Genomic DNA, 56,160 nt, shown 5'->3' with positions numbered 1-56,160 from the left:
TCGCGACCGAGCTGGGCGGCAAGGATCCGGCCTATATCCGCGCCGATGCCGATCTCGACGCCGCCGTCGACGGGGTGATGGACGGGGCGATGTTCAATTCCGGGCAGTGCTGCTGCGGGATCGAGCGGATCTATGTGCACGAAAGCCTCTACGACGCCTTTGTCGAGAAGGCGGTGGCGCTGGTGCGGGGCTCGAAACTCGGCGATCCGCGCGACGCAGAGACCACCATGGGGCCGATGGCGCATGTGCGTTTTGCAAGGGGCGTGCGCGCGCAGATCGACGCCGCCATCGCGGCGGGCGCGGTGCCCCATATCGACACCATGGAGGCGGATGACGGCGGCGCCTATCTGACGCCGCAGATCCTCACCGATGTGACCCACGAGATGGAGGTCATGCGCGAGGAAAGCTTTGGTCCGGTGGTCGGCATCATGCCGGTCAGCGACGATGACGAGGCCGTGCGGCTGATGAATGACAGCCGCTTCGGGCTCACCGCGTCGATCTGGACGACCGATGCCGAGGCGGCGGAGGCCATCGGCCGGCGGCTGCAAACCGGCACGGTTTTCATGAACCGCTGCGATTATCTCGACCCGGCGCTGTGCTGGAGCGGCTGCAAGGATACCGGGCGCGGCGCCGGCCTGTCGCCGCTGGCCTATCAGGCGCTGACCCGTCCGAAATCCTATCACCTGAAAAAGAAAGTCTGAGCCATGACCCCGACTGCCAACTGGTCCTATCCCACGGCCATCCGCTTCGGTGCCGGGCGCATCAAGGAGCTGGCCGAGGCCTGCAAAGCCGCCGGCATCTCGCGCCCGCTGCTCGTCACCGACAAGGGCCTCGCGCCGCTGCCGATCACCGCGGGGGCGCTCGACGTGCTGGAGGGGGCGGGCCTTGGCCGCGCGCTCTTTTCCGAGGTCGATCCGAACCCGAACGAGAGCAACCTCGCCGAGGGTGTCCGGATGTTCCGCGAGGGCGGCCATGACGGGGTGATCGCCTTCGGCGGCGGCTCCGGGCTCGATCTGGGCAAGATGGTTGCTTTCATGGCCGGCCAGACCCGCCCGGTCTGGGATTTCGAGGATATCGGCGACTGGTGGACCCGCGCCGATGCCGATGCGATCCATCCCAATATCTGCGTGCCGACCACCGCCGGCACCGGTTCCGAGGTCGGGCGCGCCTCGGTGCTGACCAATTCCGAGACCCACGAGAAAAAGATCATCTTCCACCCCAAGGTGCTGCCCTCGGTGGTGATTGCCGATCCCGAGCTGACCGTGGGCATGCCGCAGCCGATCACCGCCGGCACCGGCATGGATGCCTTTGCCCATTGTCTGGAGGCCTATTGCTCGCCGCATTACCACCCGATGAGCCAGGGCATCGCGCTGGAGGGCATGCGGCTGGTGAAGGAGAACCTGCCGCGCGCCTATGCGGATGGCGCCGATCTGGAGGCGCGGGCGCATATGATGTCGGCGGCGATGATGGGGGCGACGGCGTTCCAGAAGGGTCTGGGCGCGATCCATGCCATCAGCCACCCGGTGGGCGCGATCTACAACACCCATCACGGCACGACCAACGCCGCCGTCATGGCCCGCGTGCTCGATTTCAACCGCCCGGCCATCGAGGACCGGATCGCCATGGCGGCGCGCTATCTGGGCATTGACGGCGGGTTCGAGGGCTTCCGCGAGGCGGTGACCGAGATGATCGCGGATCTGGGCATTCCGTCCAGCCTGACCGGCCTCGGCATCGACGCCCCCGATATCGACGCGATCCTGCGCGGCGCGCTCAGGGATCCCTCCACCGGGGGCAATCCGATCGAGATGACCGAGGAAAACACCCGCCCGCTGATCGAGGCCTGTTTCGACTGAGGCCTGATGCGCCGGCGCGTCAGCTGCGCGGCAGGCGCAGGTCCAGATCGGCCAGCAGATCGTCGTAGGCGGTATCCGGGGCGCGATCCGTCACCAGGATGTCGTCGGGTTTCATCACCGGCATGCGCAGCGGCGCGTTGGCCTTGCGGGCCATCCACTTGCTGTGATCGACCGCCATGATGCGGCGGTCGGCGATGCGCGACATGGCAATCGCCATGTCCACCTCGTGCTGGTCATTGGCAAGAAAGCCCAGCTCGGGATGCACCAGCGAGGCACTGAGGACCGTCATGTCGACGGTGAAGCGCGAGACCACCTCGAATGCCGACTGGTCGAAGGCCGCGCCGTCATGGCTGCGTAGCTGGGTGCCCGCCATATAGACCTGATTGCCCTCGCTCAGCGCCAGAACCGAGGCGATATGCGCCGAATTCGTCACCACCGTCAGATCGCGGTGCTGGCTCAGCGCCTGCGCCACGAAGCTGGAGGTCGAGCCGGTGTCGATGGCCAGAGTCGCGCCATTTGGCACGATCTCGGCGACGGTGCGGGCGATGATCGCCTTTTCCTGCCGGTTGGCCACCAGCCGTTTGGTCAGTGGCGGGTCGTTGGCTTCGTTCACCGCGACGATGGCGCCATGCACCTTGCGGATCTCTCCACGCTCCACCATCGGCTTGACGATTCGCCGGATCGTCTGGTCGGTGACCTTCAGCTGATCGGCCAGCGCCATGACCGAGACGGTGCCATGCAGCGCAACCGTGTCGAGGATTTCTTTCTCGTATTTCGACATTCCGCGCGTTTCTATGTTGATTTTGCTTCATTCTAAGGCGTCAGCGGGCAGGTTCAACGGCGAATAAGAGATACAAATCAACATTTATGTTTACTTGTCGTGGGTATTGGGTTGAAATTCCAACAAATCCAACAGGAGTTGCAACACATGTCCCAGCACGCGACGAAACACCTCATCATCGGCGGCGGCATTATCGGCTGTTCGGTCGCCTACCACCTCGCCCGCGCCGGCGAGAAGGATGTCGTGGTTCTCGAAAAGGCCGCGATCACCGAGGGGGCGACCTGGCATGCCGCCGGTCTCGTCGGTCAGCTCCGCTCCAGCCGCAACACCACTCGGATGCTGAAGAAATCCGTCGAGCTTTACGACCGGCTTGAGGCCGAAACCGGCATGGCCTTCGACTGGAAGAAGGTCGGCAGCCTGCGGCTCGCTGCCACCAAGGACCGGCTGCTGGAGGCCAAGCGGCTCGCCACCATGGCGCAGAGCTTCGATCTGGAGATGCATATCATCACCCCCGACGAGGCCAAGGATCTCTTCCCCTATATCAACGCCGAGGGGCTCGAAGGCGCGGCCTTCATCCCGTCGGACGGGCATGTGGACCCGGCCAGCCTCTGCCAGGCCATTGCCGCCGGCGCCCGCCGCAACGGCGCGCAGATCCGCCAGGGCGTGAAGGTGCTGGATTTCATCGTCGAGAACGGCCGGGTGACCGGGGTCGAGACCTCCGAAGGCACCTGGACCGCCGAGACGGTGACCGTCGCCGCCGGCATGTGGAGCCGCGAGATTGGCGCCAAGCTGGGGTTGCATGTGCCGGCCTGCGCCGTCGAGCACCAGTATATCGTGACCGAGCCGCTGCCCGATACCGACAGCGTCAAGACCCTGCCGACGCTGCGCGACCCGGAACGGCTGGTCTATTACAAGCCCGATGCCGGCGGGCGGCTGGTCATCGGCGGCTATGAGGAGGGCACGCTGCCCTTTGGCGACGACGGCATTCCCGGCGAATTCGTGCGCCAGCTCCTGCCCGACAATCTCGACCGCTTCGGCCCGCTGGCCGAGCTTGCCGCAGAGGTCACGCCGGTGATCAACGAGGTGGGCATCCGCTCGGTCATCAACGGGCCGATCCCCTATTCGGCGGATGGCGATTTCGTGCTGGGCTGGCAGCCGGGTTTCGACAATCTGATGATGGCGACAGGTTTCCTCTACGGTATCGCCGCCGGCGGCGGCGCTGGCGAGATGATCGCCGAATGGATCCTCGAAGGCCGCCCGAGCCTCGATCTCTGGCCGCTGGACGTGCGCCGCTTCTCGCCGCATCACGGCACCAAACGCTTTATGTATCCGCGCGCGGTGGAGCATTACGAATACCACTACAAACAGCGCTATCCGGGCCAGGAATATCAGACCGCCCGCAATCTGCGCCTGTCGCCGCTGCATGACCGGCTCGATCAGATGGGCGCGATCTTCGGCTCCAAGAACGGCTGGGAGCGTCCGCTTTGGTTCGCCCCGGAAGGCGTCGAGCAGAAAGACCAGCTTGCCTTCATCGACCCCGGTTACAAGACATATGTCGCCGAAGAGCACCGCGCGGTGCGCGAGGGCGTGGCGCTGATCGACCAGACCTCGTTCTCGAAATTCGAGCTGATCGGCCCCGGCGCGCTCGACCTGCTGCAACGGCTGGCCGCCTGCAACATGGACAAACCCGTGGGCTCGGTGATCTATGCGCAGTTCTGCAACGAGACCGGCGGCACCGAGGCGGATATCACCATCACCCGCACCGGCGAGCAGAGTTTCTATCTCGTCACCGGCTCAGGCTTTGGCGTGCATGACAGCGACTGGATCCGCCGCCACATGCCCGATGACGGCTCGGTGCATCTGATCGAGCTGACCTCGGGCCGCGCGGTGATCAATATCGTCGGGCCAAAGGCGCGCGAGGTGCTGCAAAGCGTGTCGGAAAACGATCTGTCTAACGCGGCCTTCCCCTTTGCCACCGCGCAGGAGATCGTCGTCGGCATGGCGGTCGTCCGGGCCGCGCGCATTGGCTATGTGGGCGAGCTCGGCTGGGAGTTGCATGTGCCCACGGAATTCGCCCGCCATGTCTATGACACGCTCTGGCAGGCGGGGCAGGCGCACGGCATCCGCAATGTCGGCTACCGCGCCATCGAGAGCCTGCGGCTGGAGAAGGGCTATATCTACTGGTCGGGCGATCTGACGCCGGATTACACGCCCATCGAGGCCGGTCTGGGCTTTCGCGTGCACCTGAAGGCCAAGGGCGATTTCCTGGGCCGCGCGGTGCTGGAGAAGCAGAAGACCGAAGGGCCGGACCGCATGCTTTGCACCTTTGTCACCGATGCGCAGCTTCCCGTCTCGGGCGGCGAGCCGATCCTGCTGAACGGCGAGACGGTGTCGCTCGCCACCTCTGCCGGGCGCGGCTATTCGGTCGGGAAGACCATCCTGATGGGCTATCTTCCGAGGGCGCTTGCCAAGGAAACCGCCTTCGAATGCGTCGTGTTCGGCGACACCCATGCCGTCACCCGCGTCGACGGCCCGCTTTACGATCCGGAAAATAAGCGCCTCAAGGCGTAGCCGCGGTCACAAGGCCTGCCGAACCGGGCAGACCGGTTCGGCATATAAAAGAACGCCACAGGGAGGCGAAAACCATGCCGGAGAACCACAAAACCACCATCCTCAAGGCGCTGTCGCAGACGCCGGGCTATGCCGATCTGCCCGAGCGCGCGCTGACCATCACCCGGCAGGGCGGGCTGACCAATCTGGTCTTTCGCGTCGATGCCGAGGGGCTGACACCGGTCGTCGTGCGGGTGCCGGGGGCGGGCACCGAGGAGTATATCGACCGTGCCGCCGAGCTTGCCAATGCCCAGGCGGCGGCGCGTGCGGGCGTGTCGCCGCAGATCCTCTACAGCGCCCCCGAAGAGGGGCTGCTTGTGATGGATTGCGTCGAGAATATCGTCACCATGACGCCGGAGAATTTCGCCAGCATCGCCGGCAGCCCCGCCCGCGCCGGCGCCGCGCTGCGCCAGCTCCACGGCTCGGGCGAGATCTTTGCCGGGCGGTTCGAGCTGTTCGCGATGATCGAGGACTATCTCGCGGTGCTTGCCAAGAAGGGCAACGTGCAGCTGCCCGAGGGCTATCACGACGTGGTCGCCTCTGCCGGGCCGATCCGCGAGGCGCTGGATGCGAACCCGGCGAAGCTGGCGCCCTGCCATTGCGATCCGCTCTGCGAGAACTTTCTCGACGATGGCGAGACCATGTGGATCGTCGATTTCGAATATGGCGGCATGAACGATCCGCTCTGGGATCTGGGCGATCTCAGCGTCGAGGGCCATTTCACCGAGGCGATGGACCGGGAGATGCTGGAGGCCTATTTCGGGCGCGGCCCGACCGCCGCCGAGATGGGCCGCGTCGTGGTCTACAAAGCGATGTGCGATATGCTCTGGACGCTCTGGGGCCTGATCCAGTTCGCCGACGGCAACACCGCCGAAGATTTCTGGGACTACGCGACCACGCGATTTGCGCGCTGCAAGGCATTGATGAACATGCCGGGATTCGACACCCATGTCGCCGCGCTGCGCGGTTGAGGGGAACTGAGATCGCCCGGCGGGGCCCGCCGGGCAGATCTTATGCGGGGACGGTCAGCGGGGTTCTGGTTTCCTTCACCGGCAGGTGCACGATGGCGCTCAGCGCGCCGACGCCGACGCCGATCCACCACACCAGCGTGTAGTCGCCGTGGATATCGTACATCCGCCCGCCCAGCCAAACGCCGAGGAACCCGCCGAGCTGGTGCGAGAAGAAGACGATGCCGTAGAGCGTACCCATGTAGCGCAGCCCGTAGATATGTGCGACCAGACCCGAGGTCAGCGGCACCGTGGCGAGCCACAGCGCGCCCATGACCACCGAGAAGATCAGCACCGAGGCCGGTGTGATCGGCAGCATGATGAACGCCCCCGCCGCGACGGTGCGCGCGACATAGATCCCTGCCAGCAGGTATTTCTTGGGCCAGCGCTTACCCGCCCAGCCCGCCGCCAGCGTGCCGCCGATATTGGCCAGCCCGATCACCCCGATGGAGACCGCCCCCAGCGCCGAGGTCGTGGTGATGCCGATATCGTGCAGCACGCCGCCGGGCAGGATCGGCCCGCACATCTCGGTCACGAAGGCGGGGAAATGCGCGGTGATGAAGGCGAGCTGATAGCCGCAGGAGAAAAAGCCGATAAAGATCAGCACGAAGGACGGGTCGCGCAGCGCCCGCAGCAGGATGCCGCCAAGGCTTTCCTCGAGCTCGGCGCGGCTGGCCGGCGGCGTCGGCGCGCGCATCAGCGGCAACGCTGCCAGTGTGCCGAGGATCGCCGCGGCGAAGATGATGAAGACGCTTTGCCAGGGAAACAGCCCCAGCAGCCACTCTGCCACCGGTGCGCCGACCACCTGCCCGGCGCTGCCCGCCGCGGTGGCAATGGCCAGCGACATCGAGCGGTTCTCGTCGCTGGCGGCGCGGCCCACGACGGCGAGGATCACGCCGAAGCCGGTGCCGGCGATGCCAAAGCCCACCAGGACCTCGTAAAGCTGGATCGCCCCGGGCGTGACCGCCGTGCTCGACAGCACCAGACCCGCCGCATAGATAATCGCACCGAAGATGATCGCTTTGCGGTCACCGATCTTTTCCGCCATGGCGCCAAAGATCGGCTGGCCGATGCCCCAGGCGAGGTTCTGGATGGCGATGGCGAGCGAGAATTCCGTGCGCAGCCAGCCGAATTCCTCGGCCACGGGGATCTGGAACACGCCAAAGCTCGCGCGGATGGCGAAGGACACCAGGATGATAAAGCACCCCACCAGCAGGACCGGGGTAAAGAGGCTGGGTTGTTTTTCCATCGGTGTCTCCTGTTCCGCGTGCAAACTGCGGGGTGCGGCGCGCGGCGTCAATTTAAGAAATGTCACCGATACAATCGCGAAAGCCGAAGGCCGGGCCCTCTACACAATCCCCCGCAGCCGCGCTATGCGGCAGGTATGACCACGCTGATCGACCTTTATGACGAGCGCGTCGCCGAAGGGCTTCTGCTGCGCGACCCCGCGCAGGAAGAGGCGCTGCCCGAGCTCGAACGCATCCGCGCCGCGCTGGCCCAGCCGGCGAAAAAGGGGCTGTTCCGCAAGGCGCCGGAGCCGCCCAAGGGGCTCTATTTCTGGGGCGGGGTCGGGCGCGGCAAGTCGATGCTGATGGATCTCTTTGTCGAGAGCCTCGCCGTACCGGTGCGCCGAGTGCATTTTCACGCCTTCATGCAGGAGATGCAGTCGGAACTGCACCGGCTGCGCGGTGAGGGCGTCGAGGATCCGGTCAAGCCAATGGCCAAAGCGGTGAGCGATGCGGTGAAGGTGCTGGCCTTCGACGAGATGCAGATCACCGATATCGCCGACGCGATGCTGGTCGGGCGGCTCTTTGAGCAACTGTTCGAGGCCGGCACCGTGGTGGTGACCACCTCCAACCGGGTGCCCGACGATCTCTACAAAAACGGGCTCAACCGCCAGCTCTTCCTGCCCTTCATCGCGCTCATCAAAGAGCGGCTGGTGGTGCGTGAGCTGGCCTCGGAGCGCGATCACCGGCAGGACCGGCTTCAGGGCGCGCGGGTCTATTTCACACCCGTCGATGCCGAGGCGCGGGCCGAGATCAACCGCGTCTGGGGCGAGCTGACCCATGGCCGCGAAGAGGTACTCGTGCTGCATGTGAAGGGCCGCAAGGTCGAATTGCCGCGCTACTGGAACGGCGTCGCGCGGGCCTCGTTCTACGAGCTTTGCGGTCAGGCGCTGGGGCCGGCGGATTACCTCGCCATTGCCGATGCGCTGCGGCTGCTGGTGATCGAGAACGTGCCGCGTTTGGGGCGCAGCAATTTCAACGAGGCCAAACGTTTCGTGACGCTGATCGACGCCCTTTACGAGGCCAAGGTCAAGCTGATTGCCAGCGCGGTGGACGAGCCCGAGAGCCTCTATATCGAGGGGCCGGGCGCCTTCGAATTCGAGCGCACCGCCAGCCGCCTGCGCGAGATGCAGAGCGCGGATTGGGGGCATCACCCGCTGTAAGCCGGCGGTGTCGGGCAAAAAAGAAGGGTCCCGAAGGACCCTCAGGGTTGCTCGACGTTTGTTGTTGCCTGTTTACCTTATGCCGGTGCCCAGAAAGCAAAGACCGGCACGAGTTTGCGCCGGTCTTTTTGCATGAAGGGCCATGATGTCGCGTGAGAACGGGGCAGGCGTGCCGGTCGCCGCTTGCGTTGTCCGTTCCTGCGCCGCTTTTGTGGCGTGCAGGCCCTGACGAGCCGTTACCGTCCCCATATCCGTCCCCCTGGCCGGCGCGCCGGTATCCGGTCGCGCACTGGTCTTTGAGCCAGATTAGGGTAAATTCAATCGAACCGTCAACATTTAGTGATGACTTCTAGCGATATGTTTGAGTTTTGCTGTGCGCTCAATATCTTGAGTCGTGCGTTTGTGCACCTTTCGGGCAGCGCCGAGGCGGCTCAGCCGTTCTCGCGCAGGATGTTTCCGGCAAGGTAGAGCGATCCGCAGATCAAAACCCGCGCAGAGGGATCCGCGCCCGCAATCCGCGCGAGCGCCTCGGCCACCGTTTCAGCGGTGTCGGCCTGCATCCCGACAGAGGCCGCGATCCGCGCGGTCTCTTCGGCGGGCAGCGTGTTGGCCTCGCCGGGGATCGACACGGCGGTGAGGCGTTTCGCCTGCGTGGCGAGCGGGCGCAGATAGCCGCTGATATCCTTGGTGTTGAGCATGCCGCAGATCAGATGGGTGGGCCGCTCGGGCAGAGTTGCCAGATGCCGCGCCAGCGCCTCGCCCGCTGCCGGGTTGTGGCCGCCGTCTAGCCAGAGCTCGACGCCGGGCGCCGCCGCCGCCAGCGGCCCCTCGCGCAGGCGCTGCATCCGGGCGGGCCATTCGGCGCGGGTGACGGCCGCCTCGTAGGCGGCCTCGCCGAGCCCCAGATAACGCAGCGCCGCCAGCGCGGCGCCGGCGTTCTCGATCTGATGCGCGCCCGGCAGGGTCGGCAGCGGCAGGTCGAGCAGCCCGTGCTCGTCCTGAAACACCAGTCGCCCGCGCTCTTCCCAGGCGTGCCAGTGCTGGCCATGGGCGATGAGCGGCGCGCCGAGCTTTGCCGCCCGCGCCTCGATCACCTCCATGACCTCCTCGGGCTGCGGGCCGACCACGCAGGGCACGCCGCGCTTGAGAATCCCGGCCTTTTCGCCGGCGATGGCCGCCAGCGTCTCGCCGAGAAACTGCTGGTGATCGAGTGAGATCGGCGTGATCACCGTCAGCGCCGGTTTTTCGAAAACATTGGTGGCGTCGAGCCGCCCGCCGAGCCCGGTTTCCATCAGCGTGACATCCGCCGGGGTCCGGGCAAAGGCGAGAAAGGCCGCGCAGGTGGTGATCTCGAAATAGGTGATGCTGTCGCCGCCATTGGCCTCCCAGCATTCATCGAGAACCTCTGTCAGCGCCTCTTCCGAGATCAGCTTGCCCGCCAGCCGGATGCGCTCGTGAAAGCGCGCCAGATGCGGCGAGGTATAGGCATGTACGGTCTTGCCCGCGCCTTCATAGCCGGCGCGGATCATCGCCAGCGTCGAGCCCTTGCCATTGGTGCCCGCCGCGTGGATCACCGGCGGCAGGTCGCGCTCGGGATGGCCGAGCGCATCGAGCAGCCGCCAAACGCGATCCAGCGTCAGGTCGATGATCTTGGGGTGAAGCGACAGCATCCGTTGCAGGATGACATCCGAGCCCTGCGCGCTCATTCCGGGGCAGAGGCCTCTTCGGCGGGCGCCGGCAGGTCGCCCGCCACGGCGGGGGGCATCCCGGTCAGCATCCGGACAATGGTGACAAGCTCTTCGCGCATCTTGCGGCGGTCGGTCACCCGGTCGAGCATGCCGTGCTCGAGCAGGTATTCGGCGCGCTGGAAGCCCTCGGGCAGCTTTTCGCGGATCGTCTGTTCGATGACGCGCGGCCCGGCAAAGCAGATGAGCGCGTTGGGCTCGGCGATCTGCACGTCGCCCAGCATCGCATAAGAGGCGGTCACCCCGCCGGTCGTCGGATGGGTCAGCACGACGATATAGGGCAGGCCGGCCTCGCGCAGCATTTGTACCGCAACGGTGGTGCGCGGCATTTGCATGAGGCTCAGAATGCCTTCCTGCATGCGCGCGCCGCCGGCGGCGGAGAACAGGATCAGCGGGCGCTTGAGCTTTTTCGCCTCTTCCGCCGCCTTGATGATCGCATTGCCCACATACATCCCCATGGAGCCGCCCATGAAGGAGAAATCCTGCGCCGCGCAGACCACCGGGGTACGGCCGATCTCGCCGGTGGCGACGAGCATCGCCTCTTTCTCGCCGGTGGATTTCTGCGCCGCGCGCATGCGGTCGGGATATTTCTTCTGGTCGCGGAAATGCAGCGGGTCGGCCAGCGGCTCGGGCACCTTGATCTCGGAGAACACGCCGCCGTCGAAAAGCGACTCGAACCGCGCGCGCGGGGTGATCGGCATGTGATGGCTGCAATTGCTGCAAACGCCGAGATTGTCCGTCACCTCGCGGTGGAACAGCATCGTTCCGCAGCTGTCGCATTTCATCCAGAGGTGCTCGGGCATCTCGCGGCGCGAGAAGATCGAGTTGATCCGGGGGCGGACGTAATTGGTGATCCAGTTCATGGCTTGCGCCCTTCGCGGCTCCGTGTTTGCGCGTGACTTATGCGCGGTTGCGGCGAAATGCAATCAAAGGCTCAGACCCGCAGCGCGATCCGTACCGTCAGCCAGCTAAGAAAGATCGCCGCCAGGTCGAGCGGCAGGATCGCCAGCACCGCTGCCTCGTCGCCGGTACCGAAGGGCAGCAGGTAAAGCGCCAGCCCCGACATGGCGCCCTGCGGCGAGACCAGGGCGATGGCGGAGAGATTGTTGACCAGATGCAGCGCGATGGCGGGCCCCAGCGTGCCGGAACGGGCGGTGAGATCGGCGGCGGCGATGCCGAAGCCGAAGGCCCAGAGCGCCACCAGCCCGGCATTGCCGCCATAGGTGCCCGGCGCCCAGTGCCCCAGCGCGAAGAGCGCCGAGGGCGCGATCAGCCAAACGCCCGGATGCGGCAACCGCGCGGCCAGCTGCGATTGCAGGTAGCCGCGAAACAGCAGCTCTTCGCTGCCCGTCTGGATCAGAAGCGTGGCGAGAGTCAGGGGCAGCAGAGCCAGCCACTGGCCCAATGGCATCGCCGGGATCAGCTCGCCCGCCAGCGGCCAGGGCGGCAGCAGCGCCACCGCGATATAGAGCAACGCCACCGCGATCCCGCTGCGCAGGAACTGGCGCAGCGCCAGCGGCAGCGGGCCGATCAGGCTCACCGCCGCCCGGCGATGCATCAGATGTGCGGCGACGACGGCGCCCACACCCATGGTGCCCACGCTCAGCAGCAGCGCCAGCAGTCCGGCGGGGGTTTCACCCTCGCGCATCTGCGCGATCAGCGCCCAGTAGCCCTCGCTCGGGAGCGCTATGGCGGCCAGCGCGAGCAGCCCCTGCTGCAAGCCGAACATGACCAGCGCCACCAGTCCGAGACCCAGCGCCAGCCGCCAGAGCTCGGTGCGTCTGGCGGAGCGGGTCAGGAGGACGAAGGCGCGGTAAGACATTGGGGCGGTCCCGGCGGCGGTTGCGTGTCAGACGCCTTTCGCACTTATGCCGCGGCGCTGCACGCCGCAAGCCGTGCCCGTTCTTGGCGCGCCTTGGCAATCCATTCTTGTTTCACGCCAGAGGCTTCGCTATCCCGGATCTGTATTTGAGAGAAATTTGAGGGCAGGGGCGGATGAAGCGGGGAACAGGGCTGGCCGGGCTGATCGCGTTTGTGTCTCTGGCCGGCTGTCTGCAAGCCCCCACCGGATCCGAGACGCCGGACGAGCCCGGCGAACCGGCGACAGGCGGTTTTTTCGCCAACCTGTTCCCGGCCAGCGCCGCCGCGACGCCCGAGCGGCCCACGCCGCTGGCGCGGACCGAGATGGCGCGCGGCGAGGTGGTGGTGGCCGGGCCGGAGGGGTATTGCGTCGATCCGGTGACGCTCGGCAACCGCCCAGGGCGTGGGTTCGCGGTGATCGCCTCGTGCCACATTCTATCGGGCGGCAAGACCGGCAATTTCGTCGAGCCGATGATGATGACCGTAACAGTAGGGCCGCGTCAGGACGCGGTGCTGCTGCCCGCGCCTTCGGTCCTCGCTGTGCAGGCGGGGCAGGAGCTGATCGGCGGCGAGACCCGCGACGGGCTCGTCATGGCGCAGCTCGGCGGTGGCGGCACCGATGTGCTGGACGATGGCGATCCGCGTTACTGGCGCGGGGCCTTCGTGCAGAACGGGCATCTGATCGGGCTTGCGCTTTATGCGCCGCAGGACAGTTTCCTCGCCGGTTCGGACGGTGCGGGTATGCTGCGCGCTGTGCAGCAGCGCATCGCAGCGCTCAGCCCGGTGGCATCTGAGGCCGAAGAGGCCCCGGCCGAGCCCTGACCTGTGGCGCCATGGCCTCTGCGTGCGCAAAGCGGATTTGACCGTTTATTCACTCCGAAGGATTTGCGATAACAATGGAAAGCGCGGCTTCGGGCAGAGTGGCGCAGGCACAAGGACGACGGGCATAACGAATGGCAGGCATCGGCGAGGGATTGGTAAGTCGCGTGCTTTCGGCGGCGGTGCTGCGGCGCTGGAGCGCCGCGGCGCAGGATGCGGAAACCGCCGATCTGCGTGTTCTGCGCCGCCAGCGTGCCGCCGCCCGCAAGCTCAAGCAACGTCTCGACAAGCTGCTGCATATCGCCGATGCGCGGCTGGCTCTGCCGCTTGTCGGCAATCAGTCCTTTCCGCGCCCGCAGGGCGTGGACTGGGCCTGGCGTCCGGAGTTGTGGTGCGGGCCTCTGTCGGTTCCCGGCCTGACATCGGTGCCGTCGAAATCCATGCTGGGAGACGAAGTCACCCTGTTCCACGATTGCGCGCAGTCCGAGATCACGCTGCGCCAGCTGCGCAATCTCCGCGAGGCCGATCTTGCGGCCTATGGGCTGCGGCTCGACGTTTTCAAATTCGATGGCTCGTATCTGTCGCTTGCCATCGACCTGCCGCCTGAGGCGAGCCAGGGTCTGCTGCGCAAACATCTGATCCGGTTGGAAACCATCGTTGAGATGGAAAAACCGCTCGAGATTTTCTCTCGACTCAATATCAAATACGGCCCCAACACCGAGCAGATCGTGCGCGAGCTGCCGGTGACCGAGGACGAGATCCGCGTCGAATTCGATCTGGCCTATACCAGGCTTAACGAAAAGCGGGTCGAACGGATCTGGCTCGATCTGATCTTCGAGGGGCCGGAGATGAACCAGGTGATCCTGCGGGATCTGACCTTCAGCCGCCGTCACCGGGCCGAGCTGTAACGGAGGATGCCATGAGCGCCTATTCGCTGACAAAGACGCGGTTCCGGGAGGGGCTCTGGGAAGGGCTTCTGGTGGCCGAGGATAGGGCCGCGCCGCCGCCGGAGATCACCGTTACGCTGAATGACGGCCCGGTGCGCGGCGTCAGCGTGGCGCAGACCGACGAAGAAGGGCGCTGGGCAGTCGAGGTGCCGGTGCCGGTCGAGGCGCTGGGCGACGGGGTGCAGACCTTTCTGATCCTGGATGCCGCTGCCGAGGAAAAGCTCGACAGCTTCACGCTGATCGCCGGCGAGGCGGTGGGCGACGATATCCGCGCCGAGATGGCGCTGCTGCGGGCCGAGCTCGACATGCTCAAGCGCGCCTTCCGCCGCCACTGCGTCGAAACCACCTGAGACGCGCCGGAGCCCGATACCGGCTATGCATCCCGGGGTGATTGCGCTCCCAGACGTCACGGTACAAGGTGGCGCGGTTGCAGATCCGGAGTTCTCATGACCCCCTTGCGCGGCATTGCGCTTAAACTCGCGTCGGTTGTTCTCTTTGTCATGATGTCGGCGCTGATCAAGGCGGCGTCCCAGGTGCCGACCGGGGAAGCGGTGTTTTTCCGCTCGTTCTTTGCGCTGCCGGTGATCCTGGTCTGGCTGCTCTGGCAGGGCGATCTGTCGGCCGGGCTGCGGGTTCAGCGCCCGTCACTGCATTTCCTGCGCGGCATCGTCGGCGTGTCGGCCATGGGGCTGAATTTTGCCGCGTTGGGCTATTTGCCGCTGCCCGAGGTCACCGCGCTCGGCTATGCCGCGCCGCTGCTGACAGTGATCTTCGCGGCCTTTCTGCTGGGCGAAAAGGTGCGCCTCTTCCGCCTCTCCGCCGTGGGTACGGGAATTTTCGGCGTCGCCCTGGTGATGTGGCCGCTGCTGACTGTGTCGGAGGTCAGCGACATGGTGCTGCTGGGCATTCTCTGCGTGATGGGCTCGGCGGTGCTGCGGGCGCTGGTGCAGATCCACATCCGGCGCATGGTGCAGAGTGAGAAGACCGCCGCCATCGTGTTCTATTTCTCGCTCACCTCGACTGTGCTGTCGCTGCTGACCCTGCCGTTTGGCTGGGTGGTTCCCGACGCGCGCGAAGCGGGTTTTCTGGTGGCGGCCGGGATCATCGGCGGCGTGGCGCAGATCTGCCTGACATCGGCTTATCGCGGCGCCGAGGCGGCGCTGCTGGCGCCCTTCGATTATGCCTCGATCCTCTTCGCCATCCTGATCGGCTATCTGTTCTTTGCCGAGGTGCCGACGTCGCTGATGCTGCTCGGCTCGGCGGTGGTGATCGCCTCCGGGGTGGCGATCATCCTGCGCGAGCGCTATCTCGGGCTGAAACGCTACAAGGCCCGTCCGAACATGACCCCTCAGGGCTGAAGCGCTCAGGCGCCCACCGGTTCGGGCGCCGCCGAGGCGAGTTCGAGCCCGTCGGCGTAGAGGATATGCGGCGCATCGAAGCGCAGTTCGACAAGATCGACCTCGCGCGTTCCGATCTCCCGGATGAATTCGCCATCGGCGAGGCGCTCCGCCGGCACCAGCGCACGGTTGGCGCCGAAAAGCGCCTCTGCCCGCCAGTCGCGTACCAGGATTTCCTGTCGCGCGGGCAGGACCGCATCGCTTCCGGGGCGGGAATTGCCAAGCGTTCCGGCGCGAATCGCGACAAGCTTGGTTCGGATCCGGGAGCGACGCAGCGCGTGCAGGATCGCGGTGCCGCTGTCGCGTGTGATCACCCGGTCGCCGGGACAGAGGAATTCCGCCGGAATCGCGCCATCGAGCGTCAGCACCACGGTGCCGGCGACAAGCGCGTTGAGGGGATGCGACGACTCGATGTGCCGCGCGGTGGCGCCGCCCGGTGTTTCGCCGCGCCGGACCGTTTTCGGTTCCATGGGCGCAATCCTGCTGTGTTCTGCCTCTTTATTGTCGGGCAGAGTACGGCAAGATTCCGTAAATGTCGCGCCTTTTCTGGGCGCCATTTTCCCCTCGCCTTGACTGCGGCGCTTTGCTAGGACTTCGCGGCAATAAGCGGGTGTGGCGAAATTGGTAGACGCACCAGATTTAGGTTCTGGCGCCGCAAGGCGTGGGGGTTCAAGTCCCTCCACCCGCACCATTTTCATCTGAACGGTCGTTCCCGGCGCCTATGTAGTGGCGCGACAGAGCTTTTGAGCCAACACATAGTGTCGGCTACATGCCTCGCCGGGTTTTTTCGCAAAACGATTGCCGCGAAGTGATACGCCGTGCCGGACTTTTGCCGAACAGGCCGCGCGGTGATCGCACCTTCGCCTGTGGCCTGTTCCAGAGGCGCATTTCGGCGTTCTTTCCTGCGACAATTTGACCGGAATCCTGTCATGAAAAGTGAACATTAAGGTCCGGGTAACCATAATTTCGCCCAGATCATCAACAAAAAGGAAGGGGTCGCGGGCAGGGTCCGTGGTTGGTCTGATCGTGTCGGGGAAAGGGCGCGGCCGGGGCAGTGAGACAGGAAGTGTCGTTCAGTTTTCAATAGGGTCGGAGGGCTTACAATGCCGATGCGATTGGTCAGAATGTCCGCAGCTGCCGTTCTCGTGGGGGCGGTTGCGACCGCCGTGGCGCCGCACGCAACAAACTATATCTCGACATCCGCTGTGGTAAACGCCCCGCTGGTGCCGATCTCGTCCCCGTTCGAGGGGATCGTCGAAACGCCGAGCCCCGGCCCGGCGCGGTTTATCCGCGCGGGTGAACTCGCCTTCGAGCTGCGCAAGATGAGCAAGGAAAGCGCCGGACTGCGCTCGCTCAAGAGCGAGCTGTCCTCCCTGTCGGGAGAAATCGAAGGTCTCGAAATGCAGCGCGAGCGGCTGGAGCAGCTGAAGCAGGAGCTGCACGAGCGCCGCGACCAGCAGATCGGCGCGCGCAGCGCCTGGTACGAGACGCGTCTACTCGAAGCGCGCGCCGAGCTCGACCGCGCGAAGGGCGCCCTGCATCGCGTCACCGCGTCGAGCGATCGCGCCGAACAGCTCGCCGCCCGCGACCGGCTCTCCGAAAGCGATCTGATCGAGGCGCAGGGCGCCCTTGCCGAGGCAAAGGCCGTGGTGGCGGGCCGCGAGGCGACGCTCAAGCGGCTTGAGGTCGAGCGCGACTTTCTTGCCGAGGGCGATGTGATCGACACCTCGACCAACGATATCGACGCCATCGAATACCGGCTCGACGAGATCGCGGTGCGCGACGCCGAGCTCGCCACTCAGCTCATGGGCCGCAGCACCCGCCGCGAAGCGCTGCTGCACGAGATTTCCGGCATGCAGATCGAGCAATCGAAGAACGAAGAGTTCCGGCCCACATCTGCCACCGACGGCATCGTCTGGGAGGCATCGCCGCGCGCCGGGACCAATGTGACGACCGGCGAGCAGGTGCTGAAGATCCTCGACTGTACCCGCCGGTTCCTGGAGTTCGAACTGCCAGAGCGGCATTTCGAAAAGATCACGCCGGGCGCCGAGGTCAGCGTGCGGCTGAAGGGCGCCGAGAAATCCTTCAGAGGGCGCGTCTTTGCGGCCTATGGCGGCGGCTCGCGCCCGAACCGCAATATGCAGGCGGCCCAGCCGCGGATCACCACGCCGAACGGCCTGCGGGTCATCGTCAACATTCCGAAGCCGGATCTGGAGGACGAAACCGTGGCCCGGGCGTTCTGCGATGTGGGGCGCTCTGCGGAAGTGCGGATGAACATCCCCTCGGGCTCCATTGCCTCGGAATGGATGGATCGTGCCCGCGAAGTGGCTCGCGCCGTCTTCGGCCGCGACGGTCACGAGACGGATGCCGCCGTGGACGAGGATCTCGCCGCCAACGACGACGTGGTGACTCCGCGCTCCCGGACGAACTGAGATGCCGGAATATCTCGTTCCGCTGGCTGTGGTGATGCTTGCGCTGCTGCTCGTACCGCGCAAGGCGCTGAACGGGCCGAGCATGCGCCCCTCTCACGCCGTCGCGCTGCTGGTCGCGCTTGGAGCGATCACGTTGCGCTATCTCTACTGGCGGGTGACCGAAACGCTGCCCGGCCCCGAGAGCAGCACCGGCGAGACGGTGTTTGCCTGGGCGCTCTTCGTGATCGAGATGATGGTGCTCTTCGACACCACGATCCTGTTTTCGACGCTGGTCCGGCGGCGCGACAACTCGCCCGCGGCCGATGCCGGCGAAGCGCGGCTGCGCGCCAGCGATCCCGCCGAGCTTCCCACGGTCGATGTCTTCATTGCGACCTATAACGAGGGGCTCGACGTTCTGGAGAAGACCATCATCGGTGCGCTCGCCATCGATTGGCCCGCAGACAAGCTGCGGGTCTGCGTGCTGGACGACGGCAAGCGCGATTGGCTGCGCGAGTTCTGCGAGCGCAAGGGTGCCGACTATTTCACCCGCGCCGACAACGCCCATGCCAAGGCCGGCAATATCAACGCCGCCATCGCCCGCACCGACGGTGATTTCTTCATGGTGCTCGATGCGGATTTCATCCCGCAGCGGCATTTCCTCTATCGCGCGATGGGGCTGTTCGAAGACCCGAAGGTCGGCATCGTGCAGGCGCCGCATTGTTTCTACAACTCCGATCCGATGCAGTCGAATCTCGACATGCGCCACCGCATGCCCGACGATCAGCGGCTGTTCTTCGGCTCGATCATGCCCGGGCGCGATGGTTGGGATACCGCCTTCTGCTGCGGCTCGAACTCGATCACGAGGCGCACCGCCATCGAGGCGGTCGGCGGCGGCCTGCCCACCGGGTCGATCACCGAGGATATGCTGCTGACCATGGTGATGCTGCGCAAAGGCTATGTCACCCGCTATCTCAACGAGCGGCTGGCCATCGGGCTGGCGCCGGAGTCGCTCAGTGCCATGTATGTCCAGCGCGCGCGCTGGGCCCGGGGTGCGATCCAGATCCTGTTTCTGCGCGAGGGCCCGTTCGGCCCGGGGCTGACGCTCCACCAGCGGCTGATGTTCCTGCCGCTGCACTGGATGATTCAGCCTCTGATGGTGATCGCCACACTGACAGTGCCGGCGATCTGCCTCTGGACGGGCTGGGCGCCGCTGCCGGCCACCCGTATTGTCGAGCTGGTGGAGTTTCAGATCCCTGTCCTTCTTGCGACGCTGGGCACACTGCGCCTCATCGCGCCGAACGCGTTCTTCCCGCTCGCGTCCACCGTGCATGCCGCGATCCAGGCGCCGCGCATCCTGCCCACCGTGGTCACCACCCTGATCCGTCCGCACGGCCATGCTTTCAAGGTCACTCCCAAGGGGCGCGATGCCGGCGGGCGTGCGGTCGATCACGTCATGATCATGCTGCCGGCGGTGCTGATCTTTTTCACCGCGCTGGGCTTTGCCACCAATGCAAGCTTCAATTCGCGCATCGTCACATCCTTCGAGCAGCTGCCCATTCTCGCATTCTGGGCCTGCGCGAGCGTTCTGGTGTTGCTCTGCGTGCAGGTGGTCGCCGTCTCGCCGGATTCCCCGAACCGCGACGAGCGTTTCAGGCTGCTGCAAAAATGCCGGATCGGCGCGCGGCCGGGCAAGCTGGTGCCCGCGCGCCTCGACTGGCTGTCGCTGTCGGAAGCGCGCATCAAGGCGCTCGACATGGACGAGATCGGCTTCAACAAGCGCTGGCTGCGGCTGGAGATCCCCGGGGTCGGGCCGGTGGCGGCGCGCATCACCAACCAGCGCGGCGATCGGCTATGGGTGTCCTTCGATCTCGGTGAAGGCGCGCGCCGCGATGCGCTGATCGCCCTGCTCTTTACCAGCGGGTACGAGAACAGTCCGCCCGCGAAAAGCGCGTTCAAGGTCAGCCTCTCGATGCTGGGGCGGATCCTGACACAGGGCAGCAGCGCGCTGGGCGGGGGCGATAGCGGAAAGGCCGACTCGCCGCCGCCGGCCTGGCTGCAAGCGCAAGCGGCAGGCGAGTAACTCCCGGATTCGGCGGCCCCGGCGGGCAGTTGCCGGGCGAGGGCGAAGGCGGTTGGACTTCGCCGCCGATCCGGCCCATGCTGCCGGCGCCCGCCATGCCGAAGACGTATCGCCCCGATCCATGTTCCTCGAAATCCTCGCGCTTCTCGCCCTGATCTCCCTCAACGGTCTGCTCGCCATGTCCGAGCTGGCGGTTGTCTCGTCGAATCCGGGGCGGCTGCGGGCGCAGGCGGAGCAGGGTCTGCCCGGGGCCGCTGCCGCGCTGCGACTGACCGAGGCGCCGGGCACGTTCCTCTCGACGGTGCAGATCGGCATCACGCTGGTGGGTGTGGTGGCCGGTGCGGTTTCTGGCGCGACGCTTGGCGGGCGCCTGGCAGAGCGGCTGCCGGCGCTGGGTGTTCCGCCCGAAATGGCGCAGGAGCTGGGCGTCGGGCTGGTGGTGGTGGCGATCACCTACCTGTCGCTGGTCGTCGGCGAACTGGTGCCGAAGCAGATTGCGCTGGCCGCGCCCGAGGGTGTGGCCCGGCGGGTGGCGCCGGCGATGCTGGTGCTGTCGCGGGTCGCGGCTCCGCTGGTCTGGCTGCTCGACCGCTCGGGCCGGGTGCTGCTGAAACTGCTGGGCCAGTCCGGCGAGCGCGACACCGGCGTCAGCGACGAGGACATTCACCTGCTGATCACCGAGGCCGCCGATGCCGGCGTGATCGAGCGGCAGGAGACTGAGCTGATCGGCGGCGTCATGCGTCTCGCCGATCGCCGTGCGCGCGGGCTGATGACGCCGCGCCACGAGGTGGCCATCGCCGAGGCCGGCGAGTCGGTGGCGGTGCTGCGCGAGCGGTTCCGCGATTCGGGCCATTCCCGGCTGCCCTTCCGCGACGGCGGCGCCGATGACATCGTCGGCGTGCTTCACAGCCGCGACCTGCTCACCGTGCCCGATGACGGGGTGGATGCGCGCACGCTGCTGCGACCGGCCATCGTGATCCAGGATGCGCTGCCGGCGCTGGAGGCGGTCGAGCAGCTCCGCGCCTCGCCCGGCCACATGCTGCTGGTCTATGACGAATACGGCCATTTCGACGGCATCATCACCCCGATGGACATTCTCGGCGCAATCGCCGGCGGGTTTGACGAGTCCGATCCGGACGAGCCCGAGCTGGTGACGCGGGAGGACGGGTCTTTCCTTGTCGCCGGCGGCATGCCGGTGGACGAGTTCACCGCCCGCACCGGCATGCCCGCCGAGCCGGCGCCCGAGTATCAGACCGTCGCCGGGCTGGTGCTCGACCGGGTGCCCGGCCTGCCGGCGACGGGCCAGACCGTGCGCATCGGCGACTGGCTGTTCGAGGTCGTCGATATGGACGGCAACCGGATCGACCGGCTGCTGGTGCGGGCCGAGCCGCTGCCTCCGGCGGATCCGGGCGTGACCGGGGGCAGTTCGCTTAATAGTTGATCTGCATCATATTCGCGGCATGTCCCCGGGCTATGCTGCGCTGCAAAAAGCCCTCCGGAAGCATTGCACGCGACAGGCCTGCTGATACCCCTTCCGGTAGCAAACCTCCGAAAGACTCACGGGTCCGGCGCCGCCTTGCACGGGTGGCCCGCCCGAACCGCAAGAGCCGTTCCAGCAGCGGCGTTACAGGGTGAGACGATGACAGGCGATGCGAAGGATCTTCACGCGGCAACCGTGTCCGAGGCGCTGGCGGCGCTCGGGGCCGATGCCGGCGGGCTGACGCCGGAGGAGGCGGAGGCGCGGCGCGAGACGCATGGCGCCAACCGCCTGCCCGAGCCGCCGCAGCCCGGTCTGCTTTGGCGCTTTCTACAGCAGTTCAACAATGTGCTGATTTATGTGCTGATCGGCGCGGCGGTGGTGACCGGTCTGCTCCAGCACTGGGTGGATACCAGCGTGATCGTCGCCGTGGTGGTGGTCAACGCCGTGATCGGCTTCATCCAGGAGGGCCGCGCCGAGCAGGCCATGGGCGCGATCCGGGGCATGCTGGCGCCGCACAGCGCGGCGCTGCGCGGCGGTCAGCGGGTCAGCCTCGACGCCGCCGATCTGGTGCCCGGCGATATCGTGCTGCTGGAGGCGGGCGACCGCGTGCCCGCCGATCTGCGACTGTTGCAGGCGCGCGGGCTCAAGGCCGAGGAGGCGGTGCTCACGGGCGAATCCGTGCCGGTGGACAAGGGCACCGAGCCTGTCGCCGCCGATGCCGCGCTGGGTGATCGCGCCTCGATGCTCTACAGCGGCACGCTGATCGCGGCGGGCACCGGGCGCGGCGTGGTGACCGCCACCGGCGCACAGACCGAGATCGGCCATATCAGCGGCATGCTGGCGGGGGTCGAGACCCTGACCACGCCGCTGGTGCATCAGATGGATATCTTTGCGCGCTGGCTGACGGTGTTCATCCTGATCGTCGCCGCCAGCGTGCTCGCCTATGGCTATTATGTCTGGCATCTGGAGTTCGGCGGACTGTTCATGGCGGTGGTCGGCCTCTCGGTGGCGGCGATCCCCGAGGGCCTGCCCGCCGTGCTGACCATCACGCTCGCGGTCGGCGTGCGTGCAATGGCCAACCGCAACGCCATCGTCCGCCGCCTGCCGGCCATCGAGACGCTGGGCGCGGTCTCGGTGATCTGCTCGGACAAGACCGGCACGCTAACGCGCAACGAAATGGCGGTGTCCTCGCTGGCGGCGGCTGAACACGTCTATGCGGTCGACAGCGACGGCTACGCGCCGCAGGGCGCAGTGCGCTGGCGCGACGCCGATGCGGACCCCGCCGAGCATGCGGTGCTCACCGAATTCGCGCTGACGGCCGGGCTCTGCAACGACGCGGTGCTGCATGAGGGCGAAGCGGGCTGGCGGGTCGAGGGCGACCCTATGGAGGGCGCGCTGGTGGCGCTGGCGGGCAAGATCTCCGGTCAGGGGGCGGACCCCTTCTCCGACTGGGAGCGGCTCGACGCGATCCCCTTCGACGCGGCGCATCGCTATATGGCGGTGCTGCACCGCGACCCCGATGGCCGCCGCCGCATCCACGCCAAGGGTGCGCCCGAGGCGGTGCTGCGGCTCTGCGCCGATCAGCGCATGCCCGGCGGCGGCACCGCGCCGCTCGATCCCGGGTACTGGCACGAGACGGTGGAGAGGCTGGCGTCCGAGGGTCAGCGGGTGATTGCCGTCGCGGTGGGCGAGATCGGCGAGGGCGAGGCCGGATTCGGGATGGAGGCGCTCAAGGGCAAGCTGACGCTGATCGGGCTGGTCGGTCTGGTCGATCCGCCGCGCGACGAGGCGGTCGCGGCGGTGGCCGAGTGTCAGGCGGCGGGGATCGCGGTCAAGATGATCACCGGCGACCACGCTGCCACCGCCCGCGCCATCGGCGCCCAGATCGGTCTGACGAACCATGACCGCGTGCTGACCGGCGCCCAGATCGAACTGCTGGACGACACCGAACTGGCCGACGCGGCGCTTGCCACCGACATCTTTGCCCGCACCTCGCCGGCGCACAAGCTGCGGCTGGTGGCGGCGCTGCAATCGCGCGGTCTTACCGTGGCGATGACCGGCGACGGGGTGAACGACGCACCGGCGCTGAAACGCGCCGATGCCGGTATCGCCATGGGCCGTAAGGGCAGCGAGGCCGCCAAGGAGGCCGCCGAGCTGGTGCTGGCAGACGACAATTTCGCCACCATCGCGGCGGCGGTGCGCGAGGGGCGCACGGTCTATGACAACATCAAGAAGGTGATCAGCTGGAACCTGCCCACCAGCGCCGGCGAGGCGATGACCATCATCGTGGCGCTGTTCCTGGGCATGACCCTGCCGATCACCGCGGTGCAGATCCTCTGGGTGAATCTCATCACCGCCGTCACGCTCGGCCTCGCGCTGGCTTTCGAGCCTTCGGAGAGCGGCACCATGCGCCGGCCGCCCCGGTCGCGCGGCGAGTCGCTGCTCACCGGCGGGCTGGTCTGGCATGTGGTGCTGGTCTCGCTGCTCTTTGTCGTCGCGGTGTTCGGGATCTATGCCTATGCCATCGACGAGGGGCATGCGCCGGAACTGGCGCAGACCATGGCGATGAACATGCTGGTGGCGCTGGAGATCTTCCACCTGTTCTTCATCCGCAACATCTATGGCACCTCGCTGACCCTTGCGGCGGTGCGCGGCACGCCGGTGGTCTGGCTCTGCGTGATCACGGTTACCGCCGCGCAGTTCGCGGTCACCTATCTGCCGCCGCTTCAGGCGGTGTTCGGCACGCAGCCGGTGCCGTTCCACGACGGGGTGCTGATCGTCGGGGTGGGCGTGGTGTTCTTTGCGCTGGTCGAGACCGAAAAGCAGATGCGCCTGGCCTTCCGCCGCAACGCTGCTGCGGAGCGCTGAGCGTCAGATCCGGCGCAGCGGCGCTGCGGCGACGATGGGGCCGGTAGCCACGCCCGTGGGCGAGCCGCCGGTCGGCTCGTCGGTGATGGCGAGCGTGGCATTGGCGACGAGATCGCGCAGGTCTTCGGGGATCGGCATCGCGGCCTGGCCCTCATGCGGCATCACACCGAGCGAGATCACCGCATCGCCCTGTATCAGCCACAGCTCGAAATCGCGCCCGTCGCCCGGGCCGTCGCCGCCCATGGAAACGCGCATCTCGCCGCGCCCCTCGTCATAGAGCGCTGCCAGCCGCACCTCGCCATCCTCAGACACCATGTCGGAGATCCAGAGCGGCCCCTGTTGGGTCGGCAGCGGCTCGCCCAGCCACAGCACCGCCGCCAGCAGCGCGGCTGCGAGGCCGGAGGCGCCGGCGAACCAGCCCCAGAGCCCGGCACGGGCGCGCGGCGCGCCGAAAAGCCCGCGCTCGACGCCTTTCCAGACATGGGCGGGCGGTGCGATGGGGCGAACCTCGTCGGCCAGCGGGTCGAGCCGCGCCTCCCAGCGCGCGACCTCGACCGCAAAGGCGCTGTCCTGCGCGATGCGGCGCGCGATGGCGCGGCGCTCGTCGAGCTCCAGCGTGCCGAGCACGTATTCGCCGGCCAGCGCGATGTCGTCTTCGCCGAGAGGGGAGGCTGCGTCGGTCATGGCGTGAGACACTCCCGCAACTGGATCAGGCTGCGGCGCAGCCAGCTGCGCATCGTGTTGAGCGGCACGCTGAAACGGTCCGACAGCTCGCGATAGCTCTCACCCTCGACATAAGCGCGGCGCACCGCCTCGGCGCGGTCGGGCAGCAGGGCGGCGAGGCAATCGTCGATGCGGCGGCCCTCGGACCGGGTGATCGCCGCGGCCTCCGGGCCGGGAGAGGGATCGGGCACCGTCTCGGCGGCCTCAATCCCCACCGCGCTCTTGCGGGCGCGCAGCCGGTCGATGGCGTGATTGCGTGCGACCGTGTTCAGCCAGGCGGCTGGGCTGCCGATATCGGGCAGGTAACGGTCGGCATTGTTCCAGATCTTCATGAACACGTCCTGAAGGGCATCCTCCGCCTCACGGCGGTCCTTGAGGAGACGAAGACAGATCGCAAAAAGTTTCGGAGAGGCGACAGAATATAGCGTCTCAAAGGCGGCACGGTCGCGCAGCGCCACGCGTGCCAGCAGGGCCGCAAGCTCTTCGGTCTGATCCGTCATCCGCCTCTGCCGTTCTTTTTGCGCGGTTTTCGCGCCCGGGCTGCAACCTTTTCGTAAGCCGCTCCGTCCCTATCCCCGAGACAATGGCAAAGCGAGGCAAAGGTGACAACCAGGGGATTGAACGTCGCGATCATCGGGAGCGGTATCTCGGGGCTGGGGGCTGCCTGGCTGCTCGCACCGCATCACAATGTGGTTCTCTTCGAGGCGGAGGAGCGCCCGGGCGGGCATGCGCGCACGGCGCGGGCCGAGGGGGTCGATGTCGATACCGGTTTCATCGTCTGCAACCGGCGCACCTATCCGCTGTTCATCCCGCTTATGGAGCATCTTGGCGTCGATCTGGCCCCCAGCGACATGAGCTTTGCCGCGAGCTTTGGCGGTGGGGCCTATGAATACGGCACCACCGCCGCGCTCGACATGTTCGCGCAGAAACGCCGCTTTGCCGATCCGTCGCACTGGCGGATGATCGGCGATATCCTGCGGTTCTTCCGCGTGGCTCCGGCGCATGCGGCGACGCGCGGCAGCATCGGCGACCTGATCGACCGGCTGGGGCTGGGCACGGAATTCCGCGACCGCTTCCTGATGCCGATTTCCGGCGCGATCTGGTCCACCCCCACCCGCGACATGCTGGATTTCCCCGCCGCGAGCTTTATCCGCTTCTTCGATCACCACGGGCTGCTGACGGTGAACGCCCAGCCGAAATGGCTGACCGTGGCGGGCGGCTCGGCCCGCTATGTGCAGGCGCTGCTCGACGATACGCCGGCAGAGCTGCGGCTGGGCTGCCCGGTGCAGGCGGTGGCACGCGGGCCGGATGGTGTGCAGGTGATGAGTGCGCGCGGCGCCGAGCGTTTTGACCGGGTGATCTTTGCCACCCACGCGCCGCAGGCGCTGCCGCTGCTCTCGCGTCCCGATCCCGACGAGCGCGCTGTGCTGGGCGCCATGCGCACCGAGCCGAACCGCATGGTGCTGCATTCCGATCCGCGCTTCATGCCGCGTCGGCGGGCGCTGTGGTCGTCGTGGAACTATGTCACCGCGCAGTCGCACGCGCTCAGCGACCGGCCGATCAGCCTGTCCTACTGGATGAACCGCTTGCAGAACCTGCAAACCGAGCGTCCGCTCATCGTCACGCTCAACCCCGAGACCGAGCCGCAGCATATCCATGACGAGGCGATACTGCATCACCCGCAATATGACAGCGCCGCGCTGGCCGCGCAGGCGCGACTGCCGGAGATTCAGGGGCGCGGCGGCATCCATTATGCCGGCGCCTGGACACGGCACGGCTTTCACGAGGACGGGCTCTTGTCGGCGCTGCGCGTGGCGCAGGCGCTGGGGCATGACTGGCCGCTCGGGGCCGATCCCCGGGCCGAGGAGGCGCCGGTCAAACCCGCGCCCGAGGTTGCCGCGCCCGAGGTGGCGGCATGAGCGATCTCTGGCAGGGGGCGCTGGTGGATTGCGCGATCTGGCATGCCCGCTCGGGCGATGCCGAGCGCAGCTTTCGCTACCGCACCCAGTTTCTGGCGCTGCCCGTCGCGGCGCTGGAGGCCGGCACCCTGCCGATCCGGCCCGACCGCGCCGGGCTCTGGTCGCTGCGCACCCGCGATTACGGCCCGCGCGACGGCACCGGGATGAGCGCCTTCATCGACAGCCACCTGCGCCCCGTGGGGCTCGGGCATTGCGAGGTGACGGTCATCACCATGCCGCGCAGCACGGGCTACGGGTTCAACCCGGTGAGCTTCTGGCTGGCGCGCGATGCCGGGGGGCTACGGGCGGTGCTGGCCGAGGTCTCGAACACCTTTGGCGAGCGGCACCACTATCTTTGCCGCCACGACGACAACCGGCCCATCCAGCGCTCCGATCGGATTTCCGGCGAGAAGATCTTTCACGTCTCGCCCTTCCTGCCGCGCGAGGGGCGCTATGTGTTCCGCTTCGATCCCGGGCCGGGCCGGTTCGGCGCCTGGGTCGACTGGATCGGCAGCGACGGCGCGCTACGGTTTCGCACCTCCATGGCCGGCCCCGCCCGCGAACTCACCCGCGCCTCGCTGCGCCGCGCAAAGTGGCGGCACCCGTTTCAGGCACAGAAAACCATGGCGCTTATCCATTGGCAGGCGGCATTGCTTGCTCTGCGCGGGGTGCGATTTATCTCAAAACCTGATCAACTTGCCCGGACGCATTCCGAGGCAACGGACAGGGTGGAAAGAGATGCTTGAACGCCAGATCGAAACGAGACTTCTGAAATGCCTGGACGGGATCGAGATTGGCAGCCTCGCGCTGACCACGCCCGACGGCAAGACCCGCCATTTCGAGGGGCGCCAGCCCGGCCCGGCGGCAGACTTCACCATTCACGACTGGCGCACCGTTCCGGCGGCGGCGGCGCGGGGCGATATCGGCCTGACCGAGGCCTATCGCGACGGCTGGTGCGACAGCCACGATCTCGATGCCTTCATCGTTTTCGCCCTGCGCAACGAGCAGGCACTGGAGCCCTTCCTCTACGGCCACCCGGTGCAGTCGCTGGTGGTGCGGGCGCTCTATCTCTTCAACCGGAATACAAAGCGCGGATCGCGCCGCAATATCTCGGCGCATTACGATCTGGGCAACGCCTTCTACAGGCTCTGGCTGGACGAGACGATGACCTATTCCTCGGCGCTGTTCGCACCCGAGGATGACGCCGCGCCGGACCCGCTGGTCGCTGGGCAGCAGCGCAAATACGACCGCATTCTCGACGGGCTGGGCGATGGTTCGGGTCGTCTTCTGGAGATCGGCTGCGGCTGGGGCGGCTTTGCCGAGCGGGCGCTCACGAAGGGCGATTTCCAGGCCAAGGGGCTGACGCTTTCGACCGAACAGGCGGCGTTTGCGCGCGACCGGCTCGGCCCCGGCGCCGAGATCGCCTTGCAGGATTATCGCGACGAGCGCGGGCGCTTCGATCACATCGTCTCCATCGAGATGTTCGAGGCGGTGGGCGAGCGGTTCTGGCCGGTCTATTTCGGCAAGCTGCGCGATGTGATGTCTGAAAAGGGCCGCGCGATGATCCAGACCATCACCATGAGCGACCGCTATTTCGACCGTTACCGCGTCGGCGGCGACATGATCCGCAGTTTCGTGTTCCCGGGCGGCATGCTGCCCTCGCCGCAGCGCTTTCAGGAAGAGGCCCGCCGCGCCGGGCTGCGGATCGAGGATGCGCATGGCTTCGGGCAGGACTATGCGCGCACGCTGCGCGACTGGCTGGCGCGGTTCGACAGCCGCGTGGACGAGGTGCGCCAACTGGGTTTTGACGAGCCGTTCATTCGCGTCTGGCGCTTTTACCTCGCCGCCTGTGCCGCCGCCTTCGAGGTCGGGCGCACCGATGTCGTTCAGTATCGGCTTGCCCATGCCTGAGACGTCGCCGCGCATCTGGATCATGGGCGCCTCGGACGGGATCGGCGCGGCGCTGGCACGCGAATACGCGGCGCGCGGTGCGCGGCTGGTGCTGTCGGCGCGATCCGGGGACGCGCTGCACAAGCTGGCGGGCGAGATCGGCGGCGCCGAGGTGGTGACGGCGGATGTGGCCGACCGTGACAGCCTCTCTGCCGCCGCTGCGCGTATTGCCGAGGGCGGCAGGCTCGACCGGGCGATCACGCTGGCGGCGCTCTACGATCCCGGCAAGGTGCTGGAGATCGACCCCGACCGCGCGGCGCAGATCGTCACGGTGAACCTCGCGGGCAGTTTCCACTTTGCCCGCGCGGCCGTGCCGCTTCTGCGCGATGGCGGCGATCTGGTGCTGACCGGCTCGGTGGCGGGCTATGTCGGGCTGCCGCAGGGCCAGATCTATTCCGCCAGCAAGGCCGGGGTGATCAACCTCGCCGAGACGCTGCGGGCCGAGCTGGCGCCGCGCATCGCGGTGCGGCTCATCAGCCCCGGGTTCGTCGACACGCGGCTGACCCAGCGCAACACCTTCACCATGCCGGGGCTCATGCAGCCGGAGCAGGCGGCAAGGCGCATTGCCAGGGGGCTCGACGGCAAGGCGTTCGAAGTGCATTTCCCGCGCCGCCTGACCTGGCCGCTGAAACTGCTGCGCGCCTTGCCCTATGGGCTCGCGCTGCCGCTTACAAAAAGGCTGGTGCAATGAGCCGCGCGCTGGCCCCGCTTGTGCTGCTGCTGACGCTGGGCTTTGCCGCCTCGCCGCTGCTGAGCGACGGCTTTGCGGGCTTCACGCCGACGCAGTTCCCCGTGGTGCAGTCGCGCTGGCCGGTGCAGCCGGTGGGCTGGGCGTTCTCGATCTGGGGGGTGATCTATCTGGGGCTGCTGGCAAGCGCGGTCTACGGCCTCTTGCGGGCGCGCAGGGAGATCGCCTGGCAGGAGATGCGCCTGCCGCTGGCGCTCAGCCTGGCGGTGGGGATGTTCTGGATCCCGGTGGCCAATCTCCAGCCGGTCGCGGCCACGGTGATGATCATCTTCATGGCGGCGGGCGCCATCGCCGCAACCTTGCGCGCCCCGCGGGGGCCGTTCGCGCTGGGCGCGGTGGGGCTCTATGCCGGTTGGCTCACCGCCGCGACGGGCGTTGCCATGGCGGTGGTGCTGAGCGGGTTCGGTGTGTTGTCGGCGCAGGTCTCGGCGCTGCTGTTGCTGGTTGCGGTGATCGCGCTGGCGCTGGCGGTGCTGTGGTGCCGTCCCGACGCGCTGGGCTACGCCTTTGGCGTCGGCTGGGCGCTGATGGGGGTGATCGTCGCCAATCTCGACACGCAGAATACCCCGGTGATCGCGCTTGCGGGCACCGGGATTGCGGGATTGCTAGCGCTGGTCGTGCTGCGCCGGGGGGCATGAGCATGCTCGCCCCGCTCCTAGCTCGACGGCAGAAGCCGCGCAATCATCACGCCGGCCCAGGCCGAGCCGCCGGTCAGCGCGCCGCCCCAGAGCGTGTCGATGACCACCTGCTGAAAGGACCAGCCGCGCAGCGTGGCGTAATTGGTGAACTCGTAGGTGCCATAGCACATCAGCCCCAGCAGCGCCCCGGCGAGCAGCGCCTGGACCGGGCGGCCCGCGTTCAGCGCCGGCACCGAGACGAACCACAAAACGCCCGCGATATAGAACAGATAGAACACCGCCGCCGGGCCAAGGCGCGGCGGATCGGCCAGCATGTCGCCCACATGGCGCTCGAAGACCGGTTTGATCAGCCGCCTGATGCCTTCCATGTCGACGGCGAGAAACACCACCAGCGTGGCGATGTAGAGCACGATAAGTTGCATCCGTATTCTCCCTGGTTTGAGGGAGAGACGGGGCCCGGGCGCAACAAGTTGCAGCGGGGGCGAAAATGAGCGGAAATTTATGCTTCGTCCTCGGCGACCAGCTGACGCGGGGACTGTCTTCGCTGGAGGAGCTCGACCCGGAAAACGACGTGGTTCTGATGGTCGAGGTGAGAGAGGAGGCGCGCTATGTGCGCCACCACAAGCAGAAGATCGCGCTTATCCTCTCGGCCATGCGCCATTTTACCGAGGCGCTGCGCGGCGAGGGCATCAGCGTCGACTACGTGACGCTGGACGATCCCGACAACAGCCAGAGCTTTTCCGATGAGCTGGCCCGCGCGGTGAAACGCCACGATCCCGACAGGGTGGTGGTGACCGAGCCCGGCGAATGGCGGGTCTGGGAGATGATGCTGGGCTGGGAGGAGGCGCTGGGCCTGCCGGTTGAGATCCGCGAGGACACGCGGTTCTATTGCAGCCGCGACGACTTCGCCGCGTTCGCGAAGGGCCGCAAGAGCCTGCGGATGGAGACGTTTTACCGCGAGATGCGGCGGCGCACCGGCATCCTGATGGCTGAGGGCGAGCCCGAGGGCGGGCAATGGAACTTCGACAAGGAGAACCGCAAATCGCTGCCGCGCGATCTGCGCCCGCCCAGGCGGGACCGGTTCGCGCCGGACAAGATCACGCGGCAGGTGCTGGATCTGGTCGCCGAGCGCTTTGCCGATCATTTCGGCGATCTCGGCCGCTTCGGCTGGGCGGTGACGCGCGAGGACGCGCTGGCCGCGCTCGATCACTTCATCGCCGACGCGCTGCCCTGTTTCGGCGATTATCAGGATGCGATGAAGACGGGCGAGGATTTCCTGTTTCACGGGCTGATCTCGCCCTATCTCAACCTCGGCCTGCTGGAGGCGGCGGAGGTCTGCGAGCGCGCCGAGGATGCCTGGCGCAAGGGCGATGTGCCGCTGAATGCCGCCGAGGGGTTCATCCGGCAGATCCTCGGCTGGCGCGAATTCGTGCGCGGCGTCTACTGGACCGAGATGCCGGACTATGCCGAGACCAACCACCTGAACGCGACCCGCGATCTGCCCTGGGTCTATTGGAGCGGCGAGACGGCGATGCGCTGCATGGCCGAGGTCATCGGCACCACGTGGCGCAATGCCTATGCCCACCATATCCAGCGGCTGATGGTGACGGGGAATTTCGCGCTGCTTGCGGGCGTGGCGCCGGCGCAGATCGAGGAATGGTATCTGGCGGTCTATGCCGATGCGTTCGACTGGGTCGAGCTGCCCAACACTCATGGCATGGCGATGCACGCCGATGGCGGGCTGCTGGGCTCCAAGCCCTATGCCGCCTCGGGCTCTTACATCAACCGGATGTCGGATTACTGCCGGGGCTGCGACTACGATCACAAGAAACGCACCGGCGAGGGCGCCTGCCCGTTCAACTATCTCTACTGGAATTTCCTGATGGAGAACGAAGAACGCTTTGCCGACAATCCGCGCATGGCGCTGGTCTACAAGACCCTGTCGCGCTTCGAGCCCGAGGAGCGCGACGCCATGGCCCGCGCCGCGCGCGCCTTTCTCGATGCGCCCGAAGATGCCCCGGCGCAGAAGCGGCTCGATGCCGGCTGGTAGCGCTCAGAGATCCAGCAGACCCGCCGTGGCATAGGCCGGCGCCAGCAGGGCGCGGCGGAAGCGGCCCAGCGGAAAGCGGCGCGGCGGGTGGCGCATCGCCTCGGGGATCGGTGCGCGCGGCGTCTTGCCCTGCACCAGATCGGCCAGCAGCATGCCCGTATGGGTGCCCATCGCCACGCCGTTGCCGTGATAGCCCATCCCGGCGAAGAGGCCCGGATGATCCGGCACCGCACCGGCAAAGGGTGTGAGGCTCGCCATGATGCAGACCAGCCCGGCCCATTCATGGCTTACGGTCATATCGCCCCAGGCCGGGAACATGGCGGCGAAATCGGCGCGGATCTTGCGCGAGATCGCCGCCTGCGCGCGCGGCGTCGCGGTAAGCCCGCCGCGCATACCGAAGAGAAAGCGGTTGTCCGGCATCAGGCGGAAGTAATGCAGCAGGAACCGGTTGTCATAGGCCATCTGGTGCGAGCTCCAGCCCTGCGCCGCTTGCAGCTCGGGGGAAATCGGCTCGGTGACGATGACGCTCGACTGCACCGGCAGGTAGCGGGCGCGCAGCCAGTCGGGCAGATCCTCTGACGAATAGCCATTGGTGGCGAGGATCACCCGATCGGCGGTGATCCTGCCCTGCGGCGTGTCGAGCTGCCAGCGGGTTTGCCGGGACAGCGCCGTGACCGGGCTGTGCGCATGCAGGGTGGCGCCGGCGGATTGCGCGGCGCGGGCGAGCCCGGCGAGATATTTGCGCGGGTTCAGCGCAAAGCCCAGCGGGATGGTGAGCGCGCCGAAGAACGGCCCGCCGAGCCCCTCCGCCGCCATCTCTTCCATCTCGATCAGGCGCGGGCGGGTACCGTAGGCCTCTGCCATACCGCCGAGCCCGGCCCCGAGCTTGCTGAAAGCGCGGGGGGAATGGGCGATGATGGTCTCGCCCTCGGAATGGATGTCGGCCTCGATCCCGTGCGCCTCGATCAGCCGCGTCGCCGTGGCGACGGCGTCTTTCTCGGTCTGCCGCCAGGCAGCGAGCCCACGTGGGCCATAGTGCCGGCGCAGCTGTGCGTCGCTGGCCTTGGAGCCGCCGAGACAGCAGAACCCGCCATTGCGCCCCGAGGCGCCATAGCCCGCGTGACCCGCTTCCAGCAGGGTGACCTCCACCCCGTCCTGCGCCAGATGCAGCGCGGCGGAGAGGCCGGTAAAGCCGCCGCCGATCACGGCGACCTCGGTATGGCGCGGGCCGGGCAGGGCGGGCCAGTCGTCGCCGCTGACGGTATCGGCCCAGAAACAGGCCCCCTGCGGCCCGTAGGCCGCGGCTTCGTAGATGCGTTTCATATCAGTCTTCGGCGCGGATCGCGGCCTGTTCGTCGCGCGCCTGCGCCTGCGAGGCACGCTTGGTGATGATCGAGGTGGTGATGACGCCGATGGTGACGATGGCGATCAGGATGGTCGAGAGCGCGTTGATCTGCGGGCTGACACCCAGCCGCACCGCCGAGAAGATCTTGATCGGCAGGGTGGTGGCCGAGGGGCCGGTGGTGAAGCTGGCGATGACCAGATCGTCGAGCGACAGGGTGAAGGCCAGCAGCCAGCCGGAGATCACGGCGGGGGCGATGATCGGCAGGGTGACCAGCCGGAACGCCTCGAAGGCGGAGCAGCCGAGATCCAGCGCCGCCTCCTCCAGCGAGCGGTCGAAACTGCTGAGCCGCGAGGAGACCACCACCGAGACGTAGCACATGGAAAAGGTGGTATGGGCCAACACGATGGTGAAGACGCCCCGGTCGAGCCCGATGCCGATGAAGAGCAGCAGCAGCGACAGGCCGGTGATCACCTCGGGCATGACCAGCGGCGCATAGATCATGCCGGAAAACAGGGTTCGGCCCAGGAAGCGGCCCGCGCGCACCAGCACATAGGCGGCCATGGTGCCGAGGATCGTCGCCAGGGTCGAGGAGAACACCGCGACCTTGACCGTGACCCATGCGGCATCGAGAAATTCCTGATCGCGGAACAGCTCGCCATACCATTTGGTCGAGAACCCCGCCCAGACGGTCACCAGCCGGCTTTCGTTGAAGCTGTAGATGACCAGCAGGATCATCGGCAGGTAGAGGAAGGCAAAGCCCAGCGTGAGGGAGGTGGCGTTGAACCAGGAGAAGCGTCTCATTGTGTGACCTCCCCGCCCCGGACCTGCTCTGGGCGCCTGACCACGACCCGATCTGGGAGCCTGCCCCGGACCTGATCCGGGGCCTCATGGCTTGCCACGCATGTCGGGCGTGAGGTCCCGGCGCGGGGGCCGGGACGGGGGGCGCTGGCGTGAACGGTCATCCTTCCGCCTCCCGTGCCTTTTGCTCGTTGCGCTGAAAGAGCACGATGGGCACGATCAGGATCAGCAGCAGGATCACCGCCACCGCCGAGGCCACCGGCCAGTCGCGGTTGTTGAAGAACTCTTCCCAGAGCACCTTGCCGATCATCAGCGTGCCGGAGCCGCCGAGCAGCGAGGGGATGACGAATTCGCCGAGCGCCGGGATGAAAACCAGAAAACTGCCGGCGACGATGCCGTTTTTCGACAGCGGCCAGGTGACCAGCCAGAAGGCCGCGAGTTTGGAACAGCCGAGATCCTCGGCGGCCTCGATCAGGCTCTCGTCCATCTTTTCCAGCGCCGAATAGATCGGCAGCACCATGAAGGGCAGGTAGGTGTAGACGATGCCGATATAGACCGCCGTGGGCGTGTTCATGATCATCAGCGGTTCCGAGATGATCCCGATCTTGAGCAGCACCGTGTTCAGCACGCCCTCGGTGGAGAGGATGCCCATCCAGGAATAGACGCGGATCAGGAAGGAGGTCCAGAACGGCAGGATCACCAGCATCAGCAGGGTCGGGCGCCATTCGGGCGCGGCGCGGGCCATGCCGTAGGCGATGGGATAGCCCACCGCGAGGGTCAGCAGGGTCGAAATGGCGGCGATCTTGAGCGAGCTGAGATAGGCCTTCCAGTAGAGATCGTCGGTGGTCAGGAAGGTGAAATTCTCGAAATCCAGCTCGGCGAAGAACGCCTTGAGCCCCTCCCAGCCGGTGGAAAGGTCGAGCTGCGGCATATAGGGCGGCCGCGCCAGCGCCACGTCCGAGAGCGAGATCTTGAGCACGATCACGAAGGGGATGAGGAACAGCAGCAGCAGCCAGAGATAGGGCACGGCGATGAGTGCGAAGCGGCGCATCTACTTCCCTCCCTGCCGTCGAGCTGGGATCACCCGCCCCGGACCTGTTCCGGGGCCTCTGCGGCTGTCGCCTGGTTCAGCGGTGAGGTCCCGGCGCGGGGGCCGGGACGGGCGGGCGGTGCGGAGGGGGCGTGGCATCGGCTCAGCCCTCCAGCAGCACGCCGCAGCGGTCCGTCCAGTTCACCCAGACCTCGTCTTCCCAGGTGAAGCTGCGCCGCGTGTCGCGTTCGGTGTTGAAATTCTGCGCCTTGATGATCTGCCCGTTGCCGAGCTCTACATGGTAGGTCGAGAGGTTGCCGAGATAGCCGATGTCGATCACCTTGCCGCGCAGGACGTTATCGTCCTCGGGCTTGTTGCGGTGGATCTCGACCTTTTCGGGCCGCACCGCCACATAGCCGGTCTGGCCGTTCGACAGGGTCAGCGGCGAGACGCAGCGCAGCGGCGGCTGGCCCTCGGCCCAGTCGAGCTCGTAGACATCGCCCGCCTTGCGCGCCTTGCCTTCGAGCACGGTCACGTCGCCGAGGAAGCCCGCCACATAGACCGAATTCGGCTGCTCATAGATCACCGGCGGCGTGGCGACCTGCACCAGCCGTCCCTCGTCCATCACCGCGATGCGGGAGGCCACGGTCATCGCCTCCTCCTGATCGTGGGTGACGATCACGAAGGTGGTTCCGGTCTTTTCCTGAATGTCCATGAGCTCGAACTGCGTCTCTTCGCGCAGCTTCTTGTCGAGCGCGCCCAGCGGCTCGTCGAGGAGCAGCAGCTTGGGCGCCTTGGCGAGCGAGCGGGCCAGCGCCACGCGCTGGCGCTGGCCGCCGGAAATCTGGTGCGGCTTGCGCTTGGCGAACTTGGTCAGCCGGGTCAGGCGCAGCATCTCCTCCACGCGGGCTGCGATGGCGTCCTTGTCGCGGCTCTCGCGCTTCAGGCCGAAGGCGATATTCTCCCAGATCGACAGATGCGGGAAGAGCGCGTAGCTCTGGAACATCATGTTCACCGGGCGCTTGTTGGGCGGGATGGATCCGATCTCCTGCCCGCCGAGCCAGATCTCGCCGTCCGAGATCGTCTCGAACCCGGCGAGCATGCGCATCATCGTGGTCTTGCCACAGCCCGAGGGGCCGAGCAGCGCGAAGAACTCGCGTTCGTAGATATCCAGCGACAGCGTGTCGATGGCGGTGAACTCGCCAAAGCGCTTGGTCACGTTGCGGAACTCGATCAGCGGTTTCTGCTGGGGATCGGTCCACGGGGCGAAAACGGTCTGGGCCATGCGGAGAACTGTCCTGTCCGGGTCAAGAAAAAGCCCGCGCCTTGCGGGCGCGGGCCGGTCCGTCGGGGCGTCAGGTGCCCGACTTGATCTTGGTCCAGAGGCGCGTCACCACACGCTGCACCTTTGGCTCGAAGGGCGTGGTGGTGAAGGTGTTCTCCATCGCTGCCGGTGTCGGATAGATCGCCGGATCGCCGATCACGTCCTCGGCGAGGTATTCCTGCGAGGCGAGGTTGCCGTTGGCGTAGTAGACATAGTTCGACGCGGCGGCCATGTTCTGCGCGTCCATGATGAAGTTGAGGAAGGTGTGTGCACCTTCGGGGTTCGGGGCGTCGACAGGAATGGCCATCTGGTCGAACCACATCTGCGCGCCCTCGTCCGGCGCGTAATAGGAAATCTCGACGCCGTTATCCGCCTCGGCGGCGCGGTCGCGGGCCTGAAGCACATCGCCCGACCAGCCCACCGCGACGCAGATATCGCCATTGGCCAGCGCGTTGATGTATTCCGAGCTGTGGAATTTCTGGATATAGGGCCGGATCGGCATATAGACGTCTTCGGCCTTGGCGATCACATCGGGATCGTGGCTGTCGGGGTCTTCGCCGATATAGTTCAGCGCGGCGGGGATCATCTCGGCCGGCGCGTCGAGGAACATCACGCCGCATTCGGCGAGCTTTTCCATGTTCTCGGGCTTGAAGACCAGATCCCAGGAGGTCACCGGCGCATCCTCGCCCAGCAGTTCCTTGACCTTGGCCTCGTTCACGCCGAGCCCGGTGGTGCCCCACATGTAGTTGATGGAGTATTCGTTGCCGGGGTCGTATTTCGACGTCCGGTCGGCGATCACGTCCCACATGTTTTCCAGATTGGGCAGCTGCGACTTGTCGAGCTTCTGGAAGGCACCCGCCATGATCTGGCGTTGCAGGAAGGTGCCGGTGGGCACCACGACATCATAGCCCGAGCCGCCGGCGAGCATCTTGGTCTCGAGCACCTCGTTGCTGTCGAACACGTCGTAGATCAAGTCGAGGCCGGTTTCCTCCTCGAACTTGGTCAGCAGATCCTCGTCGATATAGTCCGACCAGTTATAGACGCGCACCTCCTGCGCCTGGGCCATGCCGGCGACCAGGGCGAGGGTGGCGGTGAAACTCAGAAGGGGTTTCTTCATCATGTGCTCCCGTTGGACAGGGGGTCTTGGCGCCCCGTGGCCTTTGGATTTGATCAAATGTTGCCGTCTATGGCAACATGAGAGATGTTTCCACGGGCTGCGATAGCGTGCAAGATGGCTTCGCGGGCGTTTTGATTAAGCGGGAGGCAGATGGTGAACATACGGGCAGAGACCGCGGGCCTTCCGGCGCATGAAATCGTCTATCGCCGGCTGCGCGACATGATTCTCTTTGGCGAGCTGGCGCCCGGGCAGCCGGTAACCATCCAGGGGCTGGTGGAGCGGCTGGAGACCGGCATGACCCCGGTGCGCGAGGCGCTGCGCCGGCTGATCGCCGAGGGCGCGCTGGCGTTTCAGGGCAACCGGCGGATCACCGTGCCGGTGCTCGACCGCGCCGCCATCGAAGAGCTGACGCTGGCGCGCGAGGCGCTCGAGCCGCAGCTTGCCAGACGCGCGGCGCTGCGCTGCGACGAGGCTGCGCTGGCGCGGCTGACCGCCACCGACGCGCGGCTCGACGCGGCCATCGCCAAGGGTGATGTCACCGGCTATCTGGTCGAGAATCATCAATTCCATGCCGAGCTCAACGCGGTGGCCGAGGCGCCGATCCTCACCGATCTGGTCGAGGGGCTCTGGCTGCGCTTCGGGCCGTCGCTGCGGGTGGTCTGCGGCCAGTTCGGCACGCGCAACCTGCCCGATCAGCACAAGGCCATTCTCGCCGCGCTCGCCGCCCGGGATGCCGACGCCGCCGCGCAGGCGATGCAGGCGGATGTCGCGCAGGGAATGACGCAGATCGCCGCCGGTTTGCCTGATTCGATTGACAGCGAATAATTTGATCATATTCTGCGCGACAAACCCCAGAATTCAGGAGTCGCGGCCATGACGCTCATTTCTCCCAACGCGCCCACCGCCGAATTGCAGGCGCTGGACGCCGCCCACCACATGCACCCGTTCACCACCGGTGCCGATCTTGCGAAAAAGGGCGCGCGGGTGATCACCCGTGCCGAAGGCTGCTGGCTCACCGACAGCGAGGGCGAGCGCATCCTCGACGGCATGGCCGGGCTCTGGTGCGTGAATATCGGCTACGGGCGCAAGGAACTGGCCGCCGCCGCCGCGCGCCAAATGGAAGAGCTGCCCTATTACAACACCTTCTTCCAGACCACCCATGTGCCGGCGATCCAGCTCTCGGCACGGCTGGCAGAGCTGGCGCCGGGCGATCTCAACCATGTCTTCTATGCCTCCTCCGGCTCGGAGGCGAACGACACCAATATCCGTCTGGTGCGCACCTACTGGGCCGAAAAGGGCCAGCCCGAGCGCAAGGTGATCATCTCGCGCTGGAACGCCTATCACGGCTCCTCGGTGGGCTCGGCGAGCCTCGGCGGCATGAAGGGCATGCACGGGCAGGGCGGGGTGATTCCCGATGTGCATCATATCGACCAGCCGAACTGGTGGGCCGAGGGCGGCGACATGAGCCCCGAGGAGTTCGGCCTGGAACGCGCCCGTCAGCTAGAGGCGGCGATCGAGGAGATCGGGCCGGAAAAGGTCGCGGCCTTTATCGCCGAGCCGGTGCAGGGCGCCGGCGGCGTGATCGTGCCGCCCGAGACCTACTGGCCGGAAATCCAGCGCATCGTGAAGAAATACGGCATCCTGCTGATCGCCGACGAGGTGATCTGCGGTTTCGGGCGCACCGGCAACTGGTTCGGCTCGCAGACCATGGGCATCACGCCGGACATCATGACCATCGCCAAGGGGCTGAGCTCCGGCTACCAGCCCATCGGCGGCTCGGTCCTCTCGGACGAAGTGGCCTCGGTGATCTCGGGGACCGAATTCAACCACGGCTATACCTATTCCGGCCACCCGGTGGCCTGCGCGGTGGCGTTGGAGAACCTGCGCATTCTCGACGAGGAGGGCATCGTCGCCCGGGTGCGTGACGAAACCGGCCCCTATCTGAAGGAAAAATTCGAATCGCTGGCCGAGCACACGCTGGTGGGCGAGGCCAAGATTGTCGGCTTCATGGGCTCCCTTGCGCTCACCCCGGACAAGGCGGCGCGCGCGCCCTTCGCCTCGGATGCCGGCACCGTCGGCTATATCTGTCGCGAGCGCTGTTTCGCCAACAATCTGGTGATGCGCCATGTGGGCGACCGCATGATCATCTCGCCGCCGCTGGTGCTGAGCAAGGGTGAGATCGACACGCTGATCGAGCGCGCCTGGAAATCGCTCGACGAATGCCACGCGGCGCTCAAGTCCGAAGGGCTGATGGTCGCGGGGACGCGCGGTTAAGCGCATCCCGCCCCGGACTTGATCCGGGGCCTCTGCGAATTTGGCGTGAGGCCCCGGATCAAGTCCGGGGCGGGGCCAAAGGGGGCCTAGCTCACCAGATGCGGTGCGCCGGTGGCCATATTTGTGCCGATATAGGGCTTCTTGGCGCCTTTCCACGCGCCGAACCCGCCTTCCATATGGGCGACGCGGCCAAAGCCGGCATCGAGCGCGGCGCGCGCCACGCGCTCGGAGCGCACGCCGGAGCCGCAATGGAACACGATACGCTTGTCGCTCTGCCCCGGCAGCTTTTCGGCCTTGAAGAAGGCCAGCGGCATCAGCAGCGCGCCCTCCACATGTTCGAACATGAATTCCTGCGGGGTGCGCACGTCGATCAGAACGATCTCGTTCCTGTCGAAGGCCTCGGCGACCTCGTCGACGGTCCAGGTTTCCAGAATGCCGTCGCCGACCTGTTCGGTTTTCATGGCGTCTATCCTTTCGGAGGTTGTGAGAAACTCTCTGTTCGATAAGTGCGGCGCCGCTTCCCGTTCCGCAAGGGGGCGGTGCCGCGCCGCGGCATCCCGCCGCGAGGGCACGCGCGCCGGATTGGTCACCGCGCGGGCAGAGACCCGGGCAAATCCCGCTGCGCTGCACTGGTATGCTGTTTTCGTGATGCAATTTTTTGCAGTTTCGGTTTTCTAGAGGGAAAGAGGGCGTTTGGCGGCGGCAGGCCGGCGCGCCGGGAACGGGACGGAGACGGGACATGATCAATTTTCTGGCAATCGAATCGTGGATCGAATTCGCCGTGCGCTGGCTGCATGTGATCACCGGCATCGCCTGGATCGGCTCGTCCTTCTATTTCATTGCGCTCGATCTCGGGCTGCATCGCGACCGCAACCTCGCCTCGGGCGCCGATGGCGAGGAGTGGCAGGTGCATGGCGGCGGCTTCTACCACATCCAGAAATATCTCGTGGCGCCCGACCAAATGCCCGGCGATCTGGTCTGGTTCAAATGGGAAAGCTACGTCACCTGGCTGTCGGGCTTCGCCATGCTGGTGCTGGTCTATTACCTCGGCGCGGAATTCTATCTGGTCGATCCTGAGGTGCTCGACATTCCGATCTGGCTCGGCATCGTCATTTCGCTGCTGTCGCTCTCAATCGGCTGGATCTGCTACGACCTGCTGTGCAAATCGAAATTCGGCGACGACAACACCCGGCTGATGCTGCTGCTCTTCGTGATCCTGGTGGCCATGGCCTGGGGCTATACGCAGATATTCTCCGGACGCGCGGCGCTCTTGCATCTTGGCGCCTTCACCGCCTCGATCATGACCGCCAACGTGTTCTTCATCATCATACCGAACCAGAAGGTGGTGGTGGACGACCTGATCAACGGGCGCACGCCCGATCCGAAATACGGCAAGATCGCCAAGCAGCGCTCGACCCATAACAACTACCTGACGCTGCCGGTGCTGTTCCTGATGCTGTCGAACCACTACCCGCTGGCCTTTGCCAGCGAATACAACTGGATCATCGCCAGCCTGGTTTTCCTGATGGGCGTCACCATCCGACATTTCTTCAACACCATGCATGCGCGCAAGGGCACGCCCTACTGGACCTGGCTGGTCACAGCGCTGCTCTTCATCGCGATCATGTGGCTGTCGACGGCGAACCTGCCGGGCGAGGCGGATTGGGAGGCCGAGGCGCAGGGCGCCACGCTGCGCTATGCGCAGGCCGAAGGGTTCGAGGATGTGCAGGATATCGTGCTGGGCCGCTGCTCCATGTGCCACAGCGCCGAGCCGGGCTGGGACGGGCTGGCCTGGGCGCCCAAGGGCGTGCATCTCGACAGCGCGCAGGGCATCGCGGCCAATGCCAAGGCGATCTATCTTCAGGCCGGGCTGAGCCGCGCCATGCCCCCCGCCAACCTGTCCTTCATGGAGGACAGCGAACGTGAGGTCATCCGCCGCTGGTTCGAAGCGGCGGGTGAGGGCTGAGCCGGGTTACTGCGTGTCCTTGAAGACCGCCGAGACCGGGCGGAACCAGACCTTGGCAAAGGGTTCGCCGTAAAGGGCTGCGATGGTTTCATAGGTGAAACGGGTCACGGGCATGGTCTGTCTCCTCGGTCTGCTCGAATGGTCTTGAAATATTCCTGCGCCATCCTCGCATGTAGTTTGCAGATATTTCCCTAATGGGTCGATTGCGACTTTGGTTCCATGCGCAACACTGTTGCCCCACAGCCGCATTCGCCCGTTTCAGAATCGCGGCGGACCTGCTAAGTTTTGTGGAATGAATACGTTTAGCCCCAATATCCGCCCTGTTATCCGCCAGCTCGACGACGCCGCGATCAACCGGATCGCGGCGGGCGAGGTGGTTGAGCGCCCGTCTTCGGCGGTCAAGGAACTGGTCGAGAACGCCATCGACGCGGGCGCACGGCGGATCACGGTCGAGGTGGCGGACGGCGGCAAGACGCTGATCCGGGTCAGCGACGACGGCTGCGGTATGTCGCCCGAAGAGCTGCCGCTGGCGCTGTCGCGCCACGCCACATCGAAGATCGACGGCAGCGATCTTCTGAATATCCACAGCTTTGGCTTTCGCGGCGAGGCGCTGCCGTCTCTGGGCGCCGTCGGCCGGCTGGTGATCCAGAGCCGAGCCGCAGGCGAGGAGGGGGCCGAGCTTTCCGTTTCCGGCGGGCAGATGTCCGGTGTCAAACCCTGCGCGTTGAACGGCGGCACGGTGGTCACGCTGCGCGATCTGTTCTTTGCCACGCCGGCGCGGCTGAAATTCCTGCGCAGCGACCGTGCCGAGATGATGGCGATCTCCGAGGTAATCAAGCGGCTGGCCATGGCCGAGCCCTCGGTCGGCTTTACCCTGCGCGATGTGAGCGAGGGCAAGGATCGCGTGACATTCCGCGCCGACCCCTGCTCGGGCGATCTCTTCGATGCGCTGCGCGGGCGGCTGGCGCAGGTCATGGGGGCGGAGTTCACCGACAATGCACTCAGCATCGACGCCGAGCGCGAGGGGTTCCGCCTCACCGGCCTTGCGGCGCTGCCGACCTATTCGCGCGGCACCTCGGTGGCGCAGTATCTCTTCGTCAACGGGCGCCCGGTGCAGGACAAGCTGCTGCATGGTGCGCTGCGCGGCGCCTATGCGGATTTCCTCAGCCGCGAGCGGCATCCGGCGGTGGCGCTGTTTGTCGATTGCGACCCGCACAAGGTGGATGTGAACGTGCATCCGGCGAAATCCGAGGTGCGGTTCCGCGATCCCGGCGTGGTGCGCGGGCTGATCGTCTCGGCACTCCGCCACGCACTGGCCGAGGCCGGGCACCGCGCGTCGAGCACCGTGGCGGGCGCGACGCTGGGCGCGATGCGGCCCGAGCCTTCCGGCCCGCCGCGTGTGTATCAGATGGACCGGCCCTCGCAGGGCGCGCTCTCCACCGCGTGGAAAGCACAGGCACCGATGCCCGCGCCGCAGCCGCCCGAGGCGGGCTTTGCCGAGATGGCGCAGGACTATTCCGGCCGCGTCGACCCGGTCGAAGAGGCGCCGCAAGGGGCCGATGAGAGCCACCCGCTGGGCGCCGCGCGCGGCCAGGTGCACGAGAACTACATCATCGCCCAGACCGGCGACGGCATCGTCATCGTCGACCAGCACGCCGCGCATGAGCGCCTCGTCTATGAAAAGCTGAAACACCAGATGGCCGAGCGCGGCGTCGCCGCCCAGGCGCTGTTGATCCCCGAGATTGTCGAGTTCTCCGCCGACGACCTGTCGCGGCTGCTGTCGATCGCCGAAGATCTCGCCCGCATGGGGCTCAGTATCGAACCCTTCGGCGGCAGCGCCGTCGCCGTGCGCGAAACCCCGGCGATTCTGGGCGAGGTCAACGCCAGGGCGCTGCTTTCCGACATTCTCGACGAGCTGGCGGATTACGGCAGCTCGCAACTGGTTCAGGAGAAAATCGAGGCGATCCTCTCCCGCGTCGCCTGCCACGGCTCGATCCGCTCGGGCCGCCGCATGCGCGCCGAGGAGATGAACGCGCTCCTGCGCGAGATGGAGGCGACGCCGCATTCCGGCCAGTGCAACCATGGCCGGCCCACCTATGTGGAGCTGAAGCTCTCCGATATCGAGCGGCTTTTCGGACGCACATGACCGACCCGCTGACGCTCGCGCTGGACGATCCGCGCCTCTGGGCTGCGCTGGCGCTGGGGGCGCTGCTGCTGGTCATGGCGCTGGCGATCCGCGCAGCCAACCGCGCGGCGCGTCTGGCGCAGCCGCTGGCCCAGCTCAATGCCCGCGTGCAGGCGCTGGGCGAGGGGCAGGAGCGGCTGTCCGGCGGGCTGCATCATGTCACCGAGGCGCAGCTGCAAAGCCAGACCGCCATGCTGGAGCTGATGGAGCGCCGGCTCGCCGAGGTTCAGGGCCATATGTCGGAAAGCCTGCACGGCACCGCCCGGCGCACCGCCCACAGCCTCGGCGAGTTGCAGGAACGGCTCAAGGCCATCGACCGGGCGCAGGAGAATATCTCGCGGCTCTCGGGCGATGTTCTGTCGCTTCAGGACATCCTGTCGAACAAGCAGACGCGCGGCGCCTTTGGCGAGATCCAGCTCACCGATATCGTGTCCAAGGCGCTGCCCGCCGACAGTTTCACGCTTCAGGCGACCCTGTCGAACGGGCGCCGCGCCGATTGCCTCATCCATATGCCCGAACCGCCGGGTCCCATCGTCATCGACGCGAAATTCCCGCTCGAAGCCTATGAGGCACTGCAAAGGGCGGAGATGGGCGACAGCCGCACCCGCGCTGCGCAGGCCTTTCGTCTCTCGGTGCGCAAACATCTGCGCGACATCGCCAGCCGCTACATCATCGAGGGCGAGACCGCCGATTCGGCGCTGATGTTCCTGCCCTCCGAGGCGGTCTATGCCGAGCTGCACGCCAACCACCCCGAAGTGGTGCGCGAGGGCTTCAACCTGCGGGTCTGGATCGTCTCGCCCACCACCTGCATGGCCACGCTCAACACCCTGCGCGCGGTGCTCAAGGATGCGCGGATGCGCGAGCAGGCCGGCGCGATCAGGCGCGAGCTGGCGTTACTCAATGCCGATGTCGAGCGGCTGGGCACGCGGGTGGAGAATCTCGACCGGCATTTCGGGCAGGCCGCCAAGGACGTGGCCGAGATCCGCATCAGCGCCGACAAAGCCGGCCAACGCGCCCGCCGGCTCGACAATTTCGATTTCGAGGACCGGCGCGGGGATACGGTTGTGCCGCTGCCGCGCAACTCCTGAAAGCACGTCGCCCTTCCCCCCGGTATCAAACTTACGTATGCCGCATCGCAGATGTTTTGCCAGACCGACCGTCCTGCCGTATTCTTGCGCAAGATCAAGGACGGGAGGCCGGCCCCGGCCCATGCTGCCGGACCAGATAGAGGAGACGGGAAATGGAAGAGATCAGTGTCCGGAAGGTCGCCCATGTGATCCTGCTGGCGCGCGAGATCGACCGGGGCGAAGGCGAGCTGCGCGGGGTCATCGACCAGATGACCGAAGAGGAACAGGCCGCGCTGGTCGCGATCATGTGGATCGGTCGCGACGCGTTCGATGCCGACGAATGGGCCGAGGCCTATGCCACCGCCGTGTCCGAAGCCTCGACGCCGACCGCCGATTACCTGATCGGCACGCCGCATGTGGCCGACCATCTCGAAGCCGGTCTCGAAGCGTTGGGATACGATTCCTCCGACGAGGAAGACGAGCTGCTGCGCCGCGGCGCCTGAGCCGGTTCAGCGCAGCGCACGCCCCTTGACGATGGCATCGCCGCCGAACCGGGCGCGGATCGCATCCGTCGCCCGCTCGGCGCTGGCGCGTTTCGTCGCCTGCGGGTCGAGCAGATCGCCCAGCCGGTCGGCCTGATCGGCGGGCACAAGCTGCGAGATCCCGGCCCCCAGCAGCCGGTAGGGACCGCGCGGCCCCATCTGGTCGAACAGCGCCCGCGCCTCGCGATAGATCCGGTCGGCCATCTGCGTCGCATCCTCCAGCGCGTGGCGCCGGGTGATCAGCTTGAAATCGGCGCGCTTCGCCTTGAGCGTCACCACCCGCCCCGCAAGCCCCTTGGCCTTTGCGCGGTCGGCGACCTTTTCGCACATCCGCCAGAGATGGCCGTCGAGAATATCCGGATCGGCGGTGTCCTCGTGAAAGGTGGTCTCGTTCGAGATCGACTTCACCGGCGCATCGCGGGTGACGCGGCGCTTGTCCTCGCCGCGTGCCAGATGCCAGAGCCGGTCGCCCATCGACCCGAACCGCGCGATCAGATCCTCGCGCTGCCAGCGCAGCAGATCCTCGAAGGTGCGGATGCCCGAGCGGTCCAGCGCGTCCTGCCCCGCCTGGCCCACGCCCCAGATCATCCGTACCGGCTGCGGGCGCAGGAACTCCTGCGTCTCGGCCTTTCCGATCACCGAAAACCCGTGCGGCTTGTCGAGATCCGAGGCGATCTTGGCGAGAAACTTGTTATGCGAAAGCCCGATGGAGCCGGTCAGCCCCAGCTCGTCGCGCATGCGCTTCACCAGCCGTGCCAGCATCACCGCCGGCGGATGCCCGTGCAGCCGCGCGGTGCCGGTCAGATCCAGAAACGCCTCGTCCAGCGACAGCGGTTCGATCGCGGGCGTCAGCTCTTCCATGAAGCCGCGAATCTGTCGTGAGACCTCGGCGTAGAGCGACATGCGCGGTTTCAGCACCACCGCGTCCGGGCAAAGCTGGAGCGCCTTGAACATCGGCATGGCCGAACGCACCCCCCGGATGCGCGCCACGTAGCAGGCGGTCGAGACGACGCCGCGCTTGCCGCCGCCGATGATCAGCGGCTTGTCGGCCAGTTCGGAATTTTCGCGTTTCTCGACGCTGGCATAGAAGGCATCGCAATCCATATGCGCGATGGAGAGCGACCACAGCTCGTCATGCGAGACGATGCGCGGGCGCCCGCAGGCCGGGCAGCGGGGTCCGGTCTCGAACTCTGTCAGGCAATCGCGGCACAGCGCTGGCATGGCTGGTAATTCCGAAGCGAATGGTTACCTGTGCAGTATAGGCGGTAACAGAGGTCAGGGCCACGATGTGAGCTTTGCTGGAGCGAAAGTGATGCTGTTTCTCGGGGAGGATCTCCTCGTGATCCGGCGCGATCATACCGCGGGGATCCCCTGGCCGGGCTATCTCGATTTTCCCGGCGGCGGGCGCGAGGCCGGCGAGTCGCCCGAGGCCTGCGCCCTGCGCGAAACCCGCGAAGAGGTTGGGATAGACCTGCCTGAAGACGCGCTGATCTGGCGCCACCGCCACGGGCAGGCCTGGTTTTTCGCCGCGCATCTGCCGGCGGAGCGTGTCGGAGATGTGAGTTTCGGCGATGAGGGTTATGGCTGGCAGCTCATGCCTCCGCAGGAATATGCGGCGCGCGAGGATGCGATTCCGCATTTCCGCGCGTTGCTGAGCGCCTATCTTTCGGGGCGGCCCTGAAGGGTCACGCGGCGTCGCCATGCCAGAGGCGCAGCCAGTCGAAGGCGCGGCGCGGGCGCGGCTCTTCCTTGCGCGGCTGTCGCGACGGCTCGGCTGCGGAGGGGCGCAGGCGGGAGCGCAGCCGATCCGGCGCCTGCCGGGCACGCATCGCGTCGGACATGAGCCCGCGCGAGATCTCGGGAAACTCCGCGTTCAGCGGCGCCGGATAGCGGCTGGGCACGCGCAGGCGGCCCGCATCCGTGTAAAAGGTCACCAGCGCCTCGAAACGTTCCTCGGCGGCATTGTAGGTCAGGTTGCCGATCTGGGCGGGGGTCTGTGTCATCGTCCTGCTCCTGCGGTCTCTGTGGATAGAAAACGCAGAGCGCCGCGCTGGGTTCCCGAGACTGCTTTTGCGCCCGCCCGAAGGTCAGCCCCGGTTGGGGCGCTGGGCCTGCGGCGAGCGCAGTTCCTGCTGGATCGACAGCGCCGCGTCGCGCGGGCTGGGCGCGCGCCAGACCGGACGACCGACGACGATGTGATCGGCTCCGGCGGCGATGGCGCTGGCCGGCGTCGCGATACGTTTCTGGTCGTCATCTGCCGTGCCGTAGGGACGCACGCCGGGGGTGACGATGAGCCGGCCCTCGGCCTGTGGCAGGGCGCGGATGCGGGCGGCTTCGTTGGGCGAGGCGATGATGCCGTCGGCGCCGGCTTCAAAGGCGCGGGCGGCGCGTTCGACAACCAGGTCGGCGATATCGCCGTCGCGGATCAGGCTGTTGTCGAGATCGGCGCGGTCGAGCGAGGTGAGGATCGTCACCGCGAGGATCTTGAGATCCTTGCCGCCGGCGCCTTCCTTGGCTGCGCGCACCACATGCGGGTCGCCATGCACAGTGAGGAAATCGAGATCGAACTGCGCCAGCCCGCGCACCGCGTTCTCCACCGTCTGGCCGATATCGAAGAGCTTCATGTCGAGAAAGATGCGCTTGCCGTGCTCCTGCTTGAGCTCGTTGGCCAGCGCCAGACCGCCCCCCGTGAGCATGCCCAGCCCGATCTTGTAGAAGGAGACCGCATCGCCGATGGACTGGGTCAGGTGCAGCGCCTCGATGGCGTTGGGCACGTCGAGGGCAACGATCAGGCGGTCGTCGGACATGGGGGCGCTCCTGTGATCTGGGGACGGGGGTGTCATGCGGTGCCGGCTCCGCGAGGTCAAGCCTCGGGCAGGGGCGGACAAATCCTTTCGAAAGGATTTGCAAATTTCTTCGAAGAAATTTGCCTCCCCGCCGTGCCGGATTTTGTGATCACGGGGCTTGAAGCGCCGCGCTTGGCCGACCATCTTTTGTGATGAGGCCCGAGACCCGGCGTGCTGCCAAGCAGGCGCCAATTTTCCGTTCGGGCGCTTATGGAAGGAGAGACAGGATGAACGTGGAGAAGTTCACGGAACGGTCGCGCGGTTTCATTCAGGCGGCGCAGACCATCGCGATGCGGGAAAGCCACCAGCGGCTCTCGCCCGAGCATATTCTCAAGGCGCTGATGGATGACGAGCAGGGGCTCGCCTCCAATCTTATCACCCGCTCCGGCGGCCAGCCCACGCGCGTGGTCGAGGCGCTTGAGCAGAAGCTCGCCAAGATCCCGAAAGTCGGCGGCGATGCCGGGCAGATCTATCTCGACAGCGCCACCGCCAAGGTGCTGGACGAGGCCGAGAAAATTGCCAAGAAGGCCGGTGACAGCTTTGTCCCCGTGGAACGCATTCTCATGGCGCTGGCCATCGAGAAATCCGGCGCCAAGGAGGCGCTGGACGCGGGCGCCGTGACGCCGCAAAAGCTCAACGAGGCGATCAACGACATCCGCAAGGGCCGCACCGCCGACAGCGCCAATGCCGAGGAAGGCTATGAGGCGCTGAAGAAATATGCGCTGGACCTGACGGAGCGTGCCGAACAGGGAAAGATCGACCCGATCATCGGCCGCGACGAGGAAATCCGCCGCTCGATGCAGGTGCTGTCCCGCCGGACCAAGAACAACCCCGTTCTGATCGGTGAGCCCGGTGTCGGTAAGACTGCCATCGCCGAGGGGCTGGCGCTGCGCATCGTCAATGGCGACGTGCCCGAGAGCCTGCGCAACAAGCGGCTCTTGGCGCTCGACATGGGGGCGCTCATCGCCGGCGCGAAATATCGCGGCGAGTTCGAGGAGCGCCTGAAATCCATCCTGAAGGAGATCGAGAGCGCCGCGGGCGAGATCATCCTCTTCATCGACGAGATGCACACGCTGGTGGGCGCGGGCAAGGCGGACGGGGCGATGGATGCCTCCAACCTGCTGAAACCGGCGCTGGCTCGCGGTGAGCTGCACTGCGTCGGCGCCACCACGCTCGACGAGTACCGCAAGCATGTGGAGAAAGACCCGGCCCTCGCCCGGCGCTTCCAGCCGGTGATGGTGCAGGAGCCCACGGTCGAGGACACGATCTCGATCCTGCGCGGCATCAAGGAGAAATACGAGCTGCACCACGGCGTGCGGATCTCGGACTCTGCCCTGGTGTCGGCGGCGACGCTCTCGCATCGCTACATCACCGACCGGTTCCTGCCCGACAAGGCCATCGACCTGATGGACGAGGCGGCCAGCCGTCTGCGCATGGAAGTCGACAGCAAGCCCGAAGAGCTCGACCAGCTCGACCGCAACATCCTGCAAATGCAGATCGAGGTCGAGGCGCTGAAGCTCGAGGACGACGCGGCGTCGAAGGACCGGCTGGAGACCTTGGAAAAGGAGCTGGCCGAGCTCGAGGAGAAATCCGCCGAGATGACCGCCCAGTGGCAGGCCGAGCGCGACAAGCTGGCCTCGGCCCGCGACATCAAGGAAGAGCTCGACCGTCTGCGCGCCGAGCTGGAGATCGCCAAGCGCGAGGGCAATTACGCCAAGGCGGGCGAGCTGCAATACGGGCGCATCCCGGAGCTGGAGAAAAATCTCACCGAGGCCGAGAATGCCGAGGACGATGTCATGGTCGAAGAGGCCGTGCGTCCCGAGCAGATCGCCGAGGTGGTCGAGCGCTGGACGGGTATCCCGACCTCCAAGATGCTGGAGGGCGAGCGCGAGAAGCTCCTGCGCATGGAAGACGGGCTGCACAAGCGGGTTGTCGGTCAGAACCAGGCGGTGAAGGCGGTGGCGAATGCCGTGCGCCGGGCCCGTGCCGGGCTGAACGACGAGAACCGTCCGCTGGGCTCGTTCCTCTTCCTCGGGCCGACCGGCGTGGGGAAAACCGAGCTGACCAAGGCGGTTGCGGAGTTCCTCTTCGACGACGACAACGCCATGGTGCGGATCGACATGTCGGAATTCATGGAGAAACACTCCGTGGCCCGTCTGATCGGTGCGCCTCCGGGCTATGTCGGCTATGACGAGGGCGGTGTGCTGACCGAGGCCGTGCGCCGGCGCCCCTATCAGGTGGTGTTGTTCGACGAGGTCGAAAAGGCGCATCCGGACGTGTTCAACGTGCTGTTGCAGGTGCTCGACGACGGGGTGCTGACCGACGGTCAGGGCCGCACGGTCGATTTCAAGCAGACGATGATCGTGCTGACCTCGAACCTCGGCTCGCAGGCTCTGTCGCAGCTGCCGGAAGGCGCGGACAGTTCGCAGGCGCGGCGTGACGTGATGGACGCGGTGCGGGCGCATTTCCGCCCCGAGTTCCTCAACCGTCTGGACGAGACGATCATCTTCGACCGGCTGAAGCGGGACGATATGGATGGCATCGTCGAGATCCAGCTGGCGCGTCTGCTCAAACGTCTGGCGCAGCGCAAGGTGCGGCTGGAGCTGGACGAGCCGGCCAAGAAATGGCTGGCCGAGGAGGGCTACGACCCAGTCTTCGGCGCACGTCCGCTGAAACGGGTGATCCAGCGCGCCTTGCAGGATCCGCTGGCCGAGATGATCCTCGGTGGCGATATCCACGACGGCGACACGGTGCCGGTGAGCGCCGGGGCCGACGGGTTGCTGATCGGTGAGCGTGTCGGTGCCTCGAACCGCCCGCGCCCGGACGATGCCGTTGTGCATTGAGCCTTGTGGTCATGAATAGGAAAAGGCCCGCCAACCGGCGGGCCTTTTTCGTTGCGGTGGGGTGACGGGGCGGTGGGCAGATTGCCCACCCTACTTATATGCCGCAGATCCCGTAGGGTGGGCAATCTGCCCACCGTCCGCTGCGCTCAGTCGAGACCGATCGCGGCGCGGGCGAGACCGTCGAGCAGTTCCTGGATCTTCTGCATCTCGCCCTCGGGATAGGCGCGGAAGCCGATGGTGGTGACCTCGGGCGCATCGTGGCGGACCATGACGAAGATATCGTAGGGGCAGAACATCACGTTCATCGGATCCGCCTCCATCACCTCGCGCGAAAGCTGCGCCGAGCAAAAGCTGTAGATATCCGCGTGATCGAAGATCACCACATCCGAGCCGACATCGGCGCGGGTGCGTTCCAGCATGTCGCCGGTATGGCTGACATGGTCGATGACCAGCCCGGCATCGATGATCGCGCTCTCCAGACCGAAGGTCACATCGTCGAAACTCTGGTCGGTGTCGTAGGTCACGACCTCCTCCGCGAGCGCGGGGCCGGCGGCCAAGGCCAGCATTGCCAGCAGTTTTTTCATCTCTCTCCTCCCCAGTGGTTGCCGAACCCGGCGGCGATTGTCACTGTGCCGGTGATACCTGCAAACCGCTAATCATGCAAATCAATGAATATATGAGGGGATAGGATGGGCCCGGCTATGTATGCCCTGCAAATTCTTGCGCTGGTCTTTATCGCGGTCATCGGTGCCGCCATGCTTCTGGCGGTGGCGCTGTTTGTCATCGACCGTACCCAGGCGGGCGACGCGATCCGCCGCAACTATCCCGTGATCGGACGGTTCCGGGGGCTGTTCACCAAGCTGGGCGAGTTCTTTCGCCAGTATTTCTTTGCCATGGACCGCGAGGAGATGCCGTTCAACCGGGCGCAGCGCGACTGGGTCTATAATGCCACCAAGGGCGGCGACAATACCGTGGCCTTCGGCTCGACCCGCAATCTCAACATTCCCGGCACACCGATCTTTGTGAATGCGGTCTTCCCGCCGCTCGACGATCAGTTCGCCAGTACCGAGCCGATGGTGATCGGCCCGCATGCGCGGGTGCCTTACGTGGCCAAGTCGATCTTCAATATCTCGGGCATGAGCTATGGCGCGATCTCGCGCCCGGCGGTGGAGGCGCTGAGCAAGGGCGCCTTCAAGGCAGGGATCTGGCTCAATACCGGCGAAGGAGGACTCTCGCCCTATCACAAGGCGGCGCCCTGCGATCTGGTGTTCCAGATCGGCACCGCCAAGTTCGGGCTGCGCGACGAGCATGGCAATCTGAGCGACGAGAAACTGCGTGCGGTGGCCGCCGATCCGCAGGTGAAGATGTTCGAGCTCAAGCTTGCCCAGGGCGCCAAGCCCGGCAAGGGCGGCATCCTGCCCGGCGAGAAGGTCAACGAAGAGGTCGCGGCCATTCGCGGGCTCAAGGTCGGGCAGGCGGGGATCTCGCCCAACCGTCACAGGGAGATTGACGATTTCGGCGACCTGCTGAACGTGATCGGCCATATCCGCGAGGTCTCGGGCAAGCCGGTGGGGTTCAAGACCGTGATCGGCTCGTCGGACGAGTGGGAGAATCTCTTCGAGATGATCGTCGAGCGCGGCGCCGAAAGCGCGCCCGACTTCATCACCATCGACGGCGGCGAGGGCGGCACCGGGGCCGCGCCCATGCCGCTGATCGACCTTGTCGGCATGCCGATCCGCGAGGCGCTGCCGCGCATCGTCGACCTGCGCGACCGTTACGGGCTCAAGGACCGCATCCGCATCGTCGCCTCGGCCAAGCTGGTGAACCCGGCGGATGTGGCCTGGGCGATCTGTCTCGGCGCCGATTTCATCACCTCGGCGCGCGGCTTCATGTTCTCGATGGGCTGCATCCAGGCGCTGAAATGCAACCGCAACACCTGCCCGACCGGCATCACCACCCACGACCCGCGCCTGCAAAAGGGGCTCGTGGTCGAGGACAAATATGCCAAGGTCGCCAATTACGCCAAGGGCATCATCAAGGAGGTCGAGACCATCGCGCATTCGGTGGGCGTCTCGGAGCCGCGCCAGATGCGGCGGCGCCATGTGCGCATCGTGCAGGCGGATGGCAGCTCGATCCCGTTCAACAAGATCCGCCCAAGTTACAGGACAGACACCGCAACGTGAGTCTTTGTTGGTTTGTGGAACGGCCCTCCGCAGCTACCTTCCTTCGAGGACAGGAGCATAGGAGGGCCCCATGGCACTGCGCTGGAAAGGCGGTCTGAAGGACCGGGACGTTACCGACGAGGCAATCTGGCTGAACCGCCGTCAGCTTCTGGGCGGCTCTGCCGGCCTGGCGCTGGCAGGGCTCGCCGGCGGTGCGCGCGCCGACGCCGCGCTCGAGCCCAACAGCTGGGAAGAGATCACCAGTTACAACAACTATTATGAGTTCGGCACCGGTAAGGACGACCCGGCCCGCCGCGCCGACGCGCTGACCATAGCGCCCTGGAGCGTGAAGATCGACGGGCTGGTCGACCGCCCCGGCGATTACGCTTTCGAAGACATCCTTGCGCAGATGACGCTGGAGGAACGCATCTATCGGTTCCGCTGCGTCGAGGCCTGGTCGATGGTGGTGCCCTGGACCGGGTTCGAGCTGGCCGACCTGCTGGATCTGGCGGGGGTGCAATCCTCGGCGAAGTATGTGGCCTTCGAAACCGTGCTCAATCGCGACGAGATGCCGGGCACCGCCTACCGGGTGCTCGACTGGCCCTATGTGGAGGGGCTGCGGCTCGACGAGGCGGTGCATCCGCTGACCATCATGGCGACGGGCATCTACGGGCGCGACATCCCCAAACAGAACGGCGCGCCGCTGCGGCTGGTGGTGCCATGGAAATACGGCTTCAAGTCGATCAAGTCGGTGGTGCGCGTCACGCTCACCGAGGATGAGCCGCCGACGAGCTGGAACAAGGCCAATGCCCGCGAATACGGCTTCTATTCCAACGTGAACCCGGAGGTGGATCACCCGCGCTGGAGCCAGGCCACCGAGCGCCGGATCGGCGGCGGTCTCTTTGCCAAGCGCGAGCCGACGCTGATGTTCAACGGCTATGAGGAGGAGGTGGCAAGCCTCTATGCCGGCATGGATCTGGGCAAGTTCTTCTGATGATCGCCGACAGGATCAACAGGCTGGCGCGGCGGGTGCCGAACTGGACCCTGTATATACTGTGTCCGCTCCCGGCGCTCTGGTATCTCTGGCTGGGGCTGACCGGAGGGCTTGGCGTCGAGCCGATCAAGGCGCTGGAGCATGCGCTGGGCGAGCTGGCCTTGCAGCTCCTTATCGCGGTGCTCTGCATCTCGCCGCTGCGCAAACATGCCGGGGTGAACCTGCTGAAGTTCCGCCGCGCGCTCGGGCTCATCGCCTTTCTCTATGTCACGCTGCATCTGCTGGTCTGGCTGCTGCTCGATGTGCAGATCCCGGCGCAGATCTGGGCGGATATCGTCAAACGCCCCTATATCACCGTGGGCATGGCGGCTTTTGTGCTGCTGATCCCGCTGGCGCTGACCTCCAACAACCTGTCGCTGCGGCGGCTGGGCGGCAAGCGCTGGCGGCAGTTGCACAAGCTCACCTATGGCGCGGTGCTGCTGGGCGGGCTGCATTACGTGATGCTGGCGAAGGGCTTTCAGATAGAGCCTCTGATCTATCTGGCGGCGATCCTGGGGCTCTTGGCGCTGCGGCTGCCGGCGCTCGGCAGCCCGGACCGGGCGCGTCAGCGCGGCTGAGCGGCGCGCAGGCCCGCCTTTTCTTCGCGTTCTTTCCAAACCGCACAGGGCTTCAGCGGGATCACGGGGGTGATGACGCGCTGCGGAGCAGAAGATGAATCGCCGATTCCGCCGGAATCGGCGATTTTTGCTGTCCGGAGGTGGAAAATCCCGCGCGCGGAGGCTGGCCTCCGGAGTTTACCGCACGAGTCGGGAGGGGTGTGACGCGGTTTTCGGGCCGATCTGAGGTGTGACTCGGCCTCGCAAATCGGGGTGCATCGGGTCTTCTTGGGGATAACCCTGTGAGTAACCCAAAATCTGGTGGCAGAGCGCGGGTGTTCGACGGGCCGGCATCGTGAAAATCCACGATCTTTGAAAAAATTCCCTCCGTAAGATTCTGTTTTAAAATGATAATCCAAGAAATTAAAAAAAAGATGACGGTTTCTTCAAAAACCGCTTGCGGCTCCCGGCATCAATCCGTAAACACCCCCTCACCGGCGGCGCTGAGGCGCACAACGGGACGCCAGACGGGGCGGCGGCGACGAGGAAACGAGGCGCTGACGCAGACGAGGCGGAGGTAACATCGAGAGGCTTGACGGGCGGGCGCGCCGAAGAAGTTAGGGCGCACTGGTCTGGTTTTTGTCTCTCACGCTCTTTGACATCGCAGATATCTGAAGAGATATGCGGGCGGCTCTGG

Annotated in this window: 49 protein-coding genes and 1 tRNA gene (1 of these 50 only partly in view); 31 read left to right on the top strand and 19 right to left on the bottom strand. The window is 66.2% G+C overall.

The genetic code is table 11. The annotated features are described in order from the left end of the window. Together I6N89_RS21885 and I6N89_RS21880 are read left to right on the top strand one after the other, a co-directional pair. Positions 1–701: the 3' portion of an aldehyde dehydrogenase family protein gene (locus tag I6N89_RS21885; protein WP_207020545.1), read on the top strand. Its footprint begins 676 nt before the window's first position; only the last 701 of its 1,377 coding nucleotides appear in the window; its start codon lies beyond the left edge, outside the window; its stop codon occupies positions 699–701. Between the two features lie 3 nt (positions 702–704). Beyond that, entirely contained in the window at positions 705–1,853 is a 1,149-nt protein-coding gene (locus tag I6N89_RS21880) for an iron-containing alcohol dehydrogenase (protein ID WP_207020544.1), read from the top strand. Positions 1,854–1,872: 19 nt separating this feature from the next. On the opposite strand, the gene I6N89_RS21875 is transcribed toward I6N89_RS21880, so the two are convergent. Continuing rightward, the gene (locus I6N89_RS21875; protein ID WP_207020543.1) at positions 1,873–2,634 is read right to left on the bottom strand and encodes a DeoR/GlpR family DNA-binding transcription regulator; all 762 of its coding nucleotides are present in this window, start codon (positions 2,632–2,634) and stop codon (positions 1,873–1,875) included. Positions 2,635–2,781: 147 nt separating this feature from the next. Here I6N89_RS21875 and I6N89_RS21870 point away from each other — a divergent pair, with 147 nt between their 5' ends. Together I6N89_RS21870 and I6N89_RS21865 are read left to right on the top strand one after the other, a co-directional pair. Continuing rightward, a complete protein-coding gene (locus I6N89_RS21870) occupies positions 2,782–5,205 on the top strand; it encodes a GcvT family protein (protein ID WP_207020542.1) in 2,424 nt (807 codons plus the stop codon). Between the two features lie 74 nt (positions 5,206–5,279). Further along, positions 5,280–6,215: a choline kinase family protein gene (locus I6N89_RS21865; RefSeq protein WP_207020541.1), complete on the top strand. Its 936-nt coding sequence runs from the start codon at positions 5,280–5,282 to the stop codon at positions 6,213–6,215. 40 nt (positions 6,216–6,255) lie between these two features. On the opposite strand, the gene I6N89_RS21860 is transcribed toward I6N89_RS21865, so the two are convergent. Next, positions 6,256–7,500 (bottom strand): MFS transporter, encoded by a 1,245-nt coding sequence (locus tag I6N89_RS21860; RefSeq protein WP_207020540.1) that lies wholly within the window; start codon positions 7,498–7,500, stop codon positions 6,256–6,258. Between the two features lie 135 nt (positions 7,501–7,635). Between I6N89_RS21860 and zapE the strand changes: the two genes are divergently transcribed. Then, positions 7,636–8,700 (top strand): cell division protein ZapE, encoded by a 1,065-nt coding sequence (gene zapE, locus I6N89_RS21855; protein WP_207020539.1) that lies wholly within the window; start codon positions 7,636–7,638, stop codon positions 8,698–8,700. A 431-nt stretch (positions 8,701–9,131) separates the two neighbouring features. Here the strand turns inward: zapE and I6N89_RS21850 are convergent, their stop codons facing one another. The 3 genes from I6N89_RS21850 to I6N89_RS21840 form a co-directional block, all read right to left on the bottom strand. Beyond that, positions 9,132–10,406: a bifunctional folylpolyglutamate synthase/dihydrofolate synthase gene (locus tag I6N89_RS21850; protein WP_207020538.1), complete on the bottom strand. Its 1,275-nt coding sequence runs from the start codon at positions 10,404–10,406 to the stop codon at positions 9,132–9,134. Next, entirely contained in the window at positions 10,403–11,308 is a 906-nt protein-coding gene (gene accD, locus I6N89_RS21845; protein WP_207020537.1) for an acetyl-CoA carboxylase, carboxyltransferase subunit beta, read from the bottom strand. Before accD ends, I6N89_RS21850 begins: the two co-directional genes overlap by 4 nt. 71 nt (positions 11,309–11,379) lie before the next feature. Next, positions 11,380–12,267, bottom strand: a complete 888-nt coding sequence (locus I6N89_RS21840; RefSeq protein ID WP_207020536.1) for a CPBP family intramembrane glutamic endopeptidase — start codon at positions 12,265–12,267, stop codon at positions 11,380–11,382. A gap of 173 nt (positions 12,268–12,440) precedes the next feature. Here I6N89_RS21840 and I6N89_RS21835 point away from each other — a divergent pair, with 173 nt between their 5' ends. The 4 genes from I6N89_RS21835 to I6N89_RS21820 all read left to right on the top strand — a co-directional run bounded on the left by I6N89_RS21835 (position 12,441) and on the right by I6N89_RS21820 (position 15,429). Further along, complete coding sequence (locus I6N89_RS21835; RefSeq protein ID WP_236016776.1) at positions 12,441–13,127, top strand: dihydroxy-acid dehydratase; 687 nt, start codon at positions 12,441–12,443, stop codon at positions 13,125–13,127. A 131-nt stretch (positions 13,128–13,258) separates the two neighbouring features. Next, positions 13,259–14,032 (top strand): DUF6478 family protein, encoded by a 774-nt coding sequence (locus I6N89_RS21830; RefSeq protein WP_207020535.1) that lies wholly within the window; start codon positions 13,259–13,261, stop codon positions 14,030–14,032. 11 nt (positions 14,033–14,043) lie between these two features. Further along, the gene (locus I6N89_RS21825) at positions 14,044–14,421 is read left to right on the top strand and encodes a hypothetical protein (protein ID WP_207020534.1); all 378 of its coding nucleotides are present in this window, start codon (positions 14,044–14,046) and stop codon (positions 14,419–14,421) included. A 96-nt stretch (positions 14,422–14,517) separates the two neighbouring features. Continuing rightward, positions 14,518–15,429: a DMT family transporter gene (locus tag I6N89_RS21820; RefSeq protein WP_207020533.1), complete on the top strand. Its 912-nt coding sequence runs from the start codon at positions 14,518–14,520 to the stop codon at positions 15,427–15,429. Between the two features lie 5 nt (positions 15,430–15,434). Here the strand turns inward: I6N89_RS21820 and I6N89_RS21815 are convergent, their stop codons facing one another. Beyond that, positions 15,435–15,938 (bottom strand): Hint domain-containing protein, encoded by a 504-nt coding sequence (locus I6N89_RS21815; RefSeq protein ID WP_207020532.1) that lies wholly within the window; start codon positions 15,936–15,938, stop codon positions 15,435–15,437. Between the two features lie 136 nt (positions 15,939–16,074). On the opposite strand from I6N89_RS21815, the gene I6N89_RS21810 reads away from it, so the two are divergent. From I6N89_RS21810 to I6N89_RS21790, 5 genes are all read left to right on the top strand, one after another. Next, positions 16,075–16,159, top strand: a tRNA-Leu gene (locus tag I6N89_RS21810). Positions 16,160–16,592: 433 nt separating this feature from the next. After that, positions 16,593–17,900 (top strand): HlyD family efflux transporter periplasmic adaptor subunit, encoded by a 1,308-nt coding sequence (locus tag I6N89_RS21805; RefSeq protein WP_207020531.1) that lies wholly within the window; start codon positions 16,593–16,595, stop codon positions 17,898–17,900. A 1-nt stretch (position 17,901) separates the two neighbouring features. Continuing rightward, positions 17,902–19,959 (top strand): glycosyltransferase, encoded by a 2,058-nt coding sequence (locus tag I6N89_RS21800; protein WP_207020530.1) that lies wholly within the window; start codon positions 17,902–17,904, stop codon positions 19,957–19,959. Positions 19,960–20,080: 121 nt separating this feature from the next. Further along, positions 20,081–21,400, top strand: coding sequence for a hemolysin family protein (locus I6N89_RS21795; protein WP_207020550.1), 1,320 nt, complete (start codon positions 20,081–20,083; stop codon positions 21,398–21,400). Between the two features lie 198 nt (positions 21,401–21,598). After that, positions 21,599–24,307 (top strand): HAD-IC family P-type ATPase, encoded by a 2,709-nt coding sequence (locus I6N89_RS21790; RefSeq protein ID WP_207020529.1) that lies wholly within the window; start codon positions 21,599–21,601, stop codon positions 24,305–24,307. A 3-nt stretch (positions 24,308–24,310) separates the two neighbouring features. Here I6N89_RS21790 and I6N89_RS21785 read toward each other — a convergent pair whose 3' ends face one another. Both I6N89_RS21785 and I6N89_RS21780 read right to left on the bottom strand, forming a co-directional pair. Further along, positions 24,311–24,991, bottom strand: coding sequence for an anti-sigma factor (locus I6N89_RS21785; RefSeq protein ID WP_207020528.1), 681 nt, complete (start codon positions 24,989–24,991; stop codon positions 24,311–24,313). Continuing rightward, positions 24,988–25,530 carry a sigma-70 family RNA polymerase sigma factor gene (locus I6N89_RS21780; protein WP_207020527.1) on the bottom strand — a complete coding sequence of 181 codons (543 nt, stop codon included), beginning with the start codon at positions 25,528–25,530 and terminating at the stop codon, positions 24,988–24,990. The genes I6N89_RS21785 and I6N89_RS21780 overlap by 4 nt, the downstream gene beginning before the upstream one ends. 102 nt (positions 25,531–25,632) lie before the next feature. Between I6N89_RS21780 and I6N89_RS21775 the strand changes: the two genes are divergently transcribed. From I6N89_RS21775 to I6N89_RS21755, 5 genes are read left to right on the top strand one after another with little or no spacing between them, the layout of a single operon-like run. Beyond that, on the top strand, positions 25,633–26,949 hold the full coding sequence (locus tag I6N89_RS21775) for an NAD(P)/FAD-dependent oxidoreductase (protein WP_328805914.1): 1,317 nt from the start codon (positions 25,633–25,635) through the stop codon (positions 26,947–26,949). Further along, positions 26,946–27,734: a DUF1365 domain-containing protein gene (locus I6N89_RS21770; RefSeq protein ID WP_207020526.1), complete on the top strand. Its 789-nt coding sequence runs from the start codon at positions 26,946–26,948 to the stop codon at positions 27,732–27,734. Before I6N89_RS21775 ends, I6N89_RS21770 begins: the two co-directional genes overlap by 4 nt. After that, positions 27,727–28,899, top strand: coding sequence for an SAM-dependent methyltransferase (locus I6N89_RS21765; protein ID WP_207020525.1), 1,173 nt, complete (start codon positions 27,727–27,729; stop codon positions 28,897–28,899). The genes I6N89_RS21770 and I6N89_RS21765 overlap by 8 nt, the downstream gene beginning before the upstream one ends. After that, the gene (locus tag I6N89_RS21760) at positions 28,892–29,629 is read left to right on the top strand and encodes an SDR family NAD(P)-dependent oxidoreductase (protein ID WP_207020524.1); all 738 of its coding nucleotides are present in this window, start codon (positions 28,892–28,894) and stop codon (positions 29,627–29,629) included. Before I6N89_RS21765 ends, I6N89_RS21760 begins: the two co-directional genes overlap by 8 nt. After that, complete coding sequence (locus tag I6N89_RS21755; protein ID WP_207020523.1) at positions 29,626–30,324, top strand: tryptophan-rich sensory protein; 699 nt, start codon at positions 29,626–29,628, stop codon at positions 30,322–30,324. Before I6N89_RS21760 ends, I6N89_RS21755 begins: the two co-directional genes overlap by 4 nt. Positions 30,325–30,341: 17 nt before the next feature. On the opposite strand, the gene I6N89_RS21750 is transcribed toward I6N89_RS21755, so the two are convergent. Further along, complete coding sequence (locus I6N89_RS21750) at positions 30,342–30,746, bottom strand: DUF2177 family protein (protein ID WP_207020522.1); 405 nt, start codon at positions 30,744–30,746, stop codon at positions 30,342–30,344. Positions 30,747–30,811: 65 nt separating this feature from the next. On the opposite strand from I6N89_RS21750, the gene I6N89_RS21745 reads away from it, so the two are divergent. Further along, positions 30,812–32,374, top strand: a complete 1,563-nt coding sequence (locus I6N89_RS21745) for a cryptochrome/photolyase family protein (protein ID WP_207020521.1) — start codon at positions 30,812–30,814, stop codon at positions 32,372–32,374. A 3-nt stretch (positions 32,375–32,377) separates the two neighbouring features. Here the strand turns inward: I6N89_RS21745 and I6N89_RS21740 are convergent, their stop codons facing one another. The 5 genes from I6N89_RS21740 to I6N89_RS21720 all read right to left on the bottom strand — a co-directional run bounded on the left by I6N89_RS21740 (position 32,378) and on the right by I6N89_RS21720 (position 37,988). Continuing rightward, entirely contained in the window at positions 32,378–33,697 is a 1,320-nt protein-coding gene (locus I6N89_RS21740) for an NAD(P)/FAD-dependent oxidoreductase (RefSeq protein WP_207020520.1), read from the bottom strand. Between the two features lies 1 nt (position 33,698). After that, positions 33,699–34,520 (bottom strand): ABC transporter permease, encoded by an 822-nt coding sequence (locus tag I6N89_RS21735; RefSeq protein WP_076698279.1) that lies wholly within the window; start codon positions 34,518–34,520, stop codon positions 33,699–33,701. 157 nt (positions 34,521–34,677) lie between these two features. Further along, positions 34,678–35,568, bottom strand: a complete 891-nt coding sequence (locus tag I6N89_RS21730) for an ABC transporter permease subunit (RefSeq protein ID WP_207020519.1) — start codon at positions 35,566–35,568, stop codon at positions 34,678–34,680. A gap of 142 nt (positions 35,569–35,710) precedes the next feature. Further along, positions 35,711–36,832, bottom strand: a complete 1,122-nt coding sequence (locus I6N89_RS21725) for an ABC transporter ATP-binding protein (protein ID WP_207020518.1) — start codon at positions 36,830–36,832, stop codon at positions 35,711–35,713. Positions 36,833–36,902: 70 nt separating this feature from the next. Continuing rightward, entirely contained in the window at positions 36,903–37,988 is a 1,086-nt protein-coding gene (locus I6N89_RS21720; protein ID WP_207020517.1) for a polyamine ABC transporter substrate-binding protein, read from the bottom strand. 150 nt (positions 37,989–38,138) lie between these two features. Here I6N89_RS21720 and I6N89_RS21715 point away from each other — a divergent pair, with 150 nt between their 5' ends. Next, positions 38,139–38,813 (top strand): GntR family transcriptional regulator, encoded by a 675-nt coding sequence (locus I6N89_RS21715; RefSeq protein ID WP_207020516.1) that lies wholly within the window; start codon positions 38,139–38,141, stop codon positions 38,811–38,813. Between the two features lie 48 nt (positions 38,814–38,861). Beyond that, on the top strand, positions 38,862–40,262 hold the full coding sequence (locus I6N89_RS21710; RefSeq protein ID WP_207020515.1) for an aspartate aminotransferase family protein: 1,401 nt from the start codon (positions 38,862–38,864) through the stop codon (positions 40,260–40,262). Between the two features lie 86 nt (positions 40,263–40,348). On the opposite strand, the gene I6N89_RS21705 is transcribed toward I6N89_RS21710, so the two are convergent. Further along, complete coding sequence (locus tag I6N89_RS21705; RefSeq protein ID WP_207020514.1) at positions 40,349–40,723, bottom strand: rhodanese-like domain-containing protein; 375 nt, start codon at positions 40,721–40,723, stop codon at positions 40,349–40,351. A 278-nt stretch (positions 40,724–41,001) separates the two neighbouring features. Between I6N89_RS21705 and I6N89_RS21700 the strand changes: the two genes are divergently transcribed. The 4 genes from I6N89_RS21700 to I6N89_RS21685 all read left to right on the top strand — a co-directional run bounded on the left by I6N89_RS21700 (position 41,002) and on the right by I6N89_RS21685 (position 45,983). After that, positions 41,002–42,228 carry a urate hydroxylase PuuD gene (locus I6N89_RS21700; RefSeq protein ID WP_207020513.1) on the top strand — a complete coding sequence of 409 codons (1,227 nt, stop codon included), beginning with the start codon at positions 41,002–41,004 and terminating at the stop codon, positions 42,226–42,228. Positions 42,229–42,520: 292 nt separating this feature from the next. Then, the gene (gene mutL, locus I6N89_RS21695; RefSeq protein WP_207020512.1) at positions 42,521–44,374 is read left to right on the top strand and encodes a DNA mismatch repair endonuclease MutL; all 1,854 of its coding nucleotides are present in this window, start codon (positions 42,521–42,523) and stop codon (positions 44,372–44,374) included. After that, positions 44,371–45,501 carry a DNA recombination protein RmuC gene (locus tag I6N89_RS21690; protein ID WP_207020511.1) on the top strand — a complete coding sequence of 377 codons (1,131 nt, stop codon included), beginning with the start codon at positions 44,371–44,373 and terminating at the stop codon, positions 45,499–45,501. The genes mutL and I6N89_RS21690 overlap by 4 nt, the downstream gene beginning before the upstream one ends. A 152-nt stretch (positions 45,502–45,653) precedes the next feature. Next, complete coding sequence (locus I6N89_RS21685; protein WP_076698243.1) at positions 45,654–45,983, top strand: DUF3775 domain-containing protein; 330 nt, start codon at positions 45,654–45,656, stop codon at positions 45,981–45,983. 6 nt (positions 45,984–45,989) lie between these two features. Here the strand turns inward: I6N89_RS21685 and I6N89_RS21680 are convergent, their stop codons facing one another. Then, complete coding sequence (locus I6N89_RS21680; protein ID WP_207020510.1) at positions 45,990–47,243, bottom strand: DNA polymerase IV; 1,254 nt, start codon at positions 47,241–47,243, stop codon at positions 45,990–45,992. Between the two features lie 91 nt (positions 47,244–47,334). On the opposite strand from I6N89_RS21680, the gene I6N89_RS21675 reads away from it, so the two are divergent. Then, positions 47,335–47,703, top strand: a complete 369-nt coding sequence (locus I6N89_RS21675; protein ID WP_236016774.1) for an NUDIX domain-containing protein — start codon at positions 47,335–47,337, stop codon at positions 47,701–47,703. Between the two features lie 4 nt (positions 47,704–47,707). Here I6N89_RS21675 and I6N89_RS21670 read toward each other — a convergent pair whose 3' ends face one another. Beyond that, the gene (locus tag I6N89_RS21670; RefSeq protein WP_207020508.1) at positions 47,708–48,025 is read right to left on the bottom strand and encodes a hypothetical protein; all 318 of its coding nucleotides are present in this window, start codon (positions 48,023–48,025) and stop codon (positions 47,708–47,710) included. 84 nt (positions 48,026–48,109) lie between these two features. Beyond that, positions 48,110–48,829 (bottom strand): orotidine-5'-phosphate decarboxylase, encoded by a 720-nt coding sequence (gene pyrF, locus I6N89_RS21665; protein ID WP_207020507.1) that lies wholly within the window; start codon positions 48,827–48,829, stop codon positions 48,110–48,112. 266 nt (positions 48,830–49,095) lie between these two features. Here pyrF and clpB point away from each other — a divergent pair, with 266 nt between their 5' ends. Further along, entirely contained in the window at positions 49,096–51,711 is a 2,616-nt protein-coding gene (gene clpB, locus I6N89_RS21660) for an ATP-dependent chaperone ClpB (protein ID WP_207020506.1), read from the top strand. Positions 51,712–51,857: 146 nt separating this feature from the next. On the opposite strand, the gene I6N89_RS21655 is transcribed toward clpB, so the two are convergent. Beyond that, positions 51,858–52,295, bottom strand: coding sequence for a DUF302 domain-containing protein (locus tag I6N89_RS21655; protein ID WP_207020505.1), 438 nt, complete (start codon positions 52,293–52,295; stop codon positions 51,858–51,860). Between the two features lie 105 nt (positions 52,296–52,400). Here I6N89_RS21655 and I6N89_RS21650 point away from each other — a divergent pair, with 105 nt between their 5' ends. The 3 genes from I6N89_RS21650 (at position 52,401) to msrQ (ending at position 55,484) form a co-directional block, all read left to right on the top strand. After that, a complete protein-coding gene (locus tag I6N89_RS21650) occupies positions 52,401–53,894 on the top strand; it encodes an FMN-binding glutamate synthase family protein (RefSeq protein ID WP_207020504.1) in 1,494 nt (497 codons plus the stop codon). Positions 53,895–53,964: 70 nt separating this feature from the next. Continuing rightward, positions 53,965–54,867: a protein-methionine-sulfoxide reductase catalytic subunit MsrP gene (gene msrP, locus I6N89_RS21645; RefSeq protein ID WP_207020503.1), complete on the top strand. Its 903-nt coding sequence runs from the start codon at positions 53,965–53,967 to the stop codon at positions 54,865–54,867. Beyond that, on the top strand, positions 54,867–55,484 hold the full coding sequence (msrQ, locus tag I6N89_RS21640) for a protein-methionine-sulfoxide reductase heme-binding subunit MsrQ (RefSeq protein ID WP_207020502.1): 618 nt from the start codon (positions 54,867–54,869) through the stop codon (positions 55,482–55,484). The genes msrP and msrQ overlap by 1 nt, the downstream gene beginning before the upstream one ends. Positions 55,485–56,160 lie beyond the last annotated feature (676 nt).

It is taken from the genome of Salipiger abyssi (genome assembly GCF_017311415.1).
In the GTDB taxonomy this organism is placed as follows: Bacteria; Pseudomonadota; Alphaproteobacteria; order Rhodobacterales; family Rhodobacteraceae; genus Salipiger; species Salipiger abyssi_A.
The sequence above is the reverse complement of the archived record's forward strand: the minus strand, read 5'-3'. Positions and strand labels throughout refer to the sequence as shown.

Excerpts from the sequence above, each read along its gene's own strand:
- I6N89_RS21880 (WP_207020544.1), top strand. The coding sequence starts at position 705 with ATGACCCCGACTGCCAACTGGTCCTATCCCACGGCCATCCGCTTCGGT.
- I6N89_RS21875 (WP_207020543.1), bottom strand. The coding sequence starts at position 2,634 with ATGTCGAAATACGAGAAAGAAATCCTCGACACGGTTGCGCTGCATGGC.
- I6N89_RS21870 (WP_207020542.1), top strand. The coding sequence starts at position 2,782 with ATGTCCCAGCACGCGACGAAACACCTCATCATCGGCGGCGGCATTATC.
- I6N89_RS21865 (WP_207020541.1), top strand. The coding sequence starts at position 5,280 with ATGCCGGAGAACCACAAAACCACCATCCTCAAGGCGCTGTCGCAGACG.
- I6N89_RS21860 (WP_207020540.1), bottom strand. The coding sequence starts at position 7,500 with ATGGAAAAACAACCCAGCCTCTTTACCCCGGTCCTGCTGGTGGGGTGC.
- zapE (WP_207020539.1), top strand. The coding sequence starts at position 7,636 with ATGACCACGCTGATCGACCTTTATGACGAGCGCGTCGCCGAAGGGCTT.
- I6N89_RS21850 (WP_207020538.1), bottom strand. The coding sequence starts at position 10,406 with ATGAGCGCGCAGGGCTCGGATGTCATCCTGCAACGGATGCTGTCGCTT.
- accD (WP_207020537.1), bottom strand. The coding sequence starts at position 11,308 with ATGAACTGGATCACCAATTACGTCCGCCCCCGGATCAACTCGATCTTC.
- I6N89_RS21840 (WP_207020536.1), bottom strand. The coding sequence starts at position 12,267 with ATGTCTTACCGCGCCTTCGTCCTCCTGACCCGCTCCGCCAGACGCACC.
- I6N89_RS21835 (WP_236016776.1), top strand. The coding sequence starts at position 12,441 with ATGAAGCGGGGAACAGGGCTGGCCGGGCTGATCGCGTTTGTGTCTCTG.
- I6N89_RS21830 (WP_207020535.1), top strand. The coding sequence starts at position 13,259 with ATGGCAGGCATCGGCGAGGGATTGGTAAGTCGCGTGCTTTCGGCGGCG.
- I6N89_RS21825 (WP_207020534.1), top strand. The coding sequence starts at position 14,044 with ATGAGCGCCTATTCGCTGACAAAGACGCGGTTCCGGGAGGGGCTCTGG.
- I6N89_RS21820 (WP_207020533.1), top strand. The coding sequence starts at position 14,518 with ATGACCCCCTTGCGCGGCATTGCGCTTAAACTCGCGTCGGTTGTTCTC.
- I6N89_RS21815 (WP_207020532.1), bottom strand. The coding sequence starts at position 15,938 with ATGGAACCGAAAACGGTCCGGCGCGGCGAAACACCGGGCGGCGCCACC.
- I6N89_RS21805 (WP_207020531.1), top strand. The coding sequence starts at position 16,593 with ATGTCCGCAGCTGCCGTTCTCGTGGGGGCGGTTGCGACCGCCGTGGCG.
- I6N89_RS21800 (WP_207020530.1), top strand. The coding sequence starts at position 17,902 with ATGCCGGAATATCTCGTTCCGCTGGCTGTGGTGATGCTTGCGCTGCTG.
- I6N89_RS21795 (WP_207020550.1), top strand. The coding sequence starts at position 20,081 with ATGTTCCTCGAAATCCTCGCGCTTCTCGCCCTGATCTCCCTCAACGGT.
- I6N89_RS21790 (WP_207020529.1), top strand. The coding sequence starts at position 21,599 with ATGACAGGCGATGCGAAGGATCTTCACGCGGCAACCGTGTCCGAGGCG.
- I6N89_RS21785 (WP_207020528.1), bottom strand. The coding sequence starts at position 24,991 with ATGACCGACGCAGCCTCCCCTCTCGGCGAAGACGACATCGCGCTGGCC.
- I6N89_RS21780 (WP_207020527.1), bottom strand. The coding sequence starts at position 25,530 with ATGACGGATCAGACCGAAGAGCTTGCGGCCCTGCTGGCACGCGTGGCG.
- I6N89_RS21770 (WP_207020526.1), top strand. The coding sequence starts at position 26,946 with ATGAGCGATCTCTGGCAGGGGGCGCTGGTGGATTGCGCGATCTGGCAT.
- I6N89_RS21765 (WP_207020525.1), top strand. The coding sequence starts at position 27,727 with ATGCTTGAACGCCAGATCGAAACGAGACTTCTGAAATGCCTGGACGGG.
- I6N89_RS21760 (WP_207020524.1), top strand. The coding sequence starts at position 28,892 with ATGCCTGAGACGTCGCCGCGCATCTGGATCATGGGCGCCTCGGACGGG.
- I6N89_RS21755 (WP_207020523.1), top strand. The coding sequence starts at position 29,626 with ATGAGCCGCGCGCTGGCCCCGCTTGTGCTGCTGCTGACGCTGGGCTTT.
- I6N89_RS21750 (WP_207020522.1), bottom strand. The coding sequence starts at position 30,746 with ATGCAACTTATCGTGCTCTACATCGCCACGCTGGTGGTGTTTCTCGCC.
- I6N89_RS21745 (WP_207020521.1), top strand. The coding sequence starts at position 30,812 with ATGAGCGGAAATTTATGCTTCGTCCTCGGCGACCAGCTGACGCGGGGA.
- I6N89_RS21740 (WP_207020520.1), bottom strand. The coding sequence starts at position 33,697 with ATGAAACGCATCTACGAAGCCGCGGCCTACGGGCCGCAGGGGGCCTGT.
- I6N89_RS21735 (WP_076698279.1), bottom strand. The coding sequence starts at position 34,520 with ATGAGACGCTTCTCCTGGTTCAACGCCACCTCCCTCACGCTGGGCTTT.
- I6N89_RS21730 (WP_207020519.1), bottom strand. The coding sequence starts at position 35,568 with ATGCGCCGCTTCGCACTCATCGCCGTGCCCTATCTCTGGCTGCTGCTG.
- I6N89_RS21725 (WP_207020518.1), bottom strand. The coding sequence starts at position 36,832 with ATGGCCCAGACCGTTTTCGCCCCGTGGACCGATCCCCAGCAGAAACCG.
- I6N89_RS21720 (WP_207020517.1), bottom strand. The coding sequence starts at position 37,988 with ATGAAGAAACCCCTTCTGAGTTTCACCGCCACCCTCGCCCTGGTCGCC.
- I6N89_RS21715 (WP_207020516.1), top strand. The coding sequence starts at position 38,139 with ATGGTGAACATACGGGCAGAGACCGCGGGCCTTCCGGCGCATGAAATC.
- I6N89_RS21710 (WP_207020515.1), top strand. The coding sequence starts at position 38,862 with ATGACGCTCATTTCTCCCAACGCGCCCACCGCCGAATTGCAGGCGCTG.
- I6N89_RS21705 (WP_207020514.1), bottom strand. The coding sequence starts at position 40,723 with ATGAAAACCGAACAGGTCGGCGACGGCATTCTGGAAACCTGGACCGTC.
- I6N89_RS21700 (WP_207020513.1), top strand. The coding sequence starts at position 41,002 with ATGATCAATTTTCTGGCAATCGAATCGTGGATCGAATTCGCCGTGCGC.
- mutL (WP_207020512.1), top strand. The coding sequence starts at position 42,521 with ATGAATACGTTTAGCCCCAATATCCGCCCTGTTATCCGCCAGCTCGAC.
- I6N89_RS21690 (WP_207020511.1), top strand. The coding sequence starts at position 44,371 with ATGACCGACCCGCTGACGCTCGCGCTGGACGATCCGCGCCTCTGGGCT.
- I6N89_RS21685 (WP_076698243.1), top strand. The coding sequence starts at position 45,654 with ATGGAAGAGATCAGTGTCCGGAAGGTCGCCCATGTGATCCTGCTGGCG.
- I6N89_RS21680 (WP_207020510.1), bottom strand. The coding sequence starts at position 47,243 with ATGCCAGCGCTGTGCCGCGATTGCCTGACAGAGTTCGAGACCGGACCC.
- I6N89_RS21675 (WP_236016774.1), top strand. The coding sequence starts at position 47,335 with ATGCTGTTTCTCGGGGAGGATCTCCTCGTGATCCGGCGCGATCATACC.
- I6N89_RS21670 (WP_207020508.1), bottom strand. The coding sequence starts at position 48,025 with ATGACACAGACCCCCGCCCAGATCGGCAACCTGACCTACAATGCCGCC.
- pyrF (WP_207020507.1), bottom strand. The coding sequence starts at position 48,829 with ATGTCCGACGACCGCCTGATCGTTGCCCTCGACGTGCCCAACGCCATC.
- clpB (WP_207020506.1), top strand. The coding sequence starts at position 49,096 with ATGAACGTGGAGAAGTTCACGGAACGGTCGCGCGGTTTCATTCAGGCG.
- I6N89_RS21655 (WP_207020505.1), bottom strand. The coding sequence starts at position 52,295 with ATGAAAAAACTGCTGGCAATGCTGGCCTTGGCCGCCGGCCCCGCGCTC.
- I6N89_RS21650 (WP_207020504.1), top strand. The coding sequence starts at position 52,401 with ATGGGCCCGGCTATGTATGCCCTGCAAATTCTTGCGCTGGTCTTTATC.
- msrP (WP_207020503.1), top strand. The coding sequence starts at position 53,965 with ATGGCACTGCGCTGGAAAGGCGGTCTGAAGGACCGGGACGTTACCGAC.
- msrQ (WP_207020502.1), top strand. The coding sequence starts at position 54,867 with ATGATCGCCGACAGGATCAACAGGCTGGCGCGGCGGGTGCCGAACTGG.